A 56,276-nucleotide genomic window follows, 5' to 3' on the forward strand; every position below is an offset into this window, starting at 1 on the left:
GCCTCCCGCCTGGCGGATACGGTGTAAAGAACGCGTCAGGAGCTGGCGCGCGGTGTGCCGGGAAGTCTGGTCGGCGTCCTGGGGGCAGTGTGCCCTCCCGTCGCTGACACACCCGGAGGCCCCTGCCATGGCCGGTACCCGCTCGTGTTCCCCTTTCCTCGGATTGCTGCCGCTTCCCGAACGGCAGACGATCACCTGGGCTTTGCGTACGGAGACCGTCGGCGGCCTGGTTCTCCTCGGCGCCGCGGTCCTCGCGCTGATCTGGGCGAACAGCCCGTGGAGCGCGGCTTACGCGTCCGTACGCGACTTCCACTTCGGGATACCGGCCCTGGGCCTGGACCTTTCGGTGGGCCACTGGACGGCGGACGGGCTGCTGGCCCTGTTCTTCCTCGTCGCGGGGATCGAGCTGAAACGCGAGCTGGTCGTCGGGCAGCTGCGCACCCCGGCCACCGCAGCGTTGCCCGTCGTCGCCGCACTGTGCGGGATGGCGGTGCCCGCCGCTCTCTACCTGGCCACCGTCACCGGGGGCGGCGGCAGCAGTGCGGGCTGGGCGGTGCCGATGGCCACCGACATCGCCTTCGCGCTCGCGGTCCTCGCGGTGCTGTCCACGCACCTGCCGGCTGCGCTGCGCGCCTTCCTCCTGACTCTGGCGGTGGTCGATGACCTGGGCGCGATCCTGATCATCGCGGTGTTCTTCACCTCCGACCTGAACCTGTGGGCACTCGCGGGAGCCTTCGCGGGTCTGGTGCTCTTCTATCTGCTCCAGCGGCTGCGCGTACGCGGCTGGTGGTGGTACGTGCCCCTCGGGCTGGCGATCTGGGCGCTGATGTACAACGGCGGCGTCCACGCCACCGTCGCCGGCGTCGCCATGGGTCTGATCCTGCGCACGACCCGCGACCAGCGTGAGAGTGCTTCCCCCGCCGCCCGGGTCGCGCACCTGATCCACCCGTTCTCCGCCGGCGTCGCGGTGCCGCTGTTCGCGCTCTTCGCCGCCGGGGTGAGCATTTCCGGCCCGGCCCTGGGCGCGGTGTTCACCAGCCCCGAGCCCCTCGGCGTGGTGATCGGCCTGGTGGTCGGCAAGACGCTCGGCATCTTCGCCGGGACCTACCTGGCCGCCCGCTTCACCCGCGCCCAGCTCAACCCCGACCTGGCCTGGGCCGATGTCCTGGGCCTGTCGGTGCTGGCCGGGATCGGCTTCACCGTCGCCCTCCTGATCGGCGAACTCGCCTTCCCCGGCGGCCAGAGCGGCGAGCACGTCAAGGCCGCCGTCCTGGTCGCCTCGCTGATCGCCGCCGTCCTCGCCGCGGTCCTGCTGCGGCGGCGCAACACCGTCTACCGGCGCTTGTACGAGGCGGAGAACCTCGACGCCGACCATGACGGAATCCCCGACATCTACCAGCACGACACCCCGGCGGCCACCGGAAGCGGCACCGCTCGCGCGGAAGGGAAGGCCACCCGATGACCGGCGGCGACACCTCACTGCTGACTCCCTTGATCATCATCGCCGCCCTGGTCATCCGCACCGCGCTCACCGAGCTCCGGCACCCGGGCAGCGCCCGACGCCTGTGGGCCTTCGCCACCAGCCCGAAGGCGATGGCGGCCGGCGCGAGCGTCGCCGCTGCCACGGTCCTGATCGCCGCCACCCACTACGGCTGGGTCGTGGCGGCCTGGGCCCTGCTCATCGGGGGACTCACCGCATACCTCACCGCCCGCGACACACCGGCCGCACCGAGCAAGGAGGAGCCTGTGTCCGAGCGGCAGATCGGAAGGGTGCTGGCCGCGATGGGCGCGCCGCTCACCCTGGCCGGGGCGGCGATGTATTTCCTGCCCGGCCCCGGCTTTCCTGTACTCATCATCGGCCTCTCCCTGCTCCTCACCGGCCTCGCCATGGCCGCAGCCGGCCACCGATAGCCGCCGTCCGGCCCCCATCCCGACACCGACAGGAAACCGAAGACGATGATCTGGCAGTGGACCGGCCTGGCGGTCTTCTCCCTCACCCTGCTGCCCACCGGACTGGCGATGGCAGCCGGCTGGGCCCCGGCCCGCCTCCGCGCCCGGCTCGCGCCGGTGCGCGCCCACGGCCGGGCCCGCTGGCCCTGCACGCCGTAGCGCCTCTGAACGCGATCCCGCGCCTGTCCGGGGCCTCCCCGCAGATGAGCCTGGCTCTGACCGCCGCCGGGGGCATCGTTGCGGTGGCGGGATGCCTGACCGCGACCTGGCAGTTGGCCGTCTTGCCCAACGCGCCGCAGTACTGCCGGGCCACCCCCACCGATGCCGTCCCGCACTTGGGAAACGACACATCGTCTACCACCCACACCTCAGGCCGGACAGCTTCCGTCAGCCGCTCGGCGATCCGCCGCCGCACCGGCAAGGGATCCCACGGCGACTGATTCACGAACTGCTGCAGGGCCTGCATGTTCCCGTCCGGCAACCGCTCGGCCATCGGCTGGATCGACTTACGCCGCCCGTCCAGCATCAAACCCCGCAGATAACACCCGCCCCACCGGCGCTGATCCCGCCGCGAAAACGAAGCGAACACATCGGCAACGAACTCCGCCAACTCACCCCGGAGCCGTTCCACCTCCCCCAGCCGCCTACCCGGAACATGCCCACAACCAGGCGAGATCACCCGACGTAACGAAGCACTACTAGGACGTTTATCGAAAGTATTTTCTAGGAGATCGTCAGGCTGCCCGGCTACGGTGCGGGCATGGTGAATTTCGTGCTGGTTGCAGGTGCACGGCTCGGGGCGTGGGCGTGGGGCGAGGTGGTGCCGTATCTGCGCGCGGCTGGCCACGGCGTCTATCCGTTGACGCTGTCCGGTCTTGCTGACAAGCAAGGGGTACCGGCGGGGCAAGCGACTCACGTCCAGGACATCGTTGCCGAGGTGGAACGCCAGGGTCTGCGTGACGTAGTCCTGGTGGGTCACAGCTACTCGGGCATCCCAGTAGGTCAGGCCGCGGAGCGGATAGGTGACCGACTGGCCCGCGTAGTATTCGTCGACTCAAGTGTTCCAACTGACGGCGAGTCGTTTGTCTCCGCCTGGCCGGACGGCGGGGCGGCAGTGGAGGCATCGATCGCCGAGAACGGAGGGTTTTGGCCGCTCGCGCCAGCTGCTCATTACGACGGAGAGGGTCTCACCGATGAGCAGATCGCACGCCTCGTGCGTGGCTCGACGCCTCACCCAGGTGCCACGCTGACCGAGCCCGCTGTGCTGGCGGGGCCGCTCGGTGAACTTCCGGCGACATACATCCTGTGCGTGATGCCGGGGGCCGAGCCTGACGACGCCGAGCCCGACGAAGATGTAGCTGAGCTGCTGAACAGCAAGCGCTGGCGGCTGGTCAAGATGGACACCGGCCATTGGCCGATGTTCTCCCAGCCGCGCGAGCTGGCGCAGATTCTCCTCAACGCTGCCGTGGAGTGAGAGCACCGCCGACGGCTTCACCTCGAACCTGACGGTCTACTTCCCCGTCACCTGCCCGGACGAGGTCCTGGACCACCACCTGCGGCACTACGCCGTCGAATTCCGCAACGGGATCGTCGCCGCCGCGGCCGCCCGCGCCTGACACTCCTGTCGGACGCCGGGACCGCCCCGGCGTCCGGAACCCGGGAAGCAGTCGGACCGCCCCACCTGGAACCGCCGCCGGATCCGGCCCGGCGGAAACGTACGGCCCGACTCCCCCCGGCACGGTGGACAACGAGCGAGCAGAGCCCTCTCGCATCCTTGGAAATGAGTCATCGGCGCGGAGCCCGCCGCCCTCCTGCGGTGCTCGCTCCCGTCGACCAAGACCGCCGGCCCTCCCGCGCGACCTACTGCGCCAGAGTCGTGACGCCCTTCGACCCCCCGCCGCCGTTGCCCGGGCCCCGGCGCCAGGGTGGCCTTCGCGGGGCCCTTACGGGCCCGTAGGCGGCAACGTGTCGTCTACGAGCAGGTGAGTGGGGCTTGCCGCAGTCAGTACGGCGGGTTGGACGCCCAGGGGGAGGCGGCCTGCGCGCACCACGTGGCCGACCGGATCCGGGCCGACATCCCGAAAGCCCCTACAGCCAGGGCCTTCAACGCCTTTGTGAGCCGGTGGGACTCGCGGGGCGGCCGGTTTGCGGATTCTCGGTTCGTGGGGATGGGTCGGTGGGACTGAATTCTGGTCAGGTTGGGACGGGGCGGTTGGCTAGCGGGGAGGGATGGCTCATGTTGGATGCTTTCGCGCTGCCTGTCTGTTGTGCCGTGTGTGGTGCTACCGGTCAGGAGGGCGAGATCCGTTCGGTGTGGATCGTGCAGGGGCGGTATGTCGGTGACCTGGCACACCGATGACTGTCCTCACCTGGCGGCGGACCGGGTCATCGCCCACCGCGAGTGAGCCCCAGTTTCCCCCGGCATGGGTGACCCGCACGGTGCGGGATCGTTTCAGCGGACGTGAATGACAGATTCCGGTTCATTGGTGCCGTGCCAGGCTCGACTCCCGACAGCCCTTCCCGCCCCGGGCCGCCCACACCCCTCCACCCTGTCGTGGCTTTGCACCGGGAGACCGCGTGAGCGAACGCCCCTTCTACTGGTGCCGTTCCTGCCACCAGCCCCTCTACGCCACCGCCTCGACGACCGCCGTGGCCGACTGGGACTGGGAGGTCGACCACCAGCAGCAGCCCGGCACCTGCGGCAACCAACACCTGATGCCCCTGACCGGCACGTCCCCAACCCCCGAACACCTGCACAACGCCTCACGCGTCCTGCGCCTCTTCGGCTCCTGACTGGCCTCACAGCGCTGCGGGGGGACTTCTGCGCGAGGCCTTGAGAGGTGACGGATGGGTTACGGCCCGCGACGGTTTCCCGTGGCGGGTCGTTGGGCTGGTCATGGACCAGAGAACCGTTTCAGCACCACGGTGTTCCACGGGGCCGGGTGACGGGTTGGTGTCGGATTCGCCGATCTACGACGCTGTAGAACGGCAATGGCTTCAGGAAGGCCGGGAGGTTCCCGCTCCGCCAGGATCCGGCGGGCAGGCAACAGGCCGGCACCGGTCCTTCGCTCCCGACCTATTCCTCCGCGGCTGACCGGGCCCCTGCTCCGTTGGCCGCGACGAGCCCGGGACCGCTATCGCTGGCACGCGTGTAGGTGCGGTCGCCGCCGTTCTCGCCGCCACCCTTCCGCGCTCACCGCCGCGCCTGCGTCCGGCGCGGCTCGCACCGAGCTAGCGCGTGGCTCGTTGATGGGTTCGTCAGTTGATCGGATATGTCCGTCCGGTGAGTGATCACAGATGCGATGTGGGACCGGGTCGAGCCGCTGATGCAGGCCGATCCGGTCGGCGGAAGGCGATGGGCCGAAACGCGGGCCTGCCTCCACGGTCGGCCAATGGTTGATTCTTCGCAGATCGGGCAGTCGCCACGATGTGAGACGCCCAGCCGCCGGTCGTTCTCCGGCCGGTTTCATGATCGCCGGGTATGGTGTTGCACCCGGGCCGACGCGGCGGGCCCAACGGTCGATAGGGGGCACGGTGCGGACGGCGCGGACGTTGGCGACGCTGGACGAGGTCGCGCTCGGTGACCACGTCTGCTGGCTCACGGATCCTCCCGGCACACTCCTCTCGGACACGCAGGCGTACCTGGCCGACGGAGCCCTTCACGGGGACAAGGTCGTGGTGATCGGATCTTTGGGCGGCGCTGCGGACCCCCGCGATTGGGCGCCCGCGTCCTCGGTAGTGCTCGATGCCCCAGGCTCCGCGGCTGCGGAGTCCGTGGTGACCGCGGCGCGCCGGGAAGTCCGTACCGCCGTCCGTCAGGGATTCCGCTCGGTGCGGGTCCTCACCGAGCGTACGCCCGCGACGGCGCCCGGGGGAGTCGAGGAGCTGCTGGACTGGGAGCTGAAGCTCGACGAGTTCGCGGCGGAGAGCGGCGCCATCGTCGTGTGCGCGTTCCGGCCGATGCTGTGGGAGCCGCTGGCCCTGGAACGGGTGGCGTGCGTGCATCCGCACGAGGTGGGCAGACGGGCGGTGCGTCCGGCCTTTCGGATATTCAGCACGGGCACGAACGAGTGGAGCGTGGACGGCGTGATCGACTCGGAGGGCGCGGACGCGTTCAACGCCGCCGTCAGGGCCGCGCTCGTGCACACACCGGCCATGACGCTCCGGTTCGATGCCCTGTCGCTGATCGATGCCGCCGGCATGCACGCGCTGGTGGAGGCGGGCCGCCACCTCCCGGACCGCCGGATCTTCGTGGAAGGCGCGAACGAGACGGTACGCCTGTGCTGGAACCTGGCGGGATACGGGAGCGCGGGCGTCCCCGTGGTGATGGCGCCATGACCACGACCGTGCCCCCGGCGTCGTCCGGCCCCGCCCCGGCGCCCTTCCGCCACGAGCTCTACCCCTACCGCGGCGACCAGGAATTCCTCTCCGGGACCCTCGGCTTCATCCACGAGGCCCTCGAGGGCGGTGAGGCGGTCGTGGTCGCCGTTCCCTCCGCCAAGACAGCCCTCCTGCGCGACGAGCTCGCGGGTGAGGGGGCCGTCACCTTCATCGACGCGGCAACGGCCGGACCCAACCCGGGCCGGCTCGTCGACGCCTGGGCGACCTGGCTGAAGGAGAGCGGCCCGGGGGACAGGCCTGTGCGGGGTATCGGCGAGACGGCCTGGCGACAGGCACGCAACCCTGCGCACCTCGCGGAGCTGCGTTACCACGAATGGCTGCTGAACAGGGCTTTCGCCCGCAGTTCCACCTGGTCGATGCTGTGCCCCTACGACGACGCCGACCAGGACCCGGAGGCCTTGGCCGCGATCTCCCGCTGTCACCCGCTGATCCGCCGCGACGACAAGAACGCGCCCAACCAGGACTACCTCGCGGGCGAGGACTACGCGTTCGAGACCCTGGCCGGTCCCCGCGACCTGTCCTTCGAACTCCGCTACACGCATGGCGACCTGGCCCTCATCCGCTCGAAGGTCTCCTCGAGCGCATCCGAGGCGGGAGTGGCACAGGACCGGCTGGGCCGGCTCGCGGTCGCTGTCACGGAGATCGCGACGAACAGCATCCGCCACGGCGGGGGCCACGGCACCCTGCGCACCTGGACCCAGGACGCGACGTTCCTGTGCGAGTTCCGCGACGCCGGCTACATCTCCGACGTCATGGCCGGCCGCATCCGGCCCACCGCCGAACAGATCGGTGGCCGCGGGCTCTGGCTTGCCCACCAGCTCTGCGACCTCGTCGAGATCCGCTCCATCCGCGACCAGGGCACCATCGTCCGCCTCCACATGGACGCGGAGCAGTAGCTGGCACACCGCCCGATGTACTCTCCGCCGCACGTCGGCTGAACGGGCCTCTGCTCCGTTGGCCAGGCGCGACGGCGGTCAGGTGGTGAGGCTGGGCGATCAGGTCCTGCACGAGAGCGGCGAGTCGTTGTCGGGTTGGAGCTCGTGGAGGAGGGCTTCGGCTTCGTCGATCTGGCGCTGGTAGTCGGTTTCCCGCTCGTCGTGCAGTTGTTGTTCGTACCCATCGTGCTCGGGCTCGGCGAGCCAGGGCCGAGCGGCTTCGTCGCGCAGGCGCCGTTCCTCGGCGAACTCGGCGCCTGCGCACCCGTAGGGGACGGGGAGGGGCGGGCCCTCGAGAATCCGCTGGTGGCCAGCCAGGAGTGCGGCGGTGGCCTGGTCGCCGGCTTCGCAGGCGGCGGCGAAAGCGGCGAGCTGTGCGGTGGTGGGCATCTGCTGGCCGTCCAGGATGCGGTGGAGGGTGCTGGGGGAGAAGTCCGGGCCCGGCCCGGCCGGCGAGGGCGCGCAGGCTGGGCTGGGGCGCGCCTGCGCGCAGCCGCTTCGTGGCGCGGACGAGTCCGGCCTGGGTGGTGAACAGTCCGGGAGTGTAGGGGACCGGGCGGCGCGGCGGCGCGTTGACGGCTCGGTCGGCGGAGGTCCACAGCCGGCGGGCGGTCTGTTTGTCGGCGCCGGCGCCGGCGCCGTGGGCGAAGGCAAGGACGGTGCGCAGGGTGGGGAGGCGGCCGTCGAGTGTCTGGCGCAGGGTTCAGGCGCTGGCGGCGTACTCGTTGCGGCTGGCGCTGGCCCGGTCGGCGAGGTACTGGAACGTGGCTCGCTGCCCGTCGGCCTTCGCCGCCACCGCGGCAGCCGCCTTCGTCCCGCGCAGCCAGCCGCGCAGGGTGACGAGTCCGGCTGGCTCCTCACCCGGGCCAGTGCGGGGTGTGCGGTTCACGGGCGGCCGCCGGCGAGCGAGTGGAGGGCGCAGAGCAGGCGGCCGGCGCGACGGGGCAGGAGCAGGAGGGCGGTGGCCGCGGCGAGGGTGGTCAGCAGTGCAGGGATCGGGCGCTCGAGGACGCCTCTCGGGGGTCGGCGTGTAGTCAGGAGTCGGCTGGTAGGGCATGCGGATCGGCGTCACTCCGAGGATGAAGGAGCGTGTGGTGTGGTGCCTCCGAAAGATCGGAGGCACCACACGTCCTCGACGGTGGTTGGCAGGCAAGCTGAGGAGCTGCAGCCTGCAGGCGAACCCGCCGCTCAAACGGGGCCGTCTGCCAGTGGGACACCCGGCGTCGCATCGCTACGCCCTATCACGGCGAGCAGTACGCGATGGCCTGACCGTCGTTGGGGGTGCCCCGAGGATCATTGGAGGGATGGTGGATCAGGACTTGCCAGGTGTCGTTGGGCGTATTGGTGGTGATCCGGTTGGAGACAATAGGGACAAGCCCCTCACCCAAACCGTGACCGCCGGAGACCGCTGTCTGTCCGGGCGGACAGACAGCGAAGCTGGAACGACTCTGACCCAGAGGCACCGTGACGATTTCTCCGAATACTGGAGTGGTGTTGACGGTGCCTGCAGGCCCTGTTGGGCCGGTGGCGCCTGTCGCGCCGGGGGTACCGGGCTCGCCTTGGGGGCCAGTGGGGCCGGCCGGGCCTGTCGGGCCTACGGAACCCTCTCCACCCGGACCCGTGGCGCCGGTTGCGCCTGTGGCTCCCGTGGACCCGGTTGCGCCCGTTGCTCCGGTCGCACCCGTCGCGCCTGTGGCACCCGTCGCGCCCGTGGGGCCGGTCGGGCCCGTGGCGCCGGTCGCACCTGGCTTGCCCTTGTCGCACTCGTCGCCGTGGGGCCCGTCGATCCAGGCGTCCGATCCCCACGAATCGTTGTGGTGTGGCTTGTTGTGGTCGTCGCAGTGGTCACTGGGAGGGTTTGCTGCGCTGACGCTCTGGGCGGCGTGGATGTTCTGGCCTACGGCGAACGTGGGGGTCGTGACTCCCATCAGCACCAGGGCCAGCGAGGCGAGGGTTCCGCCGGTCAGCCAGCTGCTGCGCCGGGGTAGGGGGCCGAGTCTGGAGCCGGTGCTGTGTTCGGGACTCATGGATGCCGCTCCTTCTCGATCCGGATCGGACGATGGCTGGTGGGATTTTTGGACCACTTGGTCATCGTGAAGATCGCGACACAAGAGGGTGGGATGCCTCGCGGAGGCGTCAACGGATCGGACCAGTGGTACGCCACCAAATGGTGTTGACCGGGTGGCGGCCGCGGCCCGGCACCCGCCTGGCCTTGTGATAGCCGATATGGCGTGCGCGTCTGAGGCCCGGTGCCCGGTTTCCTCGGGGTCAGTACCACCGGGCCGCCCAAGCACCAGACCACGGCCAGTGATGGCCGGTCAGCGATTGGCCGCGCCCGCCCGGGCCCCGAGGAGCGCCGGGCGGAGGAGCGAGGCACCGCGGGCTCCTTACTGGATCCTCGGCCGGCTCGGCGGCGAGGCGGTCCCGACGGGCAGCCGTCGGCGGCGCAAGGGGAGTTGCAGGGTGCGGGACGGTGCCCAGGGTGCGACGGTCGAGTACTGCGCAGATTCATTGATCCGCGACAGGCTTGCTGTCCTTTGACAGCGAAGTGAGTCCGGCCGAAGCCGCCGACCTGCGCAGACCCAACTTCTCTGTCAACGCGGTCGCGTGACGCCGCCTTCGGCCCGAACCCTCTGGTTTGCGGCCGCCCGTGCCCTGGTGTGTGCCTTCGCCCCTTCGCCACGGCGACGTACGGGGCCCTGGGGCGGTAGCTCCGCGCCAAAGAAGGGCACCCAGCACGACTGGTTTCACGGCGCCGGTAGGGCACCAATCTGCTGCATCACGCCGAGGAGGTCGGGCTGGCCTCGTTCGCCGACGATCCGGCCGTCGGCGAGATAGTAGAAGTTCATGGCCTCCACCGAGATCTTGTTGCCGCTCGCCGGGATCCCGAAGAATTCACCGTCGTGGGTTCCTCGCATGGTGAACCGCGCGGCGACCGTGTCGCCTTCGGTGACCGTCTCCTCCAGCGTCCACTGGACGTCCGGGAAGCCGCTGCGCATCATCCCGAGGACTTCCATGTACCCATCAGGCCCTCGCAGTGGTTCCGGGTGGCTGGGTGCGTGGAACACCGCGTCCGGAGAAATGACCTCCCGGGCGAGATCCTCGTTGCCCGTGTTGATGAACTCGACGAAACGGTTCATCACTGACTCGGTGGACTGTGATGGCATCTTGCTGTGCCTCTCCAGAGAGGTTTGGGCGGGTACCTGCGAGCGTAACATCGAATCGATGTGCACATCGATTCGATGTCCGCGTGCGAAGATGGACTCATGCTGGAACTCGCGATACTCGGCTTCCTCGCCGAGGGACCCCTGGCTGGACACGAGCTGCGCCGCCGCATCTCACAGCTGACCGGCTATACGCGGCCGGTCAGTGACGGCAGCCTGTATCCGGCGATCAATCGCCTGACCAGGGCGGGCTTGATGGAGCGGCGCGCCGACCCGGCCGCGGGGGCGGCACGGTACGTGCTCAGCCTGACCGTGGCCGGGCGGGCCGACATGCTGCAGCGTCTGCGCCAGCCCGCCGACCACGAGATCACCGACTTCACACGGTTCTACATCGTCCTGGCATTCCTCTCGCACCTGCCCGACGCGGCCGAACAGCACGCGGTGCTGCGCAGACGGCTGAAGTTCCTGGAAGAACCGGCGAGCTTCTTCTACGACCACGAGCGGCCCCTGCGTGCCGAGGAAGTCACCGACCCCTACCGGCGGGGCATGCTGCTCACGGCCCGCGCCACCAGTCGCGCGGAGCGGACCTGGCTGCGCGAAGCCCTCGGGGAGGAACCGCCCGTATTCGACACTGCATGCACCGACAGCGATCCGTATGCCTCTCCCGCTCCCACGAGCTGAATGTCCACGGAGGTACCCCCATGCTTGCTTCCTGGTACGACGACCAGGGACCCTCCGCCGATGTCCTGCACGTCGGTGAACTCCCTGATCCCGTCCCCGGCCCCGGCGAGGTCCGCGTCCGCGTCACCGTCTCGGGCGTCAACCCCGGCGACACCAAGAAGCGGAGCGGCTGGCTCGGCTCGTCCATGCCCTACCCGCGGGTGATCCCGCACAGCGACGCCGCCGGAGTCATCGACGCCGTCGGCACCGGAGGCGACGCCCGCCGCGTCGGACAGCGGGTCTGGGTATACGGTGCCCAGTCCTACCGCCCCTTCGGCACGGCCGCTCAGTACACCGTCGTACCAGATAACCAAGCCGTACCTCTGCCCGACCACCTCGGCGACGAGCTGGGCGCGAGCCTCGGCATCCCCGGCATCACCGCCCACCGCACCGTCTTCGCCGACGGCCCGGTCGACGGCCGAATGGTCCTGGTCCACGGAGTCCTCGGCGGCGTCGGCTCACTGGCCGCCCAGCTGGCCCACTGGGCCGGCGCCTCCGTAATCGCCACCGTCCGCCGCACCGCGGACCTCCACCACGTCGACCCGGCCGTCGTCTCCCACGCCGTCGCCCTGGATACCGGCGACCCCGCAGCGGCCATCCGCTCGTACGCGCCGCGGGGCGTCGACCGGATCATCGAGGTCGCGCTGTCCGACAACGCCGATCTAGACAACGCCGTCGCCGCCAACAACGCCGTCATCGCCGCCTACGCCACCCGCACGGACCGCACCGAGATCCCCTTCTGGCCTCTGCTGTTCAACAACGTCACCCTGCGGCTGCTCGGCAGCGACGACTTCCCTGGCGGGGCCAAGGGTCAGGCCGCCCGCGACCTCACCTCCGCAGCCGCCGTCGGTGCCCTCAGGGTCGATGTCCGCGAGCGCTACGCGCTCGAGGACATCGCCAAGGCCCACGACCACGTCGACGCCGGCAGTGGCCACGGCCGCATCTTGGTCACCATCCCGTAGAAGCGATGACGTTGCTGCGCGTCGTGTGATGTGCACTGGGTGGCGTCATGGGGCTGCACTGGTGTTGGGCTGGGGCGTTGCTGTTGCGGGTGCTACGCCGCGTTTGGTTGTCTATGAGGCCGCAGATGCTGTCCTGATGTGGCGGTGCTTGGTCTGTGCTGGTCGAGCTGGTGTGTGTGGTCGTGGGGACAGCTTGATGCGGTGAGGTTGGTGTCGCTGGGATGAGTTGGCCTGGGCGTCGGGACGCGGCGTAGCAGGTGGGTAAGGTTCGCTGCGGCGTCGTGGGCGGCAGGCCGGGGAGGTTCGTGGGCACCGATTGAACGTCGCGTGAACGCCAGCACCGGATCCGCACCGATGGGGAAGGCTGCAGGCATGGACGACCACTTCGCGCACGCCCTGCTGACGCTGCGCAGGTTCATCGGCGTGCCCCTGCCCGCCACCGACTGGCGCATCCGCGCCGTGCTGCGCCCCGACCCTGACCGGATCCGGGTCCGCCTGGTCGACTCGCTGGGACGGGCGGTCACAGTGGACCTGCCCACCCGGTACGGGCGTGAGCAGGGCACCTGGTGGTACGCAGGCGCCCTGCGCCACACCGCCGCCTGGCTGAACCCGGACACGATGCCCCCGCCGGGCGAGGACGGACTCCCGTACCTCGACGTGAGCACCCTCCTTGGCGCTGTCGTATCCGAGCTGGCCGATATCACCCTGGACGATGGCATCGACTACCTGATCGCAGACCTGGCCGGCGATCCGCTGTGGCAGGGTGCCCAGCCCTCGATCGACCCCGCCCTCTACGTGCTGGCGGGCTTCGATCACCACCACCCCGACACCGTGCGCGTCTACCTCGACCACGAGGCCCGCACCATCGGCATCGACCTCTCCGTCCGCTCCGAAACCGGAGCACCCCGCACCGTCGGCTGGTGGGCTGCCACCAAACTCACCGCCCTCCTGCGCCCGGAGGACAGCGCCACCCTGGCCGCCCACCGGGTCCATGGCGCCACGGACCCCCTGTGCGAAGCCGTCTACGACCTCACCAACTGGGCCTGACAGCCGACCTCGCCAGCGACCTCGAGGCAGACCCAGCCTGTGGGCCGACGGGCGCGCAGCCAGACCCGGGAGCGCCCTGCCCTCACCGTGGTCGGGTCCGCCGGGCACACCCTGGTGCGATGCTCCGATCCGTCCTGAGGGGGCTACTGCCAGAAGACGTCTCGCTAGAGCTTGCGGGGTTACTGCCTGGCAGGAAGTCCGCTGGCAGTGATCCGTTGGGTGACCTGGCTTGCCTGCTCGGTGGCGTCGGTTGGGGAGGAGATGTAGACCGCGATGGCAACGGGGCGGCCTGCCGGTGTGCGTGTGGCTGACAGGGCCCAGGAGGCGGATGCGGAAGGGACCCATGCGTTGAACGAGTTTCCGAGTGCTGACTGGAGCTGCTCTGCGGTGCGCTCGGAGAGTGCGGGGTGCGGAGGCATGGAACTCTTCGGGTCGGTGACCACCCGGGGGTGGACGCGGAGGCCGCCGTTGGAGATGAGGGCCATCACCATCGCCATCTGCATCGGAGTGACCTTGACTTCGGACAGACCGCAGGCGGCGAGGGCGAGCTGGGTAGCGTTCTGCGGCTTGCGAGGCCAGGTGCTTTCGAAGGCGCGGACCGGTAATGCCTTCTCTGGGGCCCGCCCGACCGCCGCGCGGCCGCCTGCACCGCGCCCCCCCGCGTGTTGTCTGCCCCGCTGGTCCGGACACCACTATGTGGGTCGTCCAACCCGGACCGGGACCCGTGTGTCTGGCGCTCAGCCGCTGCGCGCCGTCCGCTGTCCCTCGCTTCCAGATGACCCGTGACGGCCTGCTGAAAGCGCTGTCCCGGGCGGGATCCCAGACTCGCAGAGCGAGGCCGGGCGGTCTGCCCGTGAGGATGTCTGTGCCCGCCTCGCAGCCGGCCAGGCAGAGCGAGGTGCTGAGTTGGTCGAACGGCTGGAATACGAGGAGATGCCCCAGCATCTGGGGCAAGATCAGGTATGCATTCTGTGTGCCGAGGGGGCAACTGATGAGGCGTCTGATGCCGCTGCTCATTGCGGTGGTGGTGCTCGGGGGGGTCGGATGCGAAAGCACGTCGGCCACGAAGGACTCCGGTGCGGCAACCGCCGCCGGGGGAAGCAAGGGTTCCCCGACCGCGAAGCCGTTGACCGCGGACGAGGCACGCCACCTGGCCGAGGAGGTCGACAAGCGTGCCGAGTACGAAGGCCAAGACCCCGAGGTGATCAAGGGGTACGCGGAAGGGCCGTGGCTGGACCAACAGCTCGCCGCCGCCGAAGCCGGCAGGAAGTACGGGACCAGCGCGCCGCCCGGGCCCACCAACTCGCCCGAGATCGCACCCGCTGTCCATGCCTGGGCGGGCGCCGGTACAGGTGCAGGCGACCGGTGGGTTCTGGCCGCGCGCGAGGTGAGCAGTCACACGGTCGGCGCCTCACAGGAATCGGCCGAGCTGCGCTGGGCCCTTTACCGCGAGGGTCAGGACGGCACGTGGCGCGCAGCCTTCAGGGCCTACGCGCCATCCGTCGGAGCACTGCCGCAGCCCGCCGTCGCATCCGACGGTCAAGCTGTCACCGGCGGTGACACCTCAAATCTGCGTACGGATCCGGCCGATATCTGCGGCCGTTACTACGACTACCGGAACGGCGAGGGTGTGGACTCCTCGGACGCGGGATGGGGAGCGGACATCACTGCGGCGCGTGCGAAGAACGCGGAGGCACGCAAGGGGCTGCCCGAGCGGCTGGGCCATCCCAAGTCCCTCACGACGAAGCAGGAGCCCACGCGCACCCCGTACGGGCCCCTGTGGCGGACCGTGGACGGGGGTGCGCTGGTGGCGTGCCTCTCGGTGAACACGGCCACCGTCGACATGGGACCCGGCCGCTACCAGACGTTCTCCTCCAGCGGATGGACCGGGACGACCGGCATTCGCTGGAACGGTTACACCCAGACCCAGCTGAACATGACGGTGCTCAAGATCCCGGCCGGACGGGGTGGGGTATCCATCGGCGCCGAGGTGTCATGGCCTTACACGTTCGACGGCACCCGCTACAACGGCAGCTGAGCCGAGTGGACGCCCGCTGTCGCGGAAGGCTCGCCGAGAAGACAGCGGGGGAGGCCAGCGCCCGGGCGGCTGCCGGCGGACTGGGCAGTGGGGCTGGAGGTCCGCTGGGGTCAGCCCCTGAAACAGCGCCTGTCCTACCGAGTCCAGGATGCTCACGGCGTTCTTTGCCGGGGCGGCTACCACCCCGCGGTGTTCGGCGGTCTCGACGGCCGAGTGCGGTCGGGGGCGAACCAGGTCGTCGAGAGCGGCCGTACGGTGTCAGCGCCCGGTAGCTCCGAGGGTCTGGTCGGCCGTGGCGAAGCTGTGCTCCGCAGGCTTCAGTACTTCGTAGAGGTAGCCGAAGTACTCCGTTTCCGCCGCTCCTGTGAGCACCGCCAGCAGGAAGGCGAGGCACCCCATGTCGTGGTGCTCCCACAGTGGGCCGCGCCCCTCGTTGTAGAGCACGGTCCACTCGTCGGGGTGCTGACCGGCCCGCGCCAGCCAGTACAGGAACGCCCCCGTGCCCTCCTCGAAGGCCCAGGGCAGGATGCGCGCCCCCGCCTCCAGCAGGCCAGCGGGCTTGTCCTCGAACTCCCACAGGTCGGCCAGGATCTCGTCCCGTTCCGTGGTCTGGGCGTGCAGGTCGCAGTCGCTGTAGGCGGAGTCGGGGACGAGCAGCCAGATCGTCTCGTCGAAGATGCCGTCGCCGTATATATCGACGAGCTGCTTGTAGTCGGGAGGCAGAGCCGTACCCAGGGCACGCTCTGCCTGCGCCCAGTCCACCGCGGGCGGCCGTTCGGCGGGCGGTGGGCAGAGGCGGACGAGGGCATCGAGGGCGATCATGAAACGGAGGCTACTGGAAACCCAATCGGTTGGAGGTCCTGGCCGTTCACCTAGGAAGACGAGCTATCACGGTGAGCGTTGAACCGGGGGCGTAGCGCCCTCTGGAGAACTGCGCGCGGTTGCCACCGGCGTCACGCGATGTGGGCGGGTACTGGTATCCGTCATCTCGTGACCCGTGAAGACAGCGCCCCCGCTCCCCAGTGGTTCAACATCGTTCTCGGCCCTGAGAACGGTCCCTACGCGTGCCCCTGCTGCGGCTGCCTCACTCTGGAGGCCCGCGGCGCTCACGAGATATGCACGGTGTGCTACTGGGAGGACGACGGCCAGGACGAGCACGATGACTATGTTGTCCGAGCAGGCCCAAACGGATTGCTCAGCCTTGTCCAGGCACAACGCAACGTCGAAGAGATGGGTGCGTGTGATCCAAGGTGGCTTGAGTACGTCCGGGCTCCGTTTCCCGAAGACCAGTAACTCGGCTGCTCAACCCGCGGGCCCGATGTAGGACTCGCCTGTGGCGAGGACGCGTCCGACCTCGTGGGCCGACTGCGAGGAGGCCCCGGGATGGTGCTCAGTCCGCCGGCGAAGTCGATGCTGGTGCAGGCCGCGGAGACGGTGGGGGGTCCGGCTGCGCTGCGAGAGCAGAAGTCGGACGGGGACCGTGTGCTCGTCTTCACCGCAGCGGGCGTGGCCGGGGCGGTTTTGGTGCAGACCGGCCGGGGGGTACTGGTCCAGGACCGTTCGGCCGGACCTGGTGGCGGCCGCCGAGCTGTTGCCGCACGGCCCGGTCCTCGATGGCGAACTCCTCGTCTGGGGCCCGGGAGCGGGCCGGGGGGTCGTTTGAGGCGTTGCAGCGCCGGGCCGCCGCCCGTGGCCGCAGCGCCCCGACTCCGGCCGCCCGGTGGCCGGCCCCTTTGTCGCGGGAGAGGGTCCTGCAACTGAACGGCCAGGAGCTGCTGTCTGCGCGAATTTCGTCGCATACCCGCCAGTAAGCGGGCGGACCGGTTGCGGATTTGATAGTTGTGGCCTGAGTCGGGGGCCCTGGTTGTGCCGTCGGTAAAAGGGGGTGAGGGCGTGCGCGAAGTCGACCGTCCGCGGGTCGTTGCCTGCCCGTACTGCAAGGCCACGGACCGAGATGGTGAGGCGAGGACGCTGTCGGCTGCCGCCGGTGTGCTGTCGGTGACCTGGCACGCCGCGCGGTGCCCGCATTTGGCTGCCGACCGGATCCTCGCTTCGGTGCCCGGCAAGTGACCTGCCTGACGAACTGGTCGCGCAGGTCGCGGCGGTCCGGCTAGGGTCGTGACGACAGTCCCGTGATTGAGTTGTCAGCCACCGAGCTCCGCGATCTCCTCGCCAGTGCCGAGCGCGACCTGATCGAGTTCCTCGCGGCAGCAACGGACTGGATTTCCGCGCACCTACCTGACCACGCCGCTCCTTTGACCGCCGCCCTTGCCCGCGTTCTCGCCCCTAGCCAGCGCGTACCCGAGCCCGAAGCACCACGCACTAGTCCGCCGGGCCGCGTCGGCTTTGCTCTACCCCGTAGGGCGGAGCCGTCAGATCTACACTGGGGTCTGCCGCACGATCGGGTGACATCTGAACTGGCTTGCCCTGTGGGGCAGGTGGGAAGGATGTCGCTGTGCCCAAGCCCTATCCGGAAGAGTTCCGCCAGGACGTCGTGCGGGTCGCGAGGAACCGCGGCCCGGGCGTGACGGTCGAGCAGGTGGCCACCGACTTCGGCGTCCACCCGATGACGTTGTGGAAATGGATGCGCCGGGCGGACATCGACGACGGCTCCAAGCCCGGAACCTCCAGCCAGGAGAGCGCGGACCTACGGGAAGCCCGTCGGCGGATCAAGCTGCTGGAACAGGAGAACGAGGTCCTGCGCCGGGCCGCGGCCTACCTGTCGCAGGCGCATCTGCCGGGAAAAGGATCTACCCGCTCGTGAAAGAGCCGGCCGTGGAGGGGGTGCCCGTCACGGTGACGTGCCGGGTGCTCAGGCTCGCCAGACAGCCCTACTACCGCTGGCTCGACAAGCCGGTGGCCGACTCCGTTCTCGAGGAGGCGTATCGCGCGAACGCGCTGTTCAGTGCCCACCGCGACGACCCGGAGTTCGGCTACCGTTTCCTGGCCGACGAAGCACGCGATGCCGGGGCCGCGATGGCGGACCGGACCGCGTGGCGGATCTGCCGGGACAACCGCTGGTGGAGTGTGTTCGGCAAAAAGCGCGGCCGGGGCAAGAAGGCCGGCCCGCCGGTGCACGACGATCTCGTGAGCCGCAACTTCACCGCGAGTGGCCCGAACCGGCTGTGGCTTGCCGACATCACCGAACATGCCACCAGCGACGGCAAGCTGTATCTCTGCGCGATCAAGGATGTCTTCAGCAACAGGATCGTGGGCTACTCCATCGACTCACGGATGAAGTCCCGCCTGGCCGTGACCGCCCTGGAAAACGCCGTGGCCCGACGTGAACATGTCGACGGCTGCATCCTGCACACCGATCGCGGCTCGCAATTCCGGTCCCGGAAATTCGTCCGGGCGCTCGACCGCCACCGGATGGCCGGGTCGATAGGAAGGGTCGGGGCAGCCGGCGACAATGCGGCCATGGAGTCCTTCTTCAGCCTGCTGCAGAAGAACGTCCTCGACCGCCGGAAGTGGGCCACCCGCGAGGAACTCCGGATCGCCATCGTGACCTGGATCGAGCGGACCTACCACCGACGCCGCCGACAAGCCGCACTCGGCCGACTGACCCCCATCGAATTCGAGACCGTCATGACCACGCCGGCCCTCCAGGCCGCGTGACTCAACCTGTCACCTGAACCTGCATCAGACCCGTTGACGGATATCGAGGCCAGGTGACATCTGTCTCGACCAGTCACATGCGGCTGAAACCCCGCTCTGGACTTCACGGCTTCTGTCAGTGGCCTCTGTCAGGATGCCCCGGTCAACATCGTGATCAGGAGAGACCATGGGCACTTGGGACGTCGGCCCCTTCGACAACGACACCGCGGCGGACTTTGGTGGTGACCTTGATGAGGTAGCTGCAGGCGAACGTGAGGGCATCGTCCGCAGTGCGCTCACACGCGTGATCGACACCGCGGCTTACCTCGAAGCACCTGAGTACGAGGTAGCCGTAGCAGCGGCCGCGCTCGTCGCGGCGCAGTGCCCCGGGGGTGAGCCTGCCGATCCAATCTATGGGCCGGAAGAGCCCCTCCCGGATCTCGCTGGCCTGCGCGATCTCGCCCTTCAGGCCCTCGACCGCATCATGACCGAACCGTCGGAACTGATGGACCTATGGGACGAGTCGGACGGCGGGCCCTGGCGCGCGAACATCCGCCGCCTGCAGAACGTGCTCCTGCCACAGTCATCGGGCGAACAGCACAGCCTGATCTGACCCACCCCGACCCGCACCCGTCCTACCCGGAAGGTCACTATGAGCTGGGACGTCCTTCTCATGCGTCTACCGGCCGACGTCACCTCTGTGCACGAGATCCCCGCTGACTACACCCCGGAGCCGCCCGGCCGGCGCGACGACGTACGCGCAGCTGTCACTCAGGCTTGCCCCGGTGCTGACCTCTGGTCGGGATCGACGAGGAGGCCGTCACATTCCGCGGAGACCCTCGCGAAGATCCAGCAGAACAGATCGCCACGGCACGGGATGTTGGCTCTCCCGACGGAGTCTCTGGCACCACCTTGCCGACCTCACTGTGGGCAAGGTTCCGGTGCGCGATCGGCACGACATCACCCACCCCGTAGTCACCATCGACGCTTGACATCGGTCATTGGGAATCAGTCACAACCGTGCACTGGATCTGTCCACTGAGCATTGGAACTGTCGAGCTGTGCATTCATGTCGGCGGTCGGACAGTGGCGCCGCAATGAGCGATCAGCCCGTCTTGCGACCACTGGGTGCACGTCCACTCCCGCGTGGACACGTGGTGTGATGTCCGCGGTTCAGGTGACGGGCACACATGACGAACGGGGGACGATGTGTCTGGCAGGCAAGAGACTCCAGGGACGATCTCCCGAACCCCACGGTTGCTGACAGGTGCGTTGGCACGCGAGACGGGCCGCGCCGGGCAGCTGTTGGCCGCCGGGCAATGGCTCCCCTCCGCGGCGGACACGTCCGCGGCGGCCAGGATCCTTGCCCGTCTCTCCGCCCCGCTCCCCACCCGCAAGGTGGGCAGTGCACGGGAGCGGGCCATGGACCGAGACCGGCGGCTCCAGCGGATCTGGCGCACCGCAGTTCATCACCTCGACGCAGGTGAGGTCAGTCCGCCAGCCGCCGCTCTCCTGGCCGCTGTCGCTCGCGCCTTCCTGCCGTGGTTCGCCGCCCCGAATCCGCCAGCCGCTGCGGCGGCTCCGCACTACCCGACTGGCCAGGGCACGGCAGACGGCTTGCCGGTCCCGCTGGCCGATGCGGGCGAAGCCCTTTTGCCCGACTTGATCGCGCTGTTCGCCGCACTGGCGGCCCCGGTTCCGTCCGGGACCAGTTCGCGGACGCCCGCGGCCGTTTCCTGGCAGGTCCAGTACGAGGGCCGGTTCCGGCACTACGAGAGGCCTGCCCACGACGTGTGGACGGCCACGACCGTCCACTGCTCCAGATGCGCGAATGCAGACGGGCCCTGGACCGTGACCTGCGACTGGCATGTGGTGACCCTGGGCTGCCCGTGCGGGCTGGTGACTGACCAGTACGGCCTCAAGTTCTCCGAAGTCATCCTCGTTCTACCGGACATGTGAGCAAACAGCCCCCCGCTCGCAGGCCGATCGAGGTGAGCCGCTTCGGGAGTAGACCCTTGCTCGGCACCGCTGTGCGGACCCCCACGCCGCCCGATCCGACGTTGGGCCCCTGACATGTGAACGCTGAAGAACTGAGCATCGAAGTTGTCTGGCCGTGCCACCTATCGTGCTCGGTCACAACCGCTGTGACTGTGACTGAGCCCTACACCTGTCGGATGAGCACCAGTTCTGTCGGGGTGTGGACTTGAGTTGGCGGGCAGCCTCGCGCTGGTAATGCCTGACCTGGATGGTTTCGGCGCAACAGCGACTTCACCTGCCTAAGGACGCCATCGGAACCAGTAGCCCGTCCCTTCCATCCGGTGGCCGTCACCGGTATGCCGAAGCTCACCCAAGAGCCGAGGCGCATCGTCCGGAGCTTGACGGTACTGCGCCAGCAGCACGTCCAATTCGTCGTAGCGCGCGTCGAGCCCGCCATGGCCCAAGTACGCAGCCCCGGCCCCTTGCCGCTCGTTCCAGTCGACGTAGATTGCCCACTGCTCGCGTTCCATCTCCATCGCGGCCGGGCTCGCGGGCCAGACGCGGTACTCGTCAGCCCGGTCGCCGAGGTATTGGCCATAGCCGTCGAAGTAGTAGGGCTTCCCGGCGATGTCAACGAGGCCGACGCGCGGTCCGTCGTACCACTCGAGCTCGGCGATCACTCCCCGAAGCCATCCTTGATCAACTGCGTTTCATGCCAGGTCTCAGCCACACGCGCAGGCTACCGACGAGCGACCTTCACATCCATTGTGAAAACTGAGCATCGAAGTTGTCTACCAGTGCCAGATAGCGTGCACGGTCACACCGGAGATCCTCGCTGGTGGGACGCTGGGGAGAGGGGTCTGCTGCGGTGACGGAGGTCTCTTGAAACCGACATGGAGCGGGCTGTCAGTTTTGGCTTGGTCACGATTCCGGTGGCACTTGTGCCGGCAACCGAGGATGACTCGATCTCCTTCCACCAGATCCACACGATGGACGGCGGCCGAGTCCGGTACAGCAAGCGGTGCGAGCTCGACGGCCAAGAGTTGAGCCAGGCGGACATCGGGCGCGCCTACGAGACCGCGACCGGCACGCTCGTGGAGGTCACCGACGCGGACCTCGACGGCATGCCGCTCCCAACGGCCAAGACGATCGACATCGTTTGCTTCGTGCCGGCTGAAGCGCGAGGGTTCGTAGATTCCTGGAGCTGTGGCGACAGGAACCCGCACTCAGACTCTCTGGTTGGCGGGATTAGGAGTGCGGGTTCCTGGTTTGCCGGCCAGGGCGTCAAGGCTGCCCGTCTGATCCGCGACGAGATCGAGTGGCGCGTCCGCTGCCTGCTCCTCGAACTCTGCCTGCCAGGCGTGACGTCTCCTCGACGGGTCGCCCCCCGGCGGCCCGGCCTAGCTGATACTGGCCGGATTGATCACGAGAGCCAGCGGTGCACTGGTGGCTCGGGTTCGGCGCGGTGGCAGCCGGACTGCTGATTGCCGTGGTGACCGCGCCGGTCGGGGCGTCGGGGCGGTGTTTCTCCTACCGGTGCAGCTCAGCGTGTTCGCGGTACCCAACCCGATCAGGAGCGTCAGTGCGTCACAGGGGTGGTGACAGGCACTGGCCACGTGCCGAGCGGTGGCCTGAGCCTGTGGGCTGGATGTCGTACCTGAGTTCTAAAGTCCTGCGTATGTCCCGCCACACACCTGATCGCCCCGTCAACATGGAGAGCCTCTTTCCCGAGCTGCTCCCCTTCCGTCGCGAGTCCGTCCGCCTGCATCCACGCCCTGGGTCTCCGACATGCACGGACAGTTCCGTCGGAGGTCCTCTGCTCTGGCCTGCCGCCGAGCCGTGGCCGGTGTGCCGGGAAGAGCACTACGACGACACCATGAACTCCACCAGCCAGCCGCAGCCTGCTGCACCCATGGTTCCCATCGTGCAGATCCATCGTGCCGACGCACCCGGCATACCCTTCCCCGAGGGCAAGGACCTGCTGCAGGTCCTGTGGTGCCCCTACAGTCACGGCGAGTTCTGCTACCCCCTGCCCCAAGTCCACTGGCGGGACGCCAGTGCAGTCGGCGACGTACTGCCAACCCCGGAGCCAGCGGCCGAGCTTCCCAGGAACTGGTATCCGGGGCCCTGTGTGGTTCACCCCGAACAGGTGACTGAGTACCCGAGCTGGGACCTTCCTGACGAGCTTCGCGACGTGCTCCGAGACCGCTTCGACGCACTGCCCGGTGAAACCGGCCTGCTGTACTCCTACCACCTCGCGGAAGCGCCAGGAATCAAGCTGGGAGGCTACCCGGGTTGGACACAAGATCCGGTATGGCCCGACTGTGAAGGCTGCGGCAGCAGGATGGAGCACCTCCTGACCGTGTCCAGCTGGGAATTCGACGGTGAATCCTGGCGCACCTGGCTTCCCGATGAGGACCGAACCGACGAGAACGAATGGGGCGGTCAGCGATGGGAAGGCCCTGCCCACAACCCCGCCGGGCTGTGCCTCGGCGACGCAGGGGGCGTCTACATCTTCGAATGCCGCACCTGCCCTGAACGCCCCATCGGACACTGGTTCGATTGCTCGTGACCGCTGGACGCCTTGCCCATTACACGGCACGAACCCAGCCGGTTCGCCGGCGCCCGCTTCGGCCGGGCTGCTTCCAGCGCCTTCGCTTCGAGGCGGAAGAACTACTCCAGCTCTTCGGGCGACGGAGCGGCAGCGAACGGCTGTAGCGGGAGATCTGCTCTGTCGCGATCGAGCGGGCTCGCGCGAACGGTAGAAGCGGCACGAGGGCTTGAGACGGCTGGTACGGAGGCTCGGGAGCGGTTGCTGCCGATCCGTACGGTGGGTGGGAGCGGGCCCTGGGCGCCAGCCAACCCGGTCGGGTCTACCGCGCGCCCGCCAGTCCGCCAGTGGACGAGCGTCGCGCTGGTCCAATGAGAGGACTTCGTTGCGCGCCTCCGGTCGGCGCCCGGCGATGAGACTGGATCATGGCGCCGATGACACAAGTCATCTCAGATGATCTTCTGAGGAGCCCCTCATGAGTCCCGTGGACAGGACGCGGTTCCCCTTCGGCCCACTACCGCGGCGGGTCAAGTACATGGCGGCCCGGGGTGTCACGGCCTCCCTGGTGTTGGTCGTACTGGGGCTTGCCAGCCCGATGACCGCTGCGGCCTCCCCGGTGGTGGCCTTGAGCGATCCCGGCCCAAAGTGCCACGGTGATCAGCCACCCTGGAAGAAGCCCCGCGGCTGCGAGGAAAGTCATGACCACGGCCCCGGCCACGGCTACTGGCCTGACGGCCTCGTCGGCCCGACAGGTCCCACCGGAGCCACCGGCGCAACAGGGGCGACCGGCCCCACAGGAGCCACGGGCGCACCCGGGGTGGACGGCCCCACGGGACCCACCGGAGCAACAGGCCCCACGGGAGCCACCGGAGCCACGGGTGCAACAGGGGTAACTGGGCCTGCCGGGACTCAGGTCAGTGTCGGAGCGGGCGTCTATTCCACAACCGACCAAGCCATTCCAACCGAAGGAGTAATCACCAAGGTCCAGCTAAACGCCGCGAACTACAACAGCGGTATGACGTTTGGCGACGCGAACGACGCGCTCGTCGTCAATACATCCGGACGCTATCTCCTGCAGGCAAAGATCCAATGGGCCATCGCCCCGGCGGGGTGGCGTCAATTCGGGATCGCCGTCAACGGGTTGTTCGTCGCAGTCGACAACCAGAACAACGACGCCCCCTCCGGTCTCAGCAATGTCACCCAGGACGTGTCCGTGACCCTGCCCCTCAACGCCGGTGACGCGATTACCATCCTTGCCAGCCAGGGCAGCGGCCAAGTTGCAACCTCGCTGACGTTCAGTGAGGGAGCTCCTCTGGCTCCCCTGCTGCAAGCAAACCGGATCGGGCCGCTGTAACACCGAGGCTGTTGCTGGCCACTGAGGGCGAGTCGGGAGCACACCGCACGAACGGGCTACGCCTGCGCGAGGGAAGAACACCGCGTGGGGGGACTGCGGACCGGCTCCGGACAGACGTCACCGGGGTTGCCGCCGCCAGCGGCAACCCCGGTGCCCGAACATACGACAGCGCGGTCCGCCAGCTGGTGGTGGCAGCCCCGCCGGGTCGATCCGAGCATCGCCCGTTTCGTCTCGCCTTGTGCGCGCAGGAACTGGTCGGCTTCCTGACGGACTTGTGCCCACAGTTCGTGATTTCTGAGGCCTTGCGCGGTCCAGTCCGTGGATCCTTCGTCCGCGGTCAGGTGGCCGAGGAGGTCGTCCATCCGCGCGAGTTCGGACAGCGCCTCGGGGGTGAGCCAGCCCTCGTCACCGAGCTGCTGTGCCATCACGGCCGCGTCGTCGAAGTTCAGGGCGATCTCGTCCACCGGGACGGCATGCTTGTCCAGCCAGGCCAACTGGTCGGGCGCGGGAGCGGCGAGCAGCGCCACGGCGGCCAGGAGCTGGCGGTACCAGCCTTCCCAGTTCGTTTCGGTCACAGCACGATCATGCCAGTCGGGTTCGGGGCTTCCTCCGTTCGGGGCCGCGGAAGGAAGGACACGTCCGGCCGCGCGGACGTCCGCTGCTGCAGTTTGCGGATGCGGGCGCTCCCCGTGGTGATGCCGTCCGGGCAGACGCGCGGCAGTCGACACGTTGCTGTTCCAGCGCCTGATCGCTGCCACAGCCGCGCGCCGCAGGGATGAATTCTCAAGCAGGAGGGCGCCAATGTACCCGTCCAGGGGGACCGCAAGCCGGCCGTCTCCACGCTCGCACCGAACCGAGCCAGACCCTGAGGAGGCCATGGGAGACCGCTTGTTTCAACCTCAGTGGTCACGTCGCGGTGGGGACGTAGGGCGCTGCTGCGACCTGGGCCATCGTCCGAAGATTCGCAAAGTAGGAGGCGCAGTACTCCTCGTTGATCAGAGGAACGATCTTGTCGAGGTCGGCAATGCAGCCCAGAGATAGGCGACGTCACTGCCGTCGAGCCCGCCCTTCAGCTCCCTCTGCACGAGGCCGGTGACGTCAGCGTCCAGGAGGACCAGATCCACGCCGTCGAAGTCCACACCGCGGAAGCCGTCGGGGAACAATGCGCGCAGGTGGTCTTCCCACAAACGGGCGAGTCCGCCTTCGAGCTGTGCTCCGCCCACGCCGGCGGTTGTCGTCTCTGCCGCGGACGGTGGGCGAAGGAGTAGGGAGACGGCATCGAACACGGAACGCAGCATTGCGACGGCCCGGAGCGGGCGGAGAGCGGCACTTGACTCGGCGCCCTGTGTGAGCTCGTCGCGCAGCAGTCGGATGCGGTCGAGTTCGATGGCGAGCTCGGCCGTGATGAGCCCGGCGTCGGTGGCCCGCTCGATGAGGACGTGGAGCGGTTCGTTCGTGGCCAGACGCACGGCGAGGACGTGCTCCAGGGCGAACAGGGAATGTGTGACGGCGACGGTGGCGAACTCGCACCGGTAGTAGGAGTGCCGAATGAGCTCGCGGGAAGTTTCCAACGCGCTCATGACGTACATCGACGCGCCGCCGGGCAGAACCAGGTCGCCAACCAGAGCGTACATCTCCGCATAGTCGAGAACGAGGTCGCGGGCGCGCGGGTCTCGTACCGGCAGGAGGAGCGGACCGGGCGGCGGTGGCAGGGTATTCACCGGTGCAGTCTTGTCGCCGGAGGTTGTCGGTGCCATCGGATTTGCTCGGGGTGGTTGGTAACCCGCGGCCACATCTCGCCAGCGGGTCAGACCTTAAAGAACAAGCTGAGCTGAGCGGCGGCGCGAAGAAGGCCCCCGCCGGGTCCGTAGGAGTGCGCGGGCGCCAGTGCCGGCGAAGCGGAATCCGCCGGGGCGCGGGTGCCGGGAGAGGAGAGCGGGACGGGGCCGGCTGTGACGCATCCGGGGGCCATGAGAACCGGAGACAACCAAGGATGCGGCAGGGAAACAGCCGGCGAAGAAGACCGTGGGCCGCACGCCGGAGCGCCTGAACACAACGGGGCCTCGCGGCCTGCTTGCCGCGAAGACCCCGAGCGGTGATTGTCGAAACTGCAGGGTGTTCCCTCAGCGGCCACATGATCGTTGAACGGGCATGACCCAGACTCTGAACGAAGATGTACTCAAGACGGTCCAGGAGCTCGTCGGGGACGCGAGTGACAGGAGCACTCCTCTGGACGGTCATCTCGACACCTCGCTCAGCGACCTCGGACTGGACTCCCTCGCCGTCCCGGAGCTCGCCGTCCGGCTCGAGGCCCGGTACGCCGTGAGTCTCACGAACGAGGGGGTGGACCCCGTGACCATGCGCACCGTCGCCGACCTGGTGATGTCCAAGATCGCCAACAAGAGCTAGGACCGCACTGGCGCCGCAGCCTCGTGTCGCCCCAGGCGCCGCGTACGTGCGGTGCTACGAGCTGGCCGAGCCCCGGCAGCCCCCGTGCGTCACTAGGGAGCTGTCGTCAAAGTGTCAGGCCCACATCAGGAGTGATACGAGGGTGACGGCTGCCTCGTTGGACTGGGCGATCTTCTCGTAGCAGGTGATGCCGCGCCACTGATTCAAGCGATTGAAGCACCGCTGGCCGGGCCGTCCGGGGCTCTTCCCGGGTAGGTGTCACGCCAAGGAGGGCGGGGAATGGGACGGTTACCCGGATTCGGTCTCGTCCCCCTCCCTTCCCCGCGGGTCTTCATGCCTTTTACGATCTTCGACATGTCGAACCCGTCGCTCGTACCTGTCCTGCGTGGCTCCCGCGGAACCGTGCTCCAGTTCACCGGTGATGCGCTGACATGGCGTCGGGACGCCGAGGAGGTGACCATCCCCCTCCCGGCGGTCGCGCGCGTCCGCCTGGAGGGGCGCGCTGTCACGGTCGAGCTCCGCGCCCCGGCCGGAACCGCTCCCGCCGTGCACCGCGTCGACGGCGTGAGCCAGGCCGCCGCGGCGCTGTTCGTCCCGGCGGTCACCGCGGCCCTGCCCGAGCGTACCGAGGAGAGCGGGACGGTCGACGGCTCGACACTGGTGTCCACGTACACAGAGCCCGCGCCCGAAAGCGATCCGCTCAGGAACCCGGTGATCGGCATCGGTGTACTGTCGGCCGCCTCCGCCCTGGTCGCCTGGATCCTGGGTGACCTGCCCAGCGCGATCGTGGCGCTGGTGGGTGCTCCCATCGGCCTCGGGATCACGTGGTTCGGTGCTTTCGCCTGGTACTTCGTGTTCCTGCAGTGGCATTTGCCCCGGTCCGGCATCACCGTCGAGGCGACGGTGGTCACGGAGTACCTCAGCACCGCGACCTACGCCTACACGGAGCTGGAGGGCGCGAGGCGCGATATCCACGACAAGAAGGTCCAGGGGAATCCCTACGTCGCCTATGCCGCGGCCGATCCGGACCGAAGGACGCTGTGCTACTCGCCGCTCAAGATCGCCGGGGACGCGGTCTTCGCCTTGCTGGTTCTTCTCGTCGGTCTCGGCGTGATGGCCTTCGTCGTCTTCCTGGTCGTGATCATGAACCTGCCCTAGTAGGACTCCGTTAGGTCCTCCGGTTGGGGCTGTTCGCGGGTGGGCATGACGGATGCGTGGATACGCGCGAAGTGGACGGTGTGCGCGCCGAGTTGGCGTCGTATGTGGCTGACGTGTTCGCCTCTCTGAGGCGCAAGGACCAGCGGGCCAAGAGCGACTGCTACCTGCGGGGACTGATGCTGGACGGCCGGCGCAAGTCGATCCAGGCCATGGCCGCTCGGCTGCCGGACGGCAACGAGCAGAACCTGCAGCAGTTCGTGAACCAGTCCACCTGGGATCCGGTGCCGGTGCAGCGCCGGATCTGCGAGCGCATGCTGCCGCTCATCGCTCCGACGGCGTGGGTGATCGACGATGTGTCGCTGCCCAAGGACGGAAGAATGTCGGTCGGGGTGGCCCCGCAGTACTGCGGAGCCCTGGGCAAACGCGCCAATTGCCAGGTCGCGGTCAGTGTCCATGCCGCGAGGGATGCCGCCTCCTGCCCGCTGCAGTGGAGGCTGTTCCTGCCGCGATCATGGGAAGCGGACGACGATCGAAGGACGTCTACCCGCGTCCCGTCCGAGGTCACCCATCGTGAGAGGTGGCGGTTGGCCCTGGACATGCTCGACACGCTGGCCGGCTGGGACATGAGGCCTCCAGTCGTGGTGGCGGATGCCGCCTACGGCAGCAACGCACACTTCAGGGCTGGGCTTGCCGACCGCGGAATCCACTATGTCCTGGCCGTCCGGGCAGACGTGAGTGCCTATCGGTTCGATGCCGAGCCCGAAGCGCCGCCCCGCAAGGGGCCGGTCGGCTGCTGGCCCCAGCCGCGCTACCGGCACCCGGCACTGTCGGTGGCGACCCTGGCCGCCGGTCTCGGGCCGGAGGCATTCACCACGGTCACTTGGCGGCAGGGAACCCGAGGCCGGTTGAAGTCTTGCTTCGCCGCCGTGAGGGTCCGGCCCGGCGGCAAGGCCGTCGAGCGTCCGATCAAAGCCGCAGCCTCGTCCACGCAGGGCTGGTGGGACGGAGTCCTGCCTGACTGCTGGCTACTGGCCGAATGGCCGGAGCACGCCGAATCCCCGACCGACTACTGGCTCTCCAGCCTCCCGGCCGACACCCCGATCACCGAACTGGTCCGTCTCGCCAAGGTCCGCTGGCGCATCGAACACGACTACCGGGAACTCAAGCACGGCCTGGGCCTTGACCACTTCGAGGGGCGGTCCTGGCCGGGCTGGCACCACCACGTCGCCCTTGTGACCGCGGCCCAGGCCTTCCTCACAGAGCAGAGGCTGGCCCCAAAAGTCCCCGGACCGGCCTCACTCTCTACCAGACCCTCGACGCCCTCCAAGACATCCTGAGGTGCTGGACCGGTATCTGCACCACCTGCCGGCAGCCCCTCCCGAACAGACCACACACCACACCAAGATCAAGAGCAACCTAACGGAGTCCTACTAGAGCCTGTCTGACAAATGATCACGGAGCGGGGATGTGCGTGCTCGGTCCAATTGCCTTGCCGTCCTGACGTCGGCCAGTGAGTCTGGACTGGTGCCAGGACAAGGGAAGACAAGGCGGCGACATGAGGCCGAGAGTCTGCGGCTTGCCGCTCGCACCGCGCCGGGTGCGGGGCAGTGGAAAGTGGTCGTTGAGACTCGGGACCAGGCGGAGATGCGTACGAGGTTGCGCCGTCTTCGGGAGGCAGGAGTCGATGGGTCGATGATCCGGATCGACACGCTGTGCGGGCGCCTGGCGCTGCCGGCCACCTACCGGCTGAGCCGGTTCGTGACGGACCCCGGGTGGGAGTCCGAGCGCGGGCACTCTGATCATTGATCTTGGCAGGTCGAGGTGAGTTCGCACGTGGCGTGGGATCGAATAGAGCCCCTGTTGCCGCGGGTGGATCGACCCTGCGCTCCTGGCAAAAGGGCGACGGTTGCCCTTTCCAGCGGGAGGGGCAACCGTCGATCGCTCGGGCTCGGTCGTCGGCGGGGTCGAGGGTGAGCTGCTCGGTGGCTTCTGTCGCGGGCCGGAGGTCTTGTGCGCGCAGGCTGATGGAGCGGACGCGGGCGCGCTGGAGTGCGAGGAGGTCGTACAGCTCGTAGGCGGCGACGGCGAGCGGGCGGGTGTGGGCGGTGGGTTCGGGCAGCGTACGGCTGCGCGAGCTGGTGGAGCGGTCGGCGTACCGGATGGACAGGACGAGGTTTGCCCGCTTGGTGTGCGTCGCGGAGCCGGGCACCGAGTTCCTCGGTGAGGTCGAGCAGGGTTCGTCGGTGTTCGTCGGGGTCGAGGACGTCGTGGCCGAAGGTCCGCTCCGCGCCGGTGGATTTCGCGATCGGCTCGCGCTGGACGGTGCGGAGGTCGTGTCCGTGGGCCTGGGCGTGGAGGGAGCGTCCGGTGGCTGCGCCGAAGATCCTCGTCAGCGCGGGCAGGGGTGCGTCGGCGAGGTCACCGGTGGTGTGCAGCCCGTACGTACGGAGCTTGGCCGCGGTTGCGGTCCGACCTGGTGGAGAGCGGCGACAGGGCGCGGCCGCAACCACCGCTGCACCTCACCTGCTTCGAGGACGGTGGTGGCGCCGGGCGGGATGATGGCGGCCGCCATCGCGGCGAGCATCCAACTGGAGTTGCGATGGGTTCCGGTTCCGCCGCGGAAGTTTCGTTGGTCCTCTTCATCCTGGTCAAGAGGGGCGGCTGAGGTTCCACGCGAACGTGTGGAAATTTTCCGGTCTCTCCTGGATTCCAGGAGTTCTCGCCGGAATTTTCATGTTCGTGGCGGATTCCGATACCCGCCGTTTCACGCTGATCGGCGGGAGCGGCACGAAGACGAAACCGGCCGGGCCAGTCGATGGTCTGGCTGATGTGGTGACCTTGCAGCGTCTCGCTGCGATGGGGTCGTCACAGGAGGACGAGCGTGCGCTGTTCCAGGACACTGCGGAGTACTGCTGGGCGCGGGACGTCGTCGGTCTTGCGTTTCGGGATGCTGTTAACGGAGCAGCTCGTTTTGTCGGAGGTGTGTTACCAGCCGTCCTCGGAGGGGCCGACGATGTCGTGTCCGATCTGTCGAGCGAGGTGTCGTGCACGTTCGCCCGCGTAAGGGTGAACGTGCACGTATACCGTGTGGCCGACGGCGGGTTCGTGATCGGCGTCGATGCTGAAGCAGGCCTGCACCCCGGTACGTGAGCCGTCGGGTCCGAGACCGAGCTCGGCCACCGCTGGCCATGACAGGGCCATCCAGGCGAGTTGCCCCCACGCTGCACGAGACAGGATCTCAGGAGCCCTTCTCAGGAGATCGCTGTCAACTGGCGCCGCCACGGATAGTGTCAGAGGTAGCAGTGAAGCCAGCGCGGCATCGTTCTGCGGCAGCTCCGGGCCCCGAAGATAGGCACCGCCCCCGTGGAACAGGGCGAGGGGGAACAGGGAGTGAGGGAACAGCTCCGCGGCACACCGCACGTCGTCCACCTGAGACAGTCCGGCTTCCAGGTCCACGGTCGCGGTGACCCACAGTTCCCCACACTCGACGAGAAGCTCAGCTACGGCAATAACTGCGTCTACGCTGCCGATCTCATCTCGATAGACCGGGTAGGCCCTCGAATCCCCCACAACGTTACCCCCTTCCAAGAACATACCGCCTATTTCCAGGCCGGCCCCCGGCGAACGTAGGCCGCGAGGTCCGGAGACACTGGCGGGCCCTGCCCGCCGGAGACGGCCCTACCTTCGGCGCCGTCCAGCCGACCCTGCGGGAGTACGCGGAGGCCGAAGACGCGGTCCGCCGGCTCCAGAGAACCCTGGCAGCCGCCCACGCCGGCTGAGGCTGGTCCACCTGGCTTTGTAGGTCAGGAGCGAGTGCTGCCTGGCCCCCGCGTACGGGCTGCTGCTGTGGAGGGTGCGGCGGGCGGCGCGGTCCGCCACGGGGTGCCGTACGCCGGCTCGGCGCAGGACTGCGCGTGCCGCCGCTACGACTGCGGGGGCCTGGTCCCGATGTCTTGGTGCGCGGAGCACGGGGACACAGCCGGCCCGGTGATGGAGTGGCATCCCGGCGGCGGCATTCGATGCGCGGAACTGCGCACCCGATCGCTCACCAGTCGCTGACCCCCTGACCGGGACCGGGGCAAGGCAGCCAGGGTTCAGCTCCCGTACTGCACCCGCCGCGCGCTCGTGCACGCCTCACAAAGGGGGCTGGCCCCCATCCCGTAACGGGATGTGGGGGCATGGCTTCTCTGTACCGACAGCGAGATCGAGGCCGTCATCGAAGCGCCAGCCGAAGACCTCATCACGATCCGACAAGTCCTCACCCAGGTGCGCGGCTACGAACGTGCGGACGCCGTACCCACGCGTGTAGGCATCTGATCAGCCTCTCCTTGAGGCTCGGAAGCGCCCTGCCCAACGAGCCAGAGTGGACACCCCAGCATCTCGCGGCTGGCCGGCCGCGCAGCCACACACTTGACCTTCACCACCCGCCTGCGCTTTCTATCTGTATCGCCAGCCACACGACCGGTCCCGCTGCCAGAACGATCAGCACCAGACAGCACGGTACCTGGGACGGCCCCTTGAGTGGCTCGGCTGCTATCTGTGGGGCCACTCGCCGCACGTCGTCGGCGTGATACCACATCTTGCCGGCATAGCCCGTAGTGGTCATCCAGCTCTCCGAATGGGTCCGCACCCCATGGGCCAGCGCATTCACATACACCGAGCTAGTACCCACGCCCGGCCACAAGCTGCTCACCTGGCGCTCCGTCAGCCAGCCGTCTCCCTCGTCCGCCATATTCCGCCCTTCCCCGAGCAGCCGGTGACGCCCCATCATGAACTTTCCCATAGCCAGGCGCAGTTCGTCCCTCCATCGCTCCTCGGGTTTCCGACGCGGCGATCCGCTTCCCAGCCCCCGAACGCCTGGCGCGAGCGGGTGTGGCCCTCGCCATCGTGAACGGGCGGTCAGGGTCTGACCGCCCGCCCTGCCCCGAATCACGGCGCCGGGGCCTGGGCACCGTTAGTGCAGTCAACGGGCCACCGGGCACAGGGGCCGGTCTGGCTGGGCGCCCAGGTGACGAGCTGCGGCCTACTGGTGGGGTGGGGAGTTCATGGCGCTGCTCCTCGGTGCGGGAGCCCAACACCATGTGCTCGATTTTCTGTGCGAGGGCGCACCGCAGGTCAGCGGTAGGTGAGGCGATGGCGGGGCTGGTGACGCCGTGGGCGGCGCGGCACAGCTCCCTCATGTCCCCGCTTCCCGCTCCCGCTCCGGGTGTGCGTCGGGCCGGGCGGTGCGGCGTTTGGGCAGGGTGGTCTTCGGAGGAGGCGCCCAGGATCGGGAAGATGGGGCGGCCGTCGCGGCGGTAACCGAGGACGGCACCGGGAGTAGGCATGGTGCGGGACATCAGGACGTGCAGCTCCTCGACGTCCCCGCGCCATCGCCGAGTCTACGTATGCCAGCGTGACGCCCTGCGGTCCTCCGATACCCCTCACCTGGAATGATCAATATGACTATCCAGGTGGGGGCGTCGGGGCAGAGATTGACGGCGCATCGCTGGAGACGACGACGGCGGATGACCGGCGCCCGAAGACGGCGTGGTCGCTGCCGGGGCCGAGTGGTCCTGGCGGTGAGCAGGGCCTGTGACTGTGGGCGCCGTGCTGGGAACACCGTCCTCAACCACGACAGGGGGACGGCTGACCGAGTCAGGCTCGGCCGGCTCTGCGGAGCCCCGCTTCGATTCGCTCGCTGCTCCGCAGGACGGTCGGGGCTGCCGGCTGTTGGGGCCAGGTGGTGATGAGGTAGTCCTCGATGGGCTCCTCGCTGACTCCGTCCGGCTCAAGGGTGCGCCCACGGGCGTGTACCCGCATGCGGTACCAGCCGGGGCCGTGGTCGCTGAGAGCGGGGGGTTTGCTCGGCCCGTGGCCCGACCAGTAGTTCAGGGCAAGGTCGACCTCGTCGGCGTGCACACTGACTTCGACCACCTCCTCCCATCCCTCCGTGTCCGCCGGGGGTGGTGTGGAGGTGATCCGGGTCTCGACGTTCACGGGTCCGCTGTGGATCCCGGTGATGATGTAGGCACCGTGGTCCATGGGGGCGGCGAGCGTGTTGGACCAGTCGGCGGACTCGACCTCGTAGTCGTATCCCCCAGTGATGGAGAACTGCCCGTCGCTCACCCTGATGACAGCCGATTCAGTCATGACCGCAGGCTATGCCAGCGGGTCACGCGGTGCGGGACGCATCGAGAACTTGGCCGACTCGCACCGCGCGACCTGCCCCTTAGCTACCGATGCGCACGAGGAAGGGATCGGCGTTCAAGACGCGTTGGCGTTGGTAAAACTTGCTTGTGACCCCGCCCTGGTACCTCTGATCTTCCACGCTGATCATGCAGGCGCTGACTCCCTTTGCGCCCGTACCGGACGGCACCCCTGGAATGGAGCAGCCGGGGAAGGTGCGACGTTCACCGCCGCCGATGGCCAGGCCCTGGTGTGTGCTGGCCAGGGGGTATTCGTCGCAGGATTTGCCAGCCGGCCGCGTCTCCTTGGTGGGGCAGGCCATAGAGCGATTCTTGTCATAGACGGTGCCGCTTGTCGTGTGGGTCAGGGGGACGGTAGCGCCGGGGAGTCCTGAGTTCTGAGCTCGGGTGATGTGGGAGGCGAGTTCGGGGGCCGCAGCCTTGCTGTAGACCATGGTTGAGGCGTACCAGGGAACGACGCAGCCCACCGAGCGCGGGTTCCCTCCGGCCGCGTTGTCGCAGCGGAACTCGTTCAAAATGTAGTTGCTCTTCGCTGATGTGTAGCCCGGGTTGGTGAGCGTGAGGCTCCACGTGGTCTGACACTTCCCGATCGCGTCCTCCTCCGTGGCCGTGGTGGTGTAGTACGACTCACCGAGCTTCCAGGAGTTCAGTGGCGCGATCTTCTGGGGCTTGAAGGTCGATTCGTCGAGCTTGCAGGCCCCGAAGGCGCTCGAGCACGGGGAAGTAGAACCCGGGGTCGAAGGTCCGCAGCCGCGCCCTCCCCTTGTCCGGGTCCCAGGCCAGCAGGTACACCGCGTCCCCGAGCAGTACCGCCTTGCGCTCGGCAGCCTGCATCCGCAGCGGCAGGAGCTCCTTCTCCGCCCATGCGCGCAACAGCAGCTGCACGGCAGCCGCCGCCTGCGCCTGCGGGTCGGGCTCATCGGTCCCGGCGTGCTCGGCGCCCGCCACCACGATCTGCTGGGACTTGCCGAGGAGGTGCGCGAGAGCGGTATCGACGAAGACTGCGGCGTCACCGAACTCGCGCCGCTCGGCCCCTGCGTCGTTGCCGGTAAGAACGGCCAGCTCCCCGGCCTGATTCGCGTCGTATGCCGCGAGGATCTTGTACGCAGCCAGTCTGCGCAGAGCATCACGGGGAACCCATGTCGCCTGCACCTGAGGAGCGAGAGCCCGATGAGGCAGCCCGCTGCTGGCAGCCGTCATTATCGGCTTGTAGTTCAGCCACGACCAGGCGTCGGACACGAAATTGCGCAGGCCCACGAGAAGATCACCCTCGACAGCCCCACGCCACCTACAGCGTAGGGGAGCGAGCACGTACCGCTGGACCCCAAGGGGCTTACTCCCTCTCCGGCTTCGTGGTCGCCCGTAGTGCCATGCCGTACGTGATGAGCTTGTCCCACACGCTCATGGCCACTCCGCACAGCGTCCCCCAGGCAGCTGCGGCGATGGACGGACTGGTCAACAGGTTGTAGAGGGACATGCTGCCGAAGACGATGCCGAGGCCGAAGGAGGCGACCTGCCCGGCGCGTACCAAAACGGGCAGGAGAGAACGCTGGGGGGACGATGGGGGGTTCGACATGCGGAACTCCGAAGGAGAGGTCGTTGTTGGGAGCCCGGCCGGGGCATGTCGAATTTAGGTGTCATGCTATGTCCCCCAAAAGCCTCCTCAGTAGGCGAGAATTAGTAAAGGTTGCGGAGGGGGTGAGCGAGTGGACGTGCAGGTGATGCCTGGTGGCGAAGGATCCGCAGAGGACCAAGCTGTCGGCGTGGAACTTCGAGGAGTGCCTGGACTCCCAGGGCTGCTGGTGACGATCGGCTTCAGGCCGGGCCAACACGGCATCCTGCGGGCCTGCTCCCTGACTGTCTGCTCCGAAGGCGCGGAGCCCTTACCCCCGGAGGGCACGCAGTGGTTCCGGGGGGAGGCCGACCGGATGCTTGCGGTCGCGAGCACCGCGGCGAACCTCGGCCCTGAGCTTGCACGGGAACTCGATCGTTCGTGGTCCAGGCGTCCGCGAGGAGGCGGAGAGTCCCACTCTCGGATGGTCGCCGAGGTGTACGAGGCCGCTGTACGTAGAGGGTTCCCGCCTCGACACGTCGTTGCAGCCGTGTGGAGCAGGAGTCTTGGATGCGTCGACAACTGGCTGCGCGAAGCCCGCAAGCACAAGGTCCTCGGCGTCGTCGCGCAGGCCAGCAGGCCCGGACGGGGCGAGCCTGCTGAGGATGCCCCCAGACGGCCAGCCCACCAGCCCGCGGAGGCATCCCCCCACGTGGATGCGACGAGCAAAGGCGCACGAGTGGGAGGTGTGGCGGGATTTGAAGAGTGGGAGTTCCACGTCAGGTTCTCCCGCCGGGACCATCACGTCTGCGCTCTGACGATGGAATCGGCCCGACCGGCATCTCCTCACCACCTCACGCCCAAGGGAGTCGGGACGATGCCCATTTCCCAGATCCTGCGGCTGGTTGTTCCGTCCGTGGACTACGCCGAGGACATCTGCACGTATGACTTGCGACCCCACCTGGAGATGGCCCGTCTTGTCGCCGGCCCGCTCGGGGCGCGGAAGCGCGGAGAGCAGCATCTCCTCCAGGTAGCCAAGCTGTACGGGTTTGCCCTTTCGCAACGCAAGATGGTGAGAGACAAGAAGACGGGCCGCTGGCGGCCGAAGGCTCCGCTTCCTCCACTCAAGTTGATGCGCGCGGTGTGGGGGGCTGAAGCGGTCTCCTACTCCACGGCAAGCCGCTGGACTATGCGGGCCCGAACAGCGGGGGTCCTCTCCGAACACCTTCGATGGAGCCCCCGTCTGGACCCCCGCACTGTCGGCCGACCTGCCAAGCGGACATCCGCCCCGGCCTAGCGGCGCCCTCGCAGCTATCTGCGATCTGACAACCTCTGGTCCTGATACCCGGAGGATGCGGAGCCGCTGCGCTGCGGGTCAGCGAGCTCGGTCATCGCATGCACGAGGGAGTCCATACGGTCGGGGGAGTCCATGCCGGCGATCCAGGTCACCGTCTGCTGCTCCAACTGCTGCCACTGACCGACGTGGTGGACGCGGCCCTGCGCGTACAGCTGGGCGATGGGCTCGGCCCGGAGCCGTTTGCCGTGCTTTGCCGTGACCGGGAGTACGGCGGGCATCAGCATGTTCTCCGTGCGCTGCTCGCGCTGAAGTTCACGTCGACCGACAGCACCGCGACGTCCGCGATCGACGGGAACAGTAACTCCTCCAGCCGGATGGCTATGACGACTTCTTTGGGAGTCGTTTGTCGAGGATTTCGGGAGGCGTGGGGCTCAGGGTTGAGTGATCAACATCGTTGAGTTTTGATGTCGCTAGCGTGTGCGATCGGGGGCCGCGGTCTGCTTCATAATCCAGCTGTGGACATATCCGATGAGGGACAGCCGCTCGATCCCGTCTGGCATGAGATCAACAACAACGTGTGTGGTGGCCTGCCAGGTGCCCCGAGTGCTTCGTTGGTGGCCGAGCGGTTCATCGGGGCGGGCTGGAGTTCCAGATCGGCGTCGTGGGAGTCGTATGAGATCGAGACCAGCTGGTGCCGCATCGAGGTGCACCCGACCGAGGGCGACACTCTCCTGAACGGAGTCGTCGATCCTCAACGGTTCGAAGATCTGGCAGCACTACTGACCCGGTTCGGCCTGCGGTTCAGGCTTGAGCTCTATGACGATGAGGGAGGGCTGCTGAGGGAGACCGAAGCTGGAGCTCCGTCAGAGCCTCAGGACGCAGTCCCGCGGCCCCTCAGCCGGCTGCTCGCTCCGCTTGGGCTTTGGTCGCGGCGAGGCGGTAGGACTCGGTTCCGGTCTGGATGATGTTGCCGCCGAAGGTGAGGCGGTCGACGATGGCCGCGCAGAGCCGGGGGTCGGTGAAGGTCTTGGTCCAGCCTCCGAACGATTCGTTCGAGGCGATCGCCACACTGTTCTTTTCCTCCCGTTCCGTCAAAACCTGGAAGAGGAGTTCGGCGCCGCGGCGGTCGAGTTCCATGTAGCCGAGTTCGTCGATGCAGAGCAGGTCAACGCGGCCGTAGCGGGCGATGGTCTTGGTCAGCTGCTTCTCATCCGCGGCCTCGACGAGCTCGTTCACGAGTTTCGTGGCAAGGGTGTAGCGGACCCGGTGGCCCTTCATCGCGGCCTCGGTGCCCAGCGCGATCAGCAGGTGGGACTTGCCTGTCCCGGAGTCGCCGATCAGGCAGAGCGGCTGGCCCTTGCGGACCCACTCGCACTTGGCCAGCGTGTGGATGGCCGCCGGGTCGACGTTCGGATTGGCGTCGAAGTCGAAAGCACGCAAGGACTTATCGCGGGGAAAGGCGGCGGCTTTGATGCGACGCTCCGACCGGCGTCGGGCCCGGTCGTCGCACTCGGACATCAGCAGCTCGGCCAGAAAGCCTCGGTAGGACATCTGCTCGCGGGAGGCCGCGGCCGCGAGGTCCGGAAACTGGCTTCGGATGGTGGGCAGCCGCAGCATCCGGCAGGCCTGGTCGATCGCGGTGGTAGCGGCTTCTTCGGTCAGTTCGCGCTGGCGGGGGACGGTCATGTCGCTTCTCCCTGGCTGGTGCCCTGGCCGCCGGTCCGGCGGCGGTTGAGGAGTTGGTCGTAGGCGGCCACCGAGGGCAGAGGCCGGGTGTCGGGCGGCAAGTGGGTCAGCCGGTAGTCGGGCGGCAAGTGGGTCAGCCGGTAGTCGGCGAGGAACGTCACCGTCGCGTGCTCCTCGACGGGTGGGGCAGGCACCTCGGGTGCGGGAGCTTGGGGCGCGGGAGCGTCGCCGTCGGCGGCCTTGCGGGCCTCCAGAGCGACCGCGTCCGCCGTCAGAGCGCCGGCCCGGAAGGCCTCTGCCAGGCCCGCGACCACGTGCTCGTGCCGCATGTGGCGTCCCAGAAGCAGCACCTGGATCAAGGCCCGGGTGCCCTCCGCGTCTCCGTGGGCGGACCGGACCGCGGCCCACCAGTTGTCATGGACGGGAGTGAACCTGCCGGCCGAGCGGGCCTGCTCCAGCGCAGTGGAGCCGGGGAAGGCGCCGGGCTTACGGATGAGGGCTTCGAGGTAGTGGTCCAGGACCAGCTGGGAGCCGCCCCTGGTGCTGAGGCGCTCGTGCCGGGCAATCTCGCTCCGGCCGTCGTAGACGACCAGGTCATTCGCGTTGAGGAGCACCCGGACCGACTGCCCGATCAGCCGGACGGGGACCGAGTAGCGGTTGGAGCGGACGGTGATCTGGCTGTAACGGTCCACTCGCGGGGTGAACCAGCGGCCCGTCTCGAACGGCTCCTCCGGCCGCGGTTTCAGCCGTGGCTGTTCGGAGCGGAAGTACTCGCCGATCGTGTGGGGGCGGGCGCTGATCCGGCGGGACTCGTCGTCGATGTCCCACTGGTCGACCATCGCGTTGAGCTGGGCCAGGGAGTCGACGACGGGCACGGGGACGAAGTGGTTGCGCCGGAAGTAGCCGACCTGGCCCTCAACCCCGCCCTTCTCGTGGGCGCCCTCGATTCCGGGCCGGCAGTAGAACGCGTCGACGCCCCAGTGTGAGCGGAACTGGGTCCAGCGTTCGGCCTCCACCCGCATGCGTCCCAGTCCGATCACCCGGGAGACCGCGGCCTTCAGGTTGTCGTAGCGGACCCTGCCGCGGGGGACGCCTCCCAGGGTTTTCAGCGCGTGGACGTGGCCTTCGATGAACGCCTCCTGACCGCACGAGGCGAAGACCCGGTGGACCGCCTTGCCCGAGTACGACAGGCGGAAAGAGAACAGGTAACAACGGGTGGGGACCCCGGCCAGCACGATGTGCACGTCCAATCGACCTCGGCCTCCGCGCCTGGGATGTGCGACTGCGGGATGAACACCGACTCCTGACCCCGGCCGGCGAGCAGCAGGATCTGCTTGCGGCGGCCGGCGACGTAGGAACGGACCATCTGGTACGAGATCTCGTAGGCCCCGTGCTCGTCGACCAGCCGGTCGAAGATCCGTTTCGCGGTGTGCTTCTGCTTCGGCGGCGCGTCCAGATCCGCCTGCAAGAAGCCGTCGATGATCCGCTTGTAGGGATCCAGCCGGGTTGTCCGGGGGCGGTGCTTCTTGCGCGGCTCCGGCCACTGCGCGTCCAGAGCCCTGCGAACGGTCGCCAGGTCACGCCGTACTTGTGCTCCAGCGCACGCATAGAACTGCCGCCTAGACGGTGGTCACGACGGATCGCCGCGTACAGCTCGACCTTCGACTTCGGCATGCGCATGGGAGCCCCCAGTGGGAGAAGCACACCCAGAGTCCCACCACAAGACTTCAACTGCCGTCAAAACAAAGCAACATCAACAGGCTCGGTCAGGACCGCCTCCCGCAACCGCCAACAAACGCCTCCCTCAATGATCGACATAGCCAGCCGGAGCAGGATCTCATTCACAGCCCCGAACTGTCGGCCCAGTCACTCTTGACACTGCTCGTTTTCAGGCAACTTCCCATGGAGCTGCGGGAGTTCATCGGTCACTCACGGTGCGCAAGTCACACAACCTGAGCCAGAACCCGTTCTCATGAACAAAGCCAGTCAGTCTTCAGTGAGGCCGGTGTCCCGTCTCAACGAAGTCTGACTGTTCTCATCGAAGTTTGACCGGCCGGCCGCTGCTACAGCACGGCCACGCAGGACTTCAGATCGGCGGCCAGGAAGACCAGGTGGGTGCCTTCGGCGGTATCGACCCGGCCCAAGGCGACTGGGTCATCTCCCGCACGCCGAAGATCCGGCAACCCCTGTTCGAAGTCCTTGCAGGTGGAGACACCGTCCTGCGCCATGCACTCAGCCCGCCATGCGTAGACGTCGAGGTACCGGTGAGCCGACTGCAGCTGTTGCCACACTTTGAAGGTGGCCCCGGCCCGCAAGGCTAGAGCAGCCTCATTGGCGGCATCGGTTGGATGTCCTTCGAGGGCATTGGCCAGGTCTTCGCGATTCACGACGTGCAGTATGGCGCGCCGCGGGCGCCCGCCGTCGTCCGGTCAAGGCAGACCAGACCATCGAGATTGGCGCCAGGTCACCGCGAAAGAGGTCAGCTGTCCCGTCTCACCGAAGGTTGGTCAGTCTCACCGAACCTTGACCACTCGGCTGTTTGTCTCATCGAACTTTGACCGCCGCAGGTCAAGGGCAGGTAGGTGGCCCCCGGGACAGGCCGGCACCACCTGGTCGGCTGACGCGCTGTCGCCTGCGGTTCCGGTCCTCGAGAAGGTACGGCTCGCTGTGGCCTTACAAACTCCTTTGCCGAGTCCTACCTTTGAGTTATGAAAATTCAACATCCCGGCTCGCTTGCGGAAGTTGTGTTACCCGTGACAGCCGGATGGCGGCTGCTGTTCGTGCCCAGCCGGGTCCGGGAGCTGGCTGTCGCGCTCGGCGGGAGCATCATGGTCCCGGCGATGTTCGCGGCCCCACTTCTGCTGGCCGCTCTGGTGGCCGCCGCGATCACGGGGAACTCATTCATCTGGGGCAGTTTCTGGGTCCTCCTGGCGCTCACGGTCGTCGCAGTGATCCTGCTCGCCGTGGGCTTGATGTACGTCGCGGCCTCCACGATGGTGCGGTGGGTCGAGTTCCGCCCCCTGGGAAATCCGGCCCAGGTCGTGATCGCCCGCTTTCTGCGTTCGTCGACCATGGCGATGGCTGATCTGCAGCGAGTCGTCGTCATCGAGCGACTCAGTCTGGGGCGGCGACAGTCGATCAAGGTGGTGTTGCACACCGGCAGCGAGAAGGTGGAGTGCGAACCGGGGGCGTTCGCACCGCTCACCCGGGTCGACGCACAGGCGCTGACCGACTGGTTGACCGAGCAACTCGGCGGGTCCCAGGTGGCGGTGGAGCGTCAGACGGAGGTCAAGCGAGACTTCGCGCGTCCGGACGGGTGGTGGACCCCGTCCCACACCGCCGAGCTGTGGCGGGTTCCCGTCGGCGAGGTCGACGGCATTGCCGCCCAGCGCGGCGTCGAAATCTATCGGTACACGCCCCGGGCAGCAGCGATGCACAGCCCCGCCACTACAGCCACCGTCTACGATCCGAGCCGGGCCTACGAGGTCGCCGAAGAACTCCGCGCGGAACGAGCCGTCGGCCAGGCCGCCGACAGCACGGCAGCCCCGGGCCCGGCCGATGACGACGCAACGGATTCCCGCTGACTCGGTCGGGCCGCTCCTGACTCTCGGAGGCTGCACTCCACGAGCGGGCAGATGGCATCGCCTGCGTGGTGACGAAACCCAGGTCTGTCAGCCCGAATTCTCCGTGAGGCCGCAGCGGCTTGGCGACGAGGTCCGTGCCGCCGTCGACGCGGCGCCGGCCGTACGACTCGCCCTGTCCCTGGCCGCCGTCCACGCCAGCCCGGCCGAAGGCAGTGCGTGCGTGAATTCCAGCTCGACGACGTGGACCTGGGCAATCGCCGCCTGGTCCTGGCCGGCCGCGCCCGCCCGGACGACGACCTCAGCCGCCAGGCGACCCTTGGCCAGCCCCGTCGCTGTCAGCGCCGGCCTGGCTCGGGGGCCACATCTGCTCTTGACCTGCGGCGGTCAAAGTTCGATGAGACAAACAGCCGAGTGGTCAAGGTTCGGTGAGACTGGCCAACCTTCGGTGAGACGGGACAGAGACTTCGCGTTCTAGTTGGCCTTACGTTCCAGGGACGGGATGGCCGAGCCCTTCGTATGGTTGGGCCGCCCAGGGGTGCCGGGTGTGGCTTGTCCGCGCTGACCAGCGTCCGCTACGACCCCAACTCCCGAACCTTCTACGACCGCAAACGAGCCGAGGGGAAACGCCACACCCAGGCCGTAATCGCCCTCGCACGGCGCCGCGTCAACGTCCTGTGGGCCCTGATCCGTGACCGGCGTTTTTACGACGTCGTAGCACCCGAGCCGTCCAGCTAGGACCTGTCCGGCCGATCATGTGACCGCTCCGTGTCCGACCCGTCCCGCGCCCATCGGAAGGGCGTGGGACGGGGCTGGTGACCCGGACCGTCAGTGCTTCTTGCTGTTCCCCAGGTCGGCGATGAGGAGCGGGACGCACTCTGAGGACGTATTGGTGCCGGCGAACACCACGGCTTTGATCCCCTTATCCAGGTCGGCTGCCCCCCGGACCTCCCAGTCGCCTTTAGTCACGATCTTCACGTCCGCGTAGCCCTTGCGGTCGCTCTTTCCCTCGGTCCAGCCGGCCTCGACCAGGCCGGCGATCGTGTCCGCGAACGACTTCTTCGGATCGGCGGCCTTACCGGGGTCGTCCGCCACCCAGTCGAGCTTGCACTCCTTGACCTCGGGACTCACCAGGTCGACCGACGAGTCCTTGGTGAACCCGGCCGCGGTCGCGGCCGCGTCGACCTCCTTTGCGACCGTGGCCGCTTCCACCTTGACACCGCCCTCACCGGCGCACCCCGCGACAAGCAGCACAACACCGGCGGCCGCGGCCACCCACCCAACCTTGCGCACAATCCCCCCAAACGCCTTACACGGAGGTCCACTTGCCTCCGTCGAGCAAGGTGCCCAGTCTTGCACCGTGCCGGCGCGAGCCGGACCGCGGGTGCGGTCAGCCCGAGCACGGACAGCCGTCCGACCGAACCCCAGCTCTTCGTCGCGCCGGACGGCCCGGATCGTTCGGGTCACGCCAGTGCCCCCCGGTCCGCACACGGTGCAGAATCCCGTCCATCACCTGCCACAACGTCAGTTGCCGACCGGCAGGAACGGCCGCGGCCGTTCCCACTCGGCATCACTCGGATCACCCCGCCCGTGCCCACAGGAACGACCCGGACACGGAGTAGTCACATGATCGGCCGGACAGCTCCTAGTGGAACCGACTCACGACGGTTGACTTCTCCATTGGGAAGCGATTTAGCGTCGTAGTTGGCCTCGATGCGCGTTCTCGTTGGCCCGAGCCCGGCCCAGCGCGGCCGTTGTCGCAGGTGGCGGCTATGTTGCAGTCGGTGCGGAGGCGATCGGGGAGCGGCAATGGTGGTTGAGGTGGGGTACGCCCGGGCGTGGGACCTGAAGGCCGGCGGCCCGTGGGGGCCGATATCCGTGGAGGAGGCCCGTGACCGGGATCTTGCCGGGCTTCCGTACGTGGTGGTGTACCGGACGGCGGGCCGGGAGGCTCCGCTGGAGGTTCGGCTCGTCTCCTGGCGGGATCACCATGTCGGTCTGTTGGTCTACGACGCGCAGGGCCGCCGCACCTACGACCTGGACCTGCGGCTGCTGGACGACCCGATGCGGCTGCTGCGTCGGTACGCCGTCCACTGGCAATACGCCGGTCCGGAGATGGCGGAGTTCGACGAAGCGTGCCCGCGCATCACCGTGGAGCTCTTCCCGGACGGAAGGGGCCGACGACGGGAGGAGTCCCAGGGCAAGCGCGGGGGCTCCTACGTCACCGTGCCCGGGATCGGCGATGACGAGCGCTGGACGGACCGGCCTGCCTTCGGAGAATGGCCGCTGTTCTCCGCCCGGTCCCACGAGCTAACGGAGCCGCCGGTCTTCGAGATCACCGAGCTGGCCGCAGCGGCCTCCGCCGGCAGCGGGCACGTGCCCACCACCTGCTGGCGTCCGCCCCGCCCCGCGCAGCCTGGACCGATTGGTGAGCTGTTCCGGCAAGGGGTGCGCGTGACCGACGGGTACCACACTGAGATGACGGTGGTGGAGCCGCGGCGCATCGGCACCCTGCGCGTGCCCAGCGGACTGCTGGCCGTCTCCGGCCCTGACATCGACCACGCAGACGGACCCCACGTCACAGTCCCCGTCGCGCCCGGGGAGTACGTGCTGGACGAGGCGCGGGCCCGCCACACCGACCACTGCATGTGGGAGCAGAGCGAGGTCACGCGCACCGACACGATGGCCGTCCGCCTCCTCGTCAGTGAGGCTCCCGCGGTGTCCTGGGAGATGGCGCTCAGGTCCCAAGACGACACTCGGCTGTTCATCGAGAACCAGATCTCCGGTTTCGTCACCGACGGCGCCACCGGTTGCTTCGCCGATGCCGGGGCATGGGAGCCGCTCCTTGCCCTCTTCGAGAAGGTCATGGCCCAGGCAGACCCGGATCTGGACCCGGACGTCTATGAGGACATCAACGACTCCATGTACCTGCTGCGGACGCGGGACAAAGCCTCTGGCGGCGAGTTGGCGACCTTCGCAACGACAGGGGACGGCACCTATCCCGTCTGGGTCGGCCGCACCGAAGCCGGCGACGTGGTTGCGGTCGTAGTGCTGGTGGAGGGGATGCCCGAGATGCTTCCGGACGCCGTACCCGCCACCGACGCCTGACTTGGGCATCACGCCAGATCGTCACACTGTGGCGTTCGCGCAGGTCAGCGGCGTCCGAAATTTAGCGTTCCAGTTGTCCGCCGGGGCCAACTACGGCACTAAGTCACACGTTGATGTGACTGTGACTGAGCGTTTCAGTTGGCCCCTGAGCGTTGTACCTGGTCCCGCTGAGCGTGACGGTTGGCCCGGGCCGTTCGCGGGTGGCGTTCCACCGAACTGATCGGCTGCAGCGTCATGGGTTTTCTCGTTGCTCCACAGCGCGGCCGATGAGTTTGTGGCTCCCGGCCGGTCCAAGCTCGTGACATCCAAGGAAAGGACACCGCCATGTCGGAGCTTCTCGTCGACTTCATCACCTCCCTCGACGGCCATGCATCAGGAGAGGGATGGCCCGGGTTCTGGGGCCTCGAGGGCCCGGAGTACCTCGCATGGCTCGGCGAGCAGCCCGAGGCCACCTACCTGATGGGAGCGAACACCTACCGCCTGATGTCGGGCTTCGCCGCAGGCGAGGTCCCCAATGGCCAAGACGAGTTCAGGCCCGAAGAAGAGGCGTCCGTCGACGAACTCACGCAAGCGTCCAAGGTGGTGTTCTCCTCCTCACTCGAGGAGCCACTGACGTGGGCCAACTCCACGCTCGTCCGCGACGACGCCGTCGAGGCGGTCCGCGCCATGAAGTCGAGCGGCTCGGGGCTCCTCAGCACAATCGGCAGCCTCAGCCTGTGCCGCTCCCTACTACGAGCCGGACTCGTCGACCGCTTCCGGGTCGTGATGTTCCCGGTGATCACCGGGGCCACGGGCGAGGAACGCATCTACGACGGCTATCCGGACGTTGCCCTCGAGATGATTGAGCACCGCACCTTCGACGGCCGCATCCAGCTGCTCGAGTACAAGCCCCGCGTACTCGAGCACCCGCCGCTCGGCGTCCCTGCGTGACGTCGCCCCGGCGCCGGCGGGTGCAATGCAAGGCCACTGCCTCCAGCAGGACCAGCCCTTTGACGAGTCGCTTGCATTTCCAGTCCCGCCCGACGAGTGGGCGCAGCGGCCGCCTGACCTGAGCGCCTACCGCTCAGCCAACCGAACCCAGGGAGCGAAGCGCTGATCGGGGCCTGCATCCTCACGCCAGTACCGCAGAACTGTTTCCTGGACGATGTCGAGCCGCTCTGCGGCGATGAGGCACGAGACCGGCTCCTGCCCGCCGGCATCGGCCTCGAAAGTGACCACGACGGGCGGCGTCTCGCCGAGCTCACGAGTGACTTTCAGGAGCTCGTCGGATGACGGGGTCCGGAAGACCGGATCGTGAAAGCTGGATGGGCAGCTGACGATGAGCGGGTCGCCGAAGACCAGTTCCAGGCCGTGATGGTAGGTCAGGTCGTGGTCGGCGGCGAGCTTGAGTTGTCCGCGGTCCCACGAGACGACGTCCCAGTCCCACCAGGACCCTTCGGGAAGCTGGATCGCGGCATGCGCTCCCTCGGCATCCACCAGTGGCCCACTCATCCCGTTCGAACAGATCGACAGGCTACACACCGGCTGCGAGCGAACGGCTTGACGAGTTAGGACCCTGAGGTGTCTCCACTGGGCCGACGAGATCCGCGACCCCCGCAAGGAGATCCCCGATCTACCCGGCGCCGCGAAGGTCTCCGAGAAGGAGATGAAGATGGCCGAGCAGCTGATCAGCGCCCTGGCCACGGAGTGGGACCCCGAGTCCTTCCGGGACACCTTCCAGGAGAAGGTCACCGCGCTCATCGAGGCGAAGAAGACCGGCGAGAGCGTCGAGAAGGCCGAGCCCCCGGCCAAGGCCACCGGCGCCGTCGACCTCATGGAAGCCCTGCGCGCCAGCGTCGAGCGGGCCCGCAGCCCCAAGTCGACCGGGGAGAAGGCCACCACTGCGGCGAGCCCGCAGAAGAAAAAGGCCGCGCCCGCGAAGAAGCGCATCAGCTCGAAGGGCAGCACCCTGCAGTCGCTGACGAAGGCCGAGCTCTATTACTGATCGTTTCAGAATGAGGTTCGTAGGCGTCGCAAGCAGATGATGCTGCAGGCGAGTTGGAGCAGGCCGAGGTGGAGGTCGGCGCGTATCTCGTAGCGGATGCGGAGTCGTTTGAACTGGTGGAGTCAGGCGAAGGTGCGTTCCACGACCCAGCGGGTCTTGCCCAGGCCGGAGCCGTGCGGGACGCCGCGTCGGGCGATCTTGGGTGTGATGCCGCGGGCTCGGAGGATGCGGCGGTACTTGTTGTAGTCGTAGCCGCGGTCGGCGAAGAGCTGGCCCGGCCGGTGTCGCGGCCATCCGCGAAGTCCGCGGATGCGGGGGATCGCGTCCAGCAGGGGAGTCAGTTGGGTGACGTCGTGCCTGTTTCCGCCGGTCAGAGTGACGGCGAGGGGTGTGCCGTGGCGGTCGACGATCAGGTGGTGCTTGCTGGCCGGCCGGGCGCGGTCGACCGGCGAAGGTCCGGTGTGAGCCCCCCTTTCAGGGCCCGGACGTGCGAGCCGTCGATCGCACAGTCGTCCATGTCCAGCAGACCGCCCTATGCAAACGGGGCCAGACGCCGGCCTCGGTCCAGTCCCACAGGCGTCGCCAGGCCGTCACTCCACTGCACCCGGTTCGCTCGGCGGGTACGTCTCTCCAGCTCACGGTCTTGCGCAGCACGTACACGATGCCTCGCAGGGCCGCACGGTCGTCCGCCGGCAGACGCCCCGGATACCGATGGCGCCGCAGCGGCCGGGGCGGCAGCAGCGGGGCGACACGTTCCCACAGGTCATCAGGCACAAGATCATCCGACACCCGCGCCACTCTGCCGTCACCAGATCCGAACGCCAAGCTCCTATGCCGAATTCATCCTGGAACGATCAGTTGGAGCCTGAGCGCAGTCCCAGGGCGCTGTGCTGAATCACGCCGGCCGGCGCATCGGCAGAGTGTGACCTTCGGCGGATCAACTCGACCAGCCTTGAGCGGAGCTCCGGCGCTGGTTCACCAAGCACGATGGCAGTGATCACCAACTCGAGCGTGACGCAGTCGTAGGCGTCGTCCGTACCTCCGTAGCGCTCGCTGTCACGCTCCACTACGGCACTGGCGATCCGGCACCCACCACCGTAGACCGGCTCGAAGGTCGCCGCGAAGACTCCGTAACCGGTCCAGCTTCGATGCAGGAAGACAACCTCCCCCTCTGTGAAGACGTCCCACTTCTCGTCCATGTCGCCCGCCGCATAGCCGCGCTCGATCCGCTCCCAGTCCTTGTTGGACCAGATGCGCTGAGGCAGTTCCAGCATCGGCCGAGGATCCGATATCGGCTCGACACGACACATGGACCGAGTTACACGCTCGTCAGCAGGCATGGAGCGATCTTATGGACAAAGCCGAGCGCGACAGCAAACCCCTCGTCACCGTCATTGTGAAACGAGCTGTAAGCCACCAACGCCTACCGCGTCGACAGGGGGAGCCGTGACGTCCTGGACCTCACGCGGAGAGTTCGGTAGGTGAGAGCTGCGACGGGTCCGCGGCTGCGGGTGCCGGTGCCGGTGGCGGCCTGGCGGTGGGCGGCCGGTACGGGCTTGGTCCCGCCGGCCGAGGCGGGCCGGGGGTTGTGGTCGCGGGCGGTGGTGGAGGCCGCCGACCCCGAGGCGGTGCGCGCGGCGCTACGGGGTCCGGTTGGTGCGGGGGTGGCGGCGGCGGAGGCCCCGATGGATGACGTCCTGGGCGCCTTCCGGCCCGGCCGCTCCGGCCGGGCGGACTCTTGGAACAGGGGACGACGAGGGAGGCCCCGGGATGACCCTGTACCCGCCGGTGGAGCCGATGCTGGCGCAGGCCGCCGAGGTGATGCCGCCGGTGCGTCCGCTCGGTTCGGGGGTGGCGTATGAGCAGAAGTTCGACGGGTACCGGGCGCTGGTGTTCACTGTGGCCGGGCCGGGTGGGCGGGTGCTGCTCCAGACCCGCCGCGGGGCCCTGATCCAGGGCGCGTTCCCCGATCTCATCGCGGCGGCCGAGGCGCAGCTCCCCGCCGGCCTGGTCCTCGATGGCGAACTCCTGGTGCGGGACAGAGAGGCAGGCGCCCTGTCGTTCGAGGGGCTGCAGCGCCGGGCCGCCGCCCGTACCCGCAGCGCTCCCGGCCTGGCCGCGAAGCTGCCGGCCTTCTTCGTGGCGTTCGACGTCTTGCAGACCGACGGCCAAGAACTGCTGCACCTGCCGTATGTGCAACGCCGCGCCCGCCTGGAAGCCCTGTTCGCCGGCTACGCCCTGACGGCCCCATGGACCCTGTGCCCGATGACCACCGACCCGGCCAAAGCCCGTGAATGGCTGGAGTCGTGGACCGACGTGTCCGGCGTCGAAGGCCTTGTGGTCAAGCCCCAGACCAGCCGCTACATGCCAGGCCACAGGGGGCCGTGGACCAAGGTCAGACGACGCGACGCCACCGAGGCGGTCATCGGCGCCGTCACCGGCACTCTCACCCGCCCGCAGCTCCTCGTCCTGGGCCGCTACGACCCGGACGGCCGGCTGCGCGTGGTCGGACGCACCGTCCCGCTGCGCACGCAGGCGGCCCACCTGGTCGCCGAGCACCTGACGGCCGCCACCCCCGGACACCCCTGGAAGGGCGTCACGTTCGCCGCGGCCTGGGGGTCCCGTGACGTCCTGGACGTGCGCCTGGTCCGCCCCGACCTGGTGGCCGAGATCAGCGCCGACCGCTCGACCGACCGGGGCGGAGTCTGGCGCCACCCGGTGCGCTTCAAACGGCTGCGCCTAGACGTGGGCGTGGAGGATGTCCCGGTGTTCGGGCAGGGCCCGGGCGCCGCGGCCTACTGACCGGATTCCGGGGAAGCCTTGGTGTCACGCCCAGAACCGGCAGTCGCCGGACACGGCCGTAGCCTCCTGGCTGCTGGCAGCGACGGTGGGGCTGTTCTTGTGGCTTAGGTGTGGATGCGGCTGTTGGTGCCGTCGTGGTGGTCGGCTGTTTCGTCGTCGAACCAGTAGTCGCCGGCGGCGAGGTAGCGGAAGGCGTGGCTGCTGTTCGCGGGCAGGGAGACGTGCGCGGCGCGGGTGCCGTCGCCTCGGGGTTCGAGGGGGTGGGCGGCGGGGTTCCAGTGGTTGAAGTCCCCGACCACACTGACCGGCCCCTCGGGGGTGTTTTCGGGCAGCACGAAGGTGACCTGGGTCTTGCCCTTGAGCCGCTTGCGTTCCAGCACAGGTGATCTCCGTTGTAGAGGGTCGGGGCCTGTGCATCCTCGCCTGCGCCCGCGTGGGCGGCGGTTCGCCGGTCGGCGTGCCGTGCGCAGGTCACCCGACTGGAAGCCGCGGACGGAAAAGGGAGAGGGCGCGCGGGGACGGGCCGGGATGCCTGGTGTCCGTGGCGGGGCCCTGCCGGGGTGGCTTCATCCGGCCGGGGCCCCGCCGTGCGTGGACCTCTCGTCGCCCTGTCACCGTGCCACGGCCGGCCGTGGGCCGCATGGTGTGCGGGTCCGTGTGGGGGACCCATGGCTGGGTGGCGACCTGGTCAGTTGTCGGTGATCGGGAAGAGCGCGTCGGCGCCGGTCGTCTCCAGCAGGCGCCGGAACTGGGGCTGCGGGTTGCGCAGGCTGATGCGCCAGCCGTGGACTGCTGCGGTCAGCCGCGCGTGGAGGAGGGCATTGAGGCCGGAGGAGTCGCAGAACGACAGGCCGGACAGGTCGACGACGATCTCGTCCGGGCCGCCCGGCTGGGTGATCGCCGCGTGCAGGGCGTCGCGCAGCATCGGCGCCCGCTCGATGTCCATCTCGCCACCCACGTGTACGACACGGCGCTGATCGTCACCATTCACCCGCACGCCCTGCTCACCCCTCTCAAGATTTTCTCCGCCGCCATGATGAGGCAGGCCGGGGCATGGAGGGGCGTGAACAGGACGGGACCGGCCTGTGATGCCGCTTCCCTCGGTGGAGCCCATACCGACCCAGCCAGCCGGGGCGATCCCGCCCGCGCACCTGCTCGCCGCCGAGGACCCTTTGAGTGGAAGTTGCGGACAGAACTGATGGTTGTCCGTTGTCCGGGCAGGCCATCCGGGATCGGATCGGCCAGTAGCGACAACTGGCCACCCCGTAGAACTCCTTGGTGAACGGGGAGCCGGCCAGTCGCCGAAGCCCGCACGCCGGACGGCGAGCCGTACCGGCGTGCGGACGAAGGCCTGGTGAAGGTCACGGCCGGGACGGCACGGCATGCGGTGGTCAAGGCCCTTCGGATGGCGGTAGTGCTGGCTAGTACGTTTTCGCGCCGGGTATTCCCCTGCTGGCCTGTTTGGTGCTGGCGGCGAGGGTGGTGGGGCAGAGGATGCCGGGGCCGTAGCGGGCGCGGGCGCGGTCGGTGACCGCTTCGATGGCCAGGGCGCGGTCGTCGTTGGGTTCGAGGGTGATCCCGCCTCCGGCTGAGCGAAGTCCGGCTCCCGGGCAGTCCTGCCGCGTCCGGGCACGCAACGACGCACGCAGACCGAGCGCCGTCTGATCTCGTCACTCGGGGCGGCGGTTCCATCCAGGGCCCTCGCCACGTCGTGCCCGGCAGGCCGTGGCTCCTGCCTTGTCGCCCTGACTGGCGGTCGCTCTATCCGACGCGCGTCTCGCCGCCCGGGGGAATAGCGTGGAGTCGAGGGGTAGATGCCATGCGATGCAGTTCATGCGGGTATGAGAACCTCCCCGGCGCCGTCTACTGCGAGCGGTGTCAGGGGCCCTTAACGCGACCGTGCGCAACGTGCGGCGAGCCAGTGCCGGCCGGGTCTCAGAACTGCCCGGCTTGCGGCGCGGCGGTCGGACCGCCACCGACACCGCAGGCCACGCCCCCACCTCCGCGGGACCCACCGCACGGCCCCAGCCGCCCTGCCCCGCCCGACAACGGTGGCTCTTCGTCGTTGAACGGCACCGGTATACCCGAACGGGATACTCCTGCGGAACACCGCCAAACCCAGCCTCCTGGTGGCCCTCCGCACTGGAGCGCCGCCGGAGTGCAGGAGCCACAACCAAAGAAGGATGCACGTGGGGAGTACACCGGTGAGGTGAACGGCTTCCGTACGCAGTCCGAGCAGTGGGGTCAGGGAGGGAGCGAAGAGGTCTGGCACTTTCGCCTCAAGCGCCACGACGCGGACGGAAACACGCTCCAGCCGATCCCAGTCGAGATGCGGGCGCTCTCCTTCTCCGGCTCGGTGAGCAACGGCGACCAGGTGCGGATTTCAGGCCGTTGGCGCGATGGGACTTTGCGTGCTGATGAGCTCTGGAACCTGACCACCAACGCTCGCGTGCACAACAAGGCCTACCGAGGCCAGCTGATTGCAGCCAAGGTGATCATGATTCTCATTGCGCTGGGGATCCTGATAGCAATCGTGAGCTTCGTGATCGCTGGCCATTCCGATTACGGACCGCCCCCGGACTGGCCGCCGGAGCCCACGCCCCCGGACTGGTGGACGCCCACGCCCTAACACGAGTGGATGTGGTGTTGCGATGCACGGCGATCCGGTCAGCACCGACGCGGTCGACTATCTCCAGCGCCTCGCCATAACCCCTTCGTTGCCAGGCAGCGGCAATGGGGTTCCGATGGCTGCCCGGCGCGCTGTTCGGGTGACCCGGATCGGGCAGCCGGTGCAGGCTCCCACGCCTCAGGCTATTCCGGGAAGCGGTGGTGGCGGGCGAGACGAGGAGACGAGATTCGAGCCGCCCACGCTGCCGCTTCTTGTAGGGCTCGCCGGTGCGGGCACGCCGATCGCGTTCCTGCTCGACGGCACCCGGCAAGGCGTCTCAGTGCGCTTGGGTACCTGGGCAGGCGCCCACGATGACGACACGACTCTGGACGCCCAACAGGCGATGCTCCTGGCCGTGCTCGGCGGCTGCTACCCGGCAGTGGACGTATCGGCCGCCAGCGTGGCCACGCCATCCCTGGCGTGCGGTGCGATCGCTCTGGGGGTGCCTGGGGCGCCAGCTGTCGATCCTCGTGACGGGGGATTGCCGATGGACCGGCTGCTGAGGTCGGTAAGCGGACATACATGGGCAGCGCTCGTACTCGCGCAGCCCGTGGGCGTGGACGAGCTCAGTGCCGACCGCAACCGCGTTCTCAACGAGATGCGGATGGTCTCCGGCGCGGTGGAGGCCGCCGGTGTGAGCAGTCCCCTGGCCGAGCACTACCTGCGGTTGCTCAAGTCGCGGCTGCAGGCACTTGCCGATGCCCAGGCACGCGGCGGATGGCGTACGGGCGTCTATCTGTTCGGGGAGCACTCCGGTGACTTGAGGGCGCTCACCGGTGCCTGGAGGGCGGTGTTCTCGGGCGCCACCTCGGTCCCCGAACCGGTACGAACCATCGAGCACCCTGCCGTCGTGGAACTAGGAGTCAACTGGGTGCTTCCCGATGACCCCGAGCGCCCGGGCCCCAACGCCTACCGTCACCCCTTCGCAGCTCAGACTCTGCTGAGCTCGGCGCAGCTCGCGGCATACGTGCACTTGCCCAACGTGGAAACCCTGGGCTTCTCGATCACTCCCGTACCAAGGTTCGACATCGTTGCGCCGACCGTCAACGCCCAAGAACCGCACCTGCTCGTCGGACAGGTCCTGGACAATCACCGGGCCACCCCAGGCAGCTATCAAGTACCCCTCCGATCGCTGACCCGTCACGTCTTCATTCCCGGGACGACCGGCTCGGGAAAGACGAACACGATCATGGGGCTCCTGCTCGAGGCCAGCGCTCACCGTGTTCCGTTCATGGTCATCGAGCCCGCCAAGGCCGAGTACCGGTCGATGCTCGCCCACCCCGTGCTCGGGCCGCACGTACAGATCTTCACCGCGGGCAAGGCAACCGTTGGCCCGTTCGTACTGAACCCCTTCGAGGTGCCGGCGGGCACAACCGTCAGTGAGCACCTCGATCTGCTGCGGGCGGTGTTCACCGCGTCCTTCGGCATGTGGGCGCCCCTGCCGCAGATCCTGGAACACTGCCTGCACGAGGTGTACGTCGACCGAGGCTGGGACCTGCGGACCAACACCAACAGCCGGCTGGACGCAGAGGCGGAGCTGTCGGACGCGTTCCCGACTCTCTCCGATCTAATATCCAAGGTCAGCGAGGTCATTCCCACACTCGGCTACGAGGATCGCATCGCAGGCGACATGCGGGCCGCCCTGGTCACCCGGCTGGAGTCCCTGCGCAGGGGTGCCAAGGGAGCGATGCTCGATGTCTCCCGCTCCCTGCCCACCGCCGTCCTCTTCGAACGCCCCACCGTGGTGGAGCTCGAAGCCCTCGGCGACGAGGGCGACAAGGCATTCTTCACCGGCCTGCTACTGATCCGCCTGGCCGAGTACCGCCGCACCCAAGGCCAACGCCGGGAGCTCGTGCACCTGCTGGTTGTGGAGGAGGCCCACCGCCTGCTGGCGAACGTGCCTGCCCAAACGTCCGAGGAGTCCGCCAATCCCCGCGGGCAGGCAGTGGAGACCTTCTCCAACCTGCTGTCGGAGATCCGCGCCTACGGCCAAGGAGTCGTCATCGCCGACCAAGTCCCCGTCCGTCTCGCCCCCGACGTCATCAAGAACACCAACCTGAAGATCGCACACCGCATCATCTCCGCAGACGACCGCACGGTCCTGGCCGGCGCCATGGCCATGGACGAACAGCAGGCAAAGGCACTCACCACCTTGGGCGTCGGTGAAGCCGCCGTGTTCAGCGGCGGTGACGACGCCCCCCTCCTCGTCCGGGTACCAGCCGTAAAGGACCCCCTCGCCCCCCACCCACCGCCGGACGAGGACGTCCGGGCCCACATGGACAACTGGAGGCAGGCCGGCTCCTTCGCCGATCTCTTCCGAGCCCGCACGTTCTGTACCCAAACCTGCATTTCGACGGAGGCGTGCGCGGCAGCCAGGGCACTCGCCGACGACGAATACGTACAACGCACCTTGTCGCGCATCATCACTTCGACAATCGACGAGCCCGAAGCACTGGCCCGCCTGTGGGAAGACCTCACCACGACCGTCGGCTCCAGACGCCCTCCCACCGTCCCCCTGGACGAACTCATGCGCGCCTACGCCGGACACGGAACCGCCTGGCTTGCGACCCGGCGAGGAGCACAGCGATCCTGGACGTACACCGACACCGAGGAATACCGCGACCGGATGCGGGCCCTGATGCTCGACCGGCTGAATACCGGGGGGCTGAATGCACCCGCCCTGACCGCCGCGTTCAGGGCGACCGTCGACCGCCTCCACGCCAGACAGTTCGAGCCGTACCCGGCCTGTCACCTGGTATGTACCCAGGACCCTCCGCTGTGCCTCTACCGATCCGCCGTAGCCGATTTGGTCGCCAGCCGCCGCTACCACCCCCTGTGGCGCGAAGCAGACCAGAGCGACGGGGCTACTGAAGACATGCGGCGCGTCAGGACCTGGCAGGTCTGCCAGGACGCAGCGTACGAACTCATGGAATTCCCAACCGAAGACGCGCCTGAGGAAGCCCGGAAGAAGCTAGACACCGCCGCCCGGCGGGTCTGCCTCTGCTTCGAACAGCAAATGCTCGCCGACGACCGCCGCAAGGTACCCCGCACCACCCGCCGCATCCTGGCACGCGTCATGAAGGAAGCAGGATACTGATGCGAAGAACAGTCGAGAACTTTACTCTGAACAGGATCGGGTCTCAGCCG

General features: G+C 68.1%; 49 protein-coding genes and 8 pseudogenes. 32 read left to right on the forward strand and 25 right to left on the reverse strand.

The window, feature by feature from the left end:
* The first annotated feature begins 127 nt into the window (after nt 1-127).
* Genes nhaA through ABZY57_RS03980 form a run of 3 tightly spaced genes read left to right on the forward strand, consistent with a single transcriptional unit; the run spans nt 128 to nt 2,109 of the window.
* The gene (gene nhaA, locus ABZY57_RS03970; protein ID WP_356507857.1) at nt 128-1,462 is read left to right on the forward strand and encodes a Na+/H+ antiporter NhaA; all 1,335 of its coding nucleotides are present in this window, start codon (nt 128-130) and stop codon (nt 1,460-1,462) included.
* A complete protein-coding gene (locus tag ABZY57_RS03975; protein WP_356507859.1) occupies nt 1,459-1,911 on the forward strand; it encodes a hypothetical protein in 453 nt (150 codons plus the stop codon). Before nhaA ends, ABZY57_RS03975 begins: the two co-directional genes overlap by 4 nt.
* A 45-nt stretch (nt 1,912-1,956) precedes the next feature.
* Nucleotides 1,957-2,109: a hypothetical protein gene (locus ABZY57_RS03980; protein WP_356508093.1), complete on the forward strand. Its 153-nt coding sequence runs from the start codon at nt 1,957-1,959 to the stop codon at nt 2,107-2,109.
* Nucleotides 2,110-2,206: 97 nt separating this feature from the next.
* Here the strand turns inward: ABZY57_RS03980 and ABZY57_RS03985 are convergent.
* Nucleotides 2,207-2,590 (reverse strand): annotated as a pseudogene (locus ABZY57_RS03985) (transposase); the annotation flags it as partial.
* Between the two features lie 120 nt (nt 2,591-2,710).
* On the opposite strand from ABZY57_RS03985, the gene ABZY57_RS03990 reads away from it, so the two are divergent.
* The 4 genes from ABZY57_RS03990 (at nt 2,711) to ABZY57_RS04005 (ending at nt 7,247) form a co-directional block, all read left to right on the forward strand.
* The gene (locus ABZY57_RS03990) at nt 2,711-3,424 is read left to right on the forward strand and encodes an alpha/beta hydrolase (protein WP_331913751.1); all 714 of its coding nucleotides are present in this window, start codon (nt 2,711-2,713) and stop codon (nt 3,422-3,424) included.
* Between the two features lie 1,103 nt (nt 3,425-4,527).
* Nucleotides 4,528-4,743: a hypothetical protein gene (locus ABZY57_RS03995; protein WP_356507861.1), complete on the forward strand. Its 216-nt coding sequence runs from the start codon at nt 4,528-4,530 to the stop codon at nt 4,741-4,743.
* Between the two features lie 759 nt (nt 4,744-5,502).
* On the forward strand, nt 5,503-6,288 hold the full coding sequence (locus ABZY57_RS04000; protein WP_356507863.1) for an MEDS domain-containing protein: 786 nt from the start codon (nt 5,503-5,505) through the stop codon (nt 6,286-6,288).
* On the forward strand, nt 6,285-7,247 hold the full coding sequence (locus ABZY57_RS04005; RefSeq protein WP_356507865.1) for a sensor histidine kinase: 963 nt from the start codon (nt 6,285-6,287) through the stop codon (nt 7,245-7,247). Before ABZY57_RS04000 ends, ABZY57_RS04005 begins: the two co-directional genes overlap by 4 nt.
* 99 nt (nt 7,248-7,346) lie before the next feature.
* Here the strand turns inward: ABZY57_RS04005 and ABZY57_RS04010 are convergent, their stop codons facing one another.
* The 3 genes from ABZY57_RS04010 to ABZY57_RS04020 all read right to left on the reverse strand — a co-directional run bounded on the left by ABZY57_RS04010 (nt 7,347) and on the right by ABZY57_RS04020 (nt 10,426).
* Nucleotides 7,347-7,676, reverse strand: a complete 330-nt coding sequence (locus ABZY57_RS04010) for a hypothetical protein (protein ID WP_356507867.1) — start codon at nt 7,674-7,676, stop codon at nt 7,347-7,349.
* A gap of 313 nt (nt 7,677-7,989) precedes the next feature.
* Nucleotides 7,990-8,175: a hypothetical protein gene (locus ABZY57_RS04015; RefSeq protein ID WP_356507869.1), complete on the reverse strand. Its 186-nt coding sequence runs from the start codon at nt 8,173-8,175 to the stop codon at nt 7,990-7,992.
* A 1,858-nt stretch (nt 8,176-10,033) separates the two neighbouring features.
* Nucleotides 10,034-10,426: an ester cyclase gene (locus tag ABZY57_RS04020; RefSeq protein WP_356507871.1), complete on the reverse strand. Its 393-nt coding sequence runs from the start codon at nt 10,424-10,426 to the stop codon at nt 10,034-10,036.
* A gap of 126 nt (nt 10,427-10,552) precedes the next feature.
* Here ABZY57_RS04020 and ABZY57_RS04025 point away from each other — a divergent pair, with 126 nt between their 5' ends.
* From ABZY57_RS04025 to ABZY57_RS04035, 3 genes are all read left to right on the forward strand, one after another.
* Complete coding sequence (locus ABZY57_RS04025) at nt 10,553-11,131, forward strand: PadR family transcriptional regulator (protein ID WP_356507873.1); 579 nt, start codon at nt 10,553-10,555, stop codon at nt 11,129-11,131.
* A gap of 20 nt (nt 11,132-11,151) precedes the next feature.
* A complete protein-coding gene (locus ABZY57_RS04030) occupies nt 11,152-12,132 on the forward strand; it encodes an NADPH:quinone reductase (RefSeq protein WP_356507875.1) in 981 nt (326 codons plus the stop codon).
* Between the two features lie 354 nt (nt 12,133-12,486).
* Nucleotides 12,487-13,179, forward strand: coding sequence for a hypothetical protein (locus ABZY57_RS04035; RefSeq protein WP_356507877.1), 693 nt, complete (start codon nt 12,487-12,489; stop codon nt 13,177-13,179).
* 179 nt (nt 13,180-13,358) lie between these two features.
* Here the strand turns inward: ABZY57_RS04035 and ABZY57_RS04040 are convergent.
* Nucleotides 13,359-13,718: pseudogene (locus ABZY57_RS04040) on the reverse strand (penicillin-binding transpeptidase domain-containing protein); the annotation flags it as partial.
* Between the two features lie 464 nt (nt 13,719-14,182).
* Between ABZY57_RS04040 and ABZY57_RS04045 the strand changes: the two are divergent.
* Nucleotides 14,183-15,217, forward strand: coding sequence for a hypothetical protein (locus ABZY57_RS04045; protein WP_356507879.1), 1,035 nt, complete (start codon nt 14,183-14,185; stop codon nt 15,215-15,217).
* Nucleotides 15,218-15,475: 258 nt separating this feature from the next.
* On the opposite strand, the gene ABZY57_RS04050 is transcribed toward ABZY57_RS04045, so the two are convergent.
* Nucleotides 15,476-16,039 (reverse strand): hypothetical protein, encoded by a 564-nt coding sequence (locus tag ABZY57_RS04050; RefSeq protein ID WP_356507881.1) that lies wholly within the window; start codon nt 16,037-16,039, stop codon nt 15,476-15,478.
* A 138-nt stretch (nt 16,040-16,177) separates the two neighbouring features.
* On the opposite strand from ABZY57_RS04050, the gene ABZY57_RS04055 reads away from it, so the two are divergent.
* From ABZY57_RS04055 to ABZY57_RS04075, 5 genes are all read left to right on the forward strand, one after another.
* Nucleotides 16,178-16,510 carry a CPCC family cysteine-rich protein gene (locus tag ABZY57_RS04055; protein WP_356507883.1) on the forward strand — a complete coding sequence of 111 codons (333 nt, stop codon included), beginning with the start codon at nt 16,178-16,180 and terminating at the stop codon, nt 16,508-16,510.
* Nucleotides 16,511-17,110: 600 nt separating this feature from the next.
* Nucleotides 17,111-17,287, forward strand: a complete 177-nt coding sequence (locus tag ABZY57_RS04060) for a hypothetical protein (RefSeq protein ID WP_356507885.1) — start codon at nt 17,111-17,113, stop codon at nt 17,285-17,287.
* Between the two features lie 385 nt (nt 17,288-17,672).
* Nucleotides 17,673-18,835 (forward strand): IS3 family transposase gene (locus tag ABZY57_RS04065; protein WP_356507887.1). Its coding sequence is split into 2 segments (ribosomal slippage): nt 17,673-17,957 and nt 17,960-18,835, totalling 1,161 coding nucleotides; the frame shifts between segments, so codons are not numbered across the junction.
* Between the two features lie 166 nt (nt 18,836-19,001).
* Nucleotides 19,002-19,427: a DUF4259 domain-containing protein gene (locus ABZY57_RS04070; RefSeq protein ID WP_356507889.1), complete on the forward strand. Its 426-nt coding sequence runs from the start codon at nt 19,002-19,004 to the stop codon at nt 19,425-19,427.
* A gap of 809 nt (nt 19,428-20,236) precedes the next feature.
* Nucleotides 20,237-20,773 (forward strand): hypothetical protein, encoded by a 537-nt coding sequence (locus ABZY57_RS04075; protein ID WP_356507891.1) that lies wholly within the window; start codon nt 20,237-20,239, stop codon nt 20,771-20,773.
* A gap of 317 nt (nt 20,774-21,090) precedes the next feature.
* On the opposite strand, the gene ABZY57_RS04080 is transcribed toward ABZY57_RS04075, so the two are convergent.
* The gene (locus ABZY57_RS04080) at nt 21,091-21,471 is read right to left on the reverse strand and encodes a hypothetical protein (RefSeq protein WP_356507893.1); all 381 of its coding nucleotides are present in this window, start codon (nt 21,469-21,471) and stop codon (nt 21,091-21,093) included.
* Between the two features lie 213 nt (nt 21,472-21,684).
* Between ABZY57_RS04080 and ABZY57_RS04085 the strand changes: the two are divergent.
* The 3 genes and pseudogenes from ABZY57_RS04085 to ABZY57_RS04095 form a co-directional block, all read left to right on the forward strand.
* A pseudogene (locus tag ABZY57_RS04085) lies at nt 21,685-21,966 on the forward strand (Ku protein); the annotation flags it as partial.
* Between the two features lie 701 nt (nt 21,967-22,667).
* Nucleotides 22,668-23,363 carry a DUF1963 domain-containing protein gene (locus ABZY57_RS04090; RefSeq protein WP_356507895.1) on the forward strand — a complete coding sequence of 232 codons (696 nt, stop codon included), beginning with the start codon at nt 22,668-22,670 and terminating at the stop codon, nt 23,361-23,363.
* Nucleotides 23,364-24,357: 994 nt separating this feature from the next.
* Nucleotides 24,358-24,696: a hypothetical protein gene (locus tag ABZY57_RS04095; protein ID WP_356507897.1), complete on the forward strand. Its 339-nt coding sequence runs from the start codon at nt 24,358-24,360 to the stop codon at nt 24,694-24,696.
* 56 nt (nt 24,697-24,752) lie between these two features.
* Here ABZY57_RS04095 and ABZY57_RS04100 read toward each other — a convergent pair whose 3' ends face one another.
* Nucleotides 24,753-25,271 (reverse strand): hypothetical protein, encoded by a 519-nt coding sequence (locus ABZY57_RS04100; protein WP_356507899.1) that lies wholly within the window; start codon nt 25,269-25,271, stop codon nt 24,753-24,755.
* 420 nt (nt 25,272-25,691) lie between these two features.
* A complete protein-coding gene (locus ABZY57_RS04105) occupies nt 25,692-26,453 on the reverse strand; it encodes a hypothetical protein (protein WP_356507901.1) in 762 nt (253 codons plus the stop codon).
* Between the two features lie 394 nt (nt 26,454-26,847).
* On the opposite strand from ABZY57_RS04105, the gene ABZY57_RS04110 reads away from it, so the two are divergent.
* The 3 genes from ABZY57_RS04110 to ABZY57_RS04120 all read left to right on the forward strand — a co-directional run bounded on the left by ABZY57_RS04110 (nt 26,848) and on the right by ABZY57_RS04120 (nt 29,600).
* On the forward strand, nt 26,848-27,105 hold the full coding sequence (locus tag ABZY57_RS04110) for an acyl carrier protein (RefSeq protein ID WP_356507903.1): 258 nt from the start codon (nt 26,848-26,850) through the stop codon (nt 27,103-27,105).
* 354 nt (nt 27,106-27,459) lie between these two features.
* Nucleotides 27,460-28,263, forward strand: coding sequence for a hypothetical protein (locus ABZY57_RS04115; protein WP_356507905.1), 804 nt, complete (start codon nt 27,460-27,462; stop codon nt 28,261-28,263).
* A 56-nt stretch (nt 28,264-28,319) separates the two neighbouring features.
* The gene (locus ABZY57_RS04120; protein WP_356507907.1) at nt 28,320-29,600 is read left to right on the forward strand and encodes an IS701 family transposase; all 1,281 of its coding nucleotides are present in this window, start codon (nt 28,320-28,322) and stop codon (nt 29,598-29,600) included.
* Between the two features lie 68 nt (nt 29,601-29,668).
* Here ABZY57_RS04120 and ABZY57_RS04125 read toward each other — a convergent pair.
* Nucleotides 29,669-30,773 (reverse strand): annotated as a pseudogene (locus ABZY57_RS04125) (hypothetical protein).
* Between the two features lie 169 nt (nt 30,774-30,942).
* Between ABZY57_RS04125 and ABZY57_RS04130 the strand changes: the two are divergent.
* Nucleotides 30,943-31,413 carry a hypothetical protein gene (locus ABZY57_RS04130; RefSeq protein ID WP_356507909.1) on the forward strand — a complete coding sequence of 157 codons (471 nt, stop codon included), beginning with the start codon at nt 30,943-30,945 and terminating at the stop codon, nt 31,411-31,413.
* 1,267 nt (nt 31,414-32,680) lie between these two features.
* Here the strand turns inward: ABZY57_RS04130 and ABZY57_RS04135 are convergent.
* From ABZY57_RS04135 to ABZY57_RS04175, 9 genes and pseudogenes are all read right to left on the reverse strand, one after another.
* A complete protein-coding gene (locus ABZY57_RS04135) occupies nt 32,681-33,046 on the reverse strand; it encodes a hypothetical protein (RefSeq protein ID WP_356507911.1) in 366 nt (121 codons plus the stop codon).
* Between the two features lie 854 nt (nt 33,047-33,900).
* Complete coding sequence (locus ABZY57_RS04140) at nt 33,901-34,395, reverse strand: hypothetical protein (protein WP_356507913.1); 495 nt, start codon at nt 34,393-34,395, stop codon at nt 33,901-33,903.
* 79 nt (nt 34,396-34,474) lie between these two features.
* Nucleotides 34,475-34,885, reverse strand: a complete 411-nt coding sequence (locus tag ABZY57_RS04145; RefSeq protein WP_356507915.1) for a hypothetical protein — start codon at nt 34,883-34,885, stop codon at nt 34,475-34,477.
* A 193-nt stretch (nt 34,886-35,078) separates the two neighbouring features.
* Nucleotides 35,079-35,708: a hypothetical protein gene (locus ABZY57_RS04150; RefSeq protein WP_356507917.1), complete on the reverse strand. Its 630-nt coding sequence runs from the start codon at nt 35,706-35,708 to the stop codon at nt 35,079-35,081.
* 76 nt (nt 35,709-35,784) lie between these two features.
* Nucleotides 35,785-36,027 carry a hypothetical protein gene (locus ABZY57_RS04155; protein WP_356507919.1) on the reverse strand — a complete coding sequence of 81 codons (243 nt, stop codon included), beginning with the start codon at nt 36,025-36,027 and terminating at the stop codon, nt 35,785-35,787.
* 1,287 nt (nt 36,028-37,314) lie between these two features.
* Nucleotides 37,315-37,578: a hypothetical protein gene (locus tag ABZY57_RS04160; protein WP_356507921.1), complete on the reverse strand. Its 264-nt coding sequence runs from the start codon at nt 37,576-37,578 to the stop codon at nt 37,315-37,317.
* Between the two features lie 616 nt (nt 37,579-38,194).
* Nucleotides 38,195-38,986, reverse strand: a complete 792-nt coding sequence (gene istB, locus ABZY57_RS04165) for an IS21-like element helper ATPase IstB (protein ID WP_331735306.1) — start codon at nt 38,984-38,986, stop codon at nt 38,195-38,197.
* Nucleotides 38,983-40,660 (reverse strand): annotated as a pseudogene (gene istA / locus ABZY57_RS04170) (IS21 family transposase). The gene istB and the pseudogene istA overlap by 4 nt, the downstream one beginning before the upstream one ends.
* 389 nt (nt 40,661-41,049) lie before the next feature.
* Nucleotides 41,050-41,373: a hypothetical protein gene (locus ABZY57_RS04175; protein ID WP_356507923.1), complete on the reverse strand. Its 324-nt coding sequence runs from the start codon at nt 41,371-41,373 to the stop codon at nt 41,050-41,052.
* Between the two features lie 321 nt (nt 41,374-41,694).
* Between ABZY57_RS04175 and ABZY57_RS04180 the strand changes: the two genes are divergently transcribed.
* Both ABZY57_RS04180 and ABZY57_RS04185 read left to right on the forward strand, forming a co-directional pair.
* Nucleotides 41,695-42,570, forward strand: a complete 876-nt coding sequence (locus ABZY57_RS04180; RefSeq protein ID WP_356507925.1) for a hypothetical protein — start codon at nt 41,695-41,697, stop codon at nt 42,568-42,570.
* A gap of 549 nt (nt 42,571-43,119) precedes the next feature.
* A pseudogene (locus ABZY57_RS04185) lies at nt 43,120-43,305 on the forward strand (IS110 family transposase); the annotation flags it as partial.
* A gap of 90 nt (nt 43,306-43,395) precedes the next feature.
* On the opposite strand, the gene ABZY57_RS04190 reads toward ABZY57_RS04185, so the two are convergent.
* Nucleotides 43,396-43,842: a hypothetical protein gene (locus ABZY57_RS04190; protein WP_356507927.1), complete on the reverse strand. Its 447-nt coding sequence runs from the start codon at nt 43,840-43,842 to the stop codon at nt 43,396-43,398.
* Nucleotides 43,843-44,376: 534 nt separating this feature from the next.
* Between ABZY57_RS04190 and ABZY57_RS04195 the strand changes: the two genes are divergently transcribed.
* Both ABZY57_RS04195 and ABZY57_RS04200 read left to right on the forward strand, forming a co-directional pair.
* Nucleotides 44,377-45,675, forward strand: coding sequence for a DUF4241 domain-containing protein (locus ABZY57_RS04195; RefSeq protein WP_356507929.1), 1,299 nt, complete (start codon nt 44,377-44,379; stop codon nt 45,673-45,675).
* A gap of 324 nt (nt 45,676-45,999) precedes the next feature.
* Nucleotides 46,000-46,605, forward strand: coding sequence for a dihydrofolate reductase family protein (locus tag ABZY57_RS04200; RefSeq protein WP_356507931.1), 606 nt, complete (start codon nt 46,000-46,002; stop codon nt 46,603-46,605).
* Nucleotides 46,606-46,731: 126 nt separating this feature from the next.
* Here ABZY57_RS04200 and ABZY57_RS04205 read toward each other — a convergent pair whose 3' ends face one another.
* A complete protein-coding gene (locus ABZY57_RS04205) occupies nt 46,732-47,151 on the reverse strand; it encodes a hypothetical protein (protein WP_356507933.1) in 420 nt (139 codons plus the stop codon).
* A 175-nt stretch (nt 47,152-47,326) separates the two neighbouring features.
* Here ABZY57_RS04205 and ABZY57_RS04210 point away from each other — a divergent pair, with 175 nt between their 5' ends.
* Entirely contained in the window at nt 47,327-47,659 is a 333-nt protein-coding gene (locus ABZY57_RS04210) for a hypothetical protein (RefSeq protein ID WP_356507935.1), read from the forward strand.
* Nucleotides 47,660-47,664: 5 nt separating this feature from the next.
* Here the strand turns inward: ABZY57_RS04210 and ABZY57_RS04215 are convergent.
* Nucleotides 47,665-48,448: pseudogene (locus tag ABZY57_RS04215) on the reverse strand (IS5 family transposase).
* Between the two features lie 65 nt (nt 48,449-48,513).
* On the reverse strand, nt 48,514-48,933 hold the full coding sequence (locus tag ABZY57_RS04220) for a hypothetical protein (RefSeq protein ID WP_356507937.1): 420 nt from the start codon (nt 48,931-48,933) through the stop codon (nt 48,514-48,516).
* Between the two features lie 496 nt (nt 48,934-49,429).
* Here ABZY57_RS04220 and ABZY57_RS04225 point away from each other — a divergent pair, with 496 nt between their 5' ends.
* On the forward strand, nt 49,430-50,461 hold the full coding sequence (locus ABZY57_RS04225) for an ATP-dependent DNA ligase (protein ID WP_356507939.1): 1,032 nt from the start codon (nt 49,430-49,432) through the stop codon (nt 50,459-50,461).
* 104 nt (nt 50,462-50,565) lie between these two features.
* Here ABZY57_RS04225 and ABZY57_RS04230 read toward each other — a convergent pair whose 3' ends face one another.
* Nucleotides 50,566-50,841 (reverse strand): isoamylase early set domain-containing protein, encoded by a 276-nt coding sequence (locus tag ABZY57_RS04230; protein WP_356507941.1) that lies wholly within the window; start codon nt 50,839-50,841, stop codon nt 50,566-50,568.
* A 308-nt stretch (nt 50,842-51,149) separates the two neighbouring features.
* Nucleotides 51,150-51,452, reverse strand: coding sequence for an STAS domain-containing protein (locus tag ABZY57_RS04235; protein WP_356507943.1), 303 nt, complete (start codon nt 51,450-51,452; stop codon nt 51,150-51,152).
* Between the two features lie 828 nt (nt 51,453-52,280).
* Here ABZY57_RS04235 and ABZY57_RS04240 point away from each other — a divergent pair.
* From ABZY57_RS04240 to ABZY57_RS04250, 3 genes and pseudogenes are all read left to right on the forward strand, one after another.
* A pseudogene (locus ABZY57_RS04240) lies at nt 52,281-52,406 on the forward strand (zinc ribbon domain-containing protein); the annotation flags it as partial.
* A gap of 264 nt (nt 52,407-52,670) precedes the next feature.
* Nucleotides 52,671-53,090, forward strand: coding sequence for a hypothetical protein (locus ABZY57_RS04245; RefSeq protein ID WP_356508095.1), 420 nt, complete (start codon nt 52,671-52,673; stop codon nt 53,088-53,090).
* A 22-nt stretch (nt 53,091-53,112) separates the two neighbouring features.
* A complete protein-coding gene (locus tag ABZY57_RS04250; RefSeq protein ID WP_356507945.1) occupies nt 53,113-56,226 on the forward strand; it encodes a DUF87 domain-containing protein in 3,114 nt (1,037 codons plus the stop codon).
* Nucleotides 56,227-56,276: the final 50 nt, after the last annotated feature.

It is taken from the genome of Streptomyces sp. NPDC006450 (assembly GCF_040612195.1).
In the GTDB taxonomy this organism is placed as follows: domain Bacteria; phylum Actinomycetota; class Actinomycetes; order Streptomycetales; family Streptomycetaceae; genus Streptomyces.

Excerpts from the sequence above, each read along its gene's own strand:
- ABZY57_RS04075 (WP_356507891.1), top strand. The coding sequence starts at position 20,237 with ATGGACCGAGACCGGCGGCTCCAGCGGATCTGGCGCACCGCAGTTCAT.
- ABZY57_RS04095 (WP_356507897.1), top strand. The coding sequence starts at position 24,358 with ATGACGTTTGGCGACGCGAACGACGCGCTCGTCGTCAATACATCCGGA.
- istB (WP_331735306.1), bottom strand. The coding sequence starts at position 38,986 with ATGACCGTCCCCCGCCAGCGCGAACTGACCGAAGAAGCCGCTACCACC.
- ABZY57_RS03975 (WP_356507859.1), top strand. The coding sequence starts at position 1,459 with ATGACCGGCGGCGACACCTCACTGCTGACTCCCTTGATCATCATCGCC.
- nhaA (WP_356507857.1), top strand. The coding sequence starts at position 128 with ATGGCCGGTACCCGCTCGTGTTCCCCTTTCCTCGGATTGCTGCCGCTT.
- ABZY57_RS04045 (WP_356507879.1), top strand. The coding sequence starts at position 14,183 with ATGCCGCTGCTCATTGCGGTGGTGGTGCTCGGGGGGGTCGGATGCGAA.
- ABZY57_RS03990 (WP_331913751.1), top strand. The coding sequence starts at position 2,711 with ATGGTGAATTTCGTGCTGGTTGCAGGTGCACGGCTCGGGGCGTGGGCG.
- ABZY57_RS04055 (WP_356507883.1), top strand. The coding sequence starts at position 16,178 with ATGTGGGCGGGTACTGGTATCCGTCATCTCGTGACCCGTGAAGACAGC.
- ABZY57_RS04105 (WP_356507901.1), bottom strand. The coding sequence starts at position 26,453 with ATGGCACCGACAACCTCCGGCGACAAGACTGCACCGGTGAATACCCTG.
- ABZY57_RS04200 (WP_356507931.1), top strand. The coding sequence starts at position 46,000 with ATGTCGGAGCTTCTCGTCGACTTCATCACCTCCCTCGACGGCCATGCA.
- ABZY57_RS04010 (WP_356507867.1), bottom strand. The coding sequence starts at position 7,676 with ATGCCCACCACCGCACAGCTCGCCGCTTTCGCCGCCGCCTGCGAAGCC.
- ABZY57_RS04180 (WP_356507925.1), top strand. The coding sequence starts at position 41,695 with ATGAAAATTCAACATCCCGGCTCGCTTGCGGAAGTTGTGTTACCCGTG.
- ABZY57_RS04050 (WP_356507881.1), bottom strand. The coding sequence starts at position 16,039 with ATGATCGCCCTCGATGCCCTCGTCCGCCTCTGCCCACCGCCCGCCGAA.
- ABZY57_RS04115 (WP_356507905.1), top strand. The coding sequence starts at position 27,460 with ATGTCGAACCCGTCGCTCGTACCTGTCCTGCGTGGCTCCCGCGGAACC.
- ABZY57_RS04195 (WP_356507929.1), top strand. The coding sequence starts at position 44,377 with ATGGTGGTTGAGGTGGGGTACGCCCGGGCGTGGGACCTGAAGGCCGGC.
- ABZY57_RS04135 (WP_356507911.1), bottom strand. The coding sequence starts at position 33,046 with ATGGGAAAGTTCATGATGGGGCGTCACCGGCTGCTCGGGGAAGGGCGG.
- ABZY57_RS03980 (WP_356508093.1), top strand. The coding sequence starts at position 1,957 with ATGATCTGGCAGTGGACCGGCCTGGCGGTCTTCTCCCTCACCCTGCTG.
- ABZY57_RS04005 (WP_356507865.1), top strand. The coding sequence starts at position 6,285 with ATGACCACGACCGTGCCCCCGGCGTCGTCCGGCCCCGCCCCGGCGCCC.
- ABZY57_RS04225 (WP_356507939.1), top strand. The coding sequence starts at position 49,430 with ATGACCCTGTACCCGCCGGTGGAGCCGATGCTGGCGCAGGCCGCCGAG.
- ABZY57_RS04110 (WP_356507903.1), top strand. The coding sequence starts at position 26,848 with ATGACCCAGACTCTGAACGAAGATGTACTCAAGACGGTCCAGGAGCTC.
- ABZY57_RS04210 (WP_356507935.1), top strand. The coding sequence starts at position 47,327 with ATGGCCGAGCAGCTGATCAGCGCCCTGGCCACGGAGTGGGACCCCGAG.
- ABZY57_RS04145 (WP_356507915.1), bottom strand. The coding sequence starts at position 34,885 with ATGGTCTACAGCAAGGCTGCGGCCCCCGAACTCGCCTCCCACATCACC.
- ABZY57_RS04070 (WP_356507889.1), top strand. The coding sequence starts at position 19,002 with ATGGGCACTTGGGACGTCGGCCCCTTCGACAACGACACCGCGGCGGAC.
- ABZY57_RS04030 (WP_356507875.1), top strand. The coding sequence starts at position 11,152 with ATGCTTGCTTCCTGGTACGACGACCAGGGACCCTCCGCCGATGTCCTG.
- ABZY57_RS04155 (WP_356507919.1), bottom strand. The coding sequence starts at position 36,027 with ATGTCGAACCCCCCATCGTCCCCCCAGCGTTCTCTCCTGCCCGTTTTG.
- ABZY57_RS04035 (WP_356507877.1), top strand. The coding sequence starts at position 12,487 with ATGGGGAAGGCTGCAGGCATGGACGACCACTTCGCGCACGCCCTGCTG.
- ABZY57_RS04220 (WP_356507937.1), bottom strand. The coding sequence starts at position 48,933 with ATGCTGGAACTGCCTCAGCGCATCTGGTCCAACAAGGACTGGGAGCGG.
- ABZY57_RS04020 (WP_356507871.1), bottom strand. The coding sequence starts at position 10,426 with ATGAACCGTTTCGTCGAGTTCATCAACACGGGCAACGAGGATCTCGCC.
- ABZY57_RS04025 (WP_356507873.1), top strand. The coding sequence starts at position 10,553 with ATGCTGGAACTCGCGATACTCGGCTTCCTCGCCGAGGGACCCCTGGCT.
- ABZY57_RS04140 (WP_356507913.1), bottom strand. The coding sequence starts at position 34,395 with ATGACTGAATCGGCTGTCATCAGGGTGAGCGACGGGCAGTTCTCCATC.
- ABZY57_RS04090 (WP_356507895.1), top strand. The coding sequence starts at position 22,668 with ATGAACTCCACCAGCCAGCCGCAGCCTGCTGCACCCATGGTTCCCATC.
- ABZY57_RS04160 (WP_356507921.1), bottom strand. The coding sequence starts at position 37,578 with ATGCCCGCCGTACTCCCGGTCACGGCAAAGCACGGCAAACGGCTCCGG.
- ABZY57_RS04250 (WP_356507945.1), top strand. The coding sequence starts at position 53,113 with ATGCACGGCGATCCGGTCAGCACCGACGCGGTCGACTATCTCCAGCGC.